The organism is Sphingobacterium prati, assembly GCF_013167215.1.
In the GTDB taxonomy this organism is placed as follows: domain Bacteria; phylum Bacteroidota; class Bacteroidia; order Sphingobacteriales; family Sphingobacteriaceae; genus Sphingobacterium; species Sphingobacterium prati.
Genome location: NZ_JABJWY010000038.1, coordinates 150,765 through 208,435, shown reverse-complemented (window position 1 = coordinate 208,435; position 57,671 = coordinate 150,765). Strand labels below are relative to the sequence as shown.

The 57,671-nt window shown below is 38.9% G+C and carries 52 protein-coding genes (1 of these 52 only partly in view); 21 read left to right on the top strand and 31 right to left on the bottom strand.

What is annotated here, in order from left to right; all coding sequences use genetic code 11:
* From HPC41_RS20380 to HPC41_RS20325, 12 genes are all read right to left on the bottom strand, one after another.
* Positions 1-359 carry the 5' portion of an NADH-quinone oxidoreductase subunit D gene (locus HPC41_RS20380; RefSeq protein WP_216660842.1) on the bottom strand. It extends 877 nt beyond the left edge of the window, so only the first 359 of its 1,236 coding nucleotides appear in the window; it begins with the start codon at positions 357-359; the stop codon falls past the left edge of the window.
* Between the two features lie 10 nt (positions 360-369).
* Positions 370-864: an NADH-quinone oxidoreductase subunit C gene (locus HPC41_RS20375; RefSeq protein WP_172395945.1), complete on the bottom strand. Its 495-nt coding sequence runs from the start codon at positions 862-864 to the stop codon at positions 370-372.
* 3 nt (positions 865-867) lie between these two features.
* Positions 868-1,419: an NADH-quinone oxidoreductase subunit B gene (locus HPC41_RS20370; RefSeq protein ID WP_172395944.1), complete on the bottom strand. Its 552-nt coding sequence runs from the start codon at positions 1,417-1,419 to the stop codon at positions 868-870.
* Positions 1,420-1,482: 63 nt separating this feature from the next.
* On the bottom strand, positions 1,483-1,857 hold the full coding sequence (locus HPC41_RS20365; RefSeq protein WP_172395943.1) for an NADH-quinone oxidoreductase subunit A: 375 nt from the start codon (positions 1,855-1,857) through the stop codon (positions 1,483-1,485).
* A 119-nt stretch (positions 1,858-1,976) separates the two neighbouring features.
* Entirely contained in the window at positions 1,977-3,797 is a 1,821-nt protein-coding gene (locus tag HPC41_RS20360) for a tetratricopeptide repeat protein (RefSeq protein ID WP_172395942.1), read from the bottom strand.
* A gap of 25 nt (positions 3,798-3,822) precedes the next feature.
* A complete protein-coding gene (locus tag HPC41_RS20355; RefSeq protein ID WP_172395941.1) occupies positions 3,823-4,749 on the bottom strand; it encodes a PstS family phosphate ABC transporter substrate-binding protein in 927 nt (308 codons plus the stop codon).
* A 329-nt stretch (positions 4,750-5,078) separates the two neighbouring features.
* Positions 5,079-5,969, bottom strand: coding sequence for a TonB family protein (locus tag HPC41_RS20350; protein WP_172395940.1), 891 nt, complete (start codon positions 5,967-5,969; stop codon positions 5,079-5,081).
* 33 nt (positions 5,970-6,002) lie between these two features.
* The gene (locus HPC41_RS20345; RefSeq protein WP_172395939.1) at positions 6,003-6,560 is read right to left on the bottom strand and encodes an ExbD/TolR family protein; all 558 of its coding nucleotides are present in this window, start codon (positions 6,558-6,560) and stop codon (positions 6,003-6,005) included.
* Positions 6,561-6,584: 24 nt separating this feature from the next.
* Positions 6,585-7,247, bottom strand: coding sequence for an ExbD/TolR family protein (locus HPC41_RS20340; protein WP_172395938.1), 663 nt, complete (start codon positions 7,245-7,247; stop codon positions 6,585-6,587).
* Positions 7,248-7,350: 103 nt separating this feature from the next.
* Positions 7,351-8,175, bottom strand: coding sequence for a MotA/TolQ/ExbB proton channel family protein (locus tag HPC41_RS20335; RefSeq protein ID WP_172395937.1), 825 nt, complete (start codon positions 8,173-8,175; stop codon positions 7,351-7,353).
* 431 nt (positions 8,176-8,606) lie between these two features.
* Entirely contained in the window at positions 8,607-8,957 is a 351-nt protein-coding gene (locus HPC41_RS20330; protein WP_172395936.1) for a translation initiation factor, read from the bottom strand.
* Positions 8,958-8,961: 4 nt separating this feature from the next.
* The gene (locus HPC41_RS20325) at positions 8,962-9,840 is read right to left on the bottom strand and encodes a diacylglycerol/lipid kinase family protein (protein WP_172395935.1); all 879 of its coding nucleotides are present in this window, start codon (positions 9,838-9,840) and stop codon (positions 8,962-8,964) included.
* A 304-nt stretch (positions 9,841-10,144) separates the two neighbouring features.
* Here HPC41_RS20325 and metK point away from each other — a divergent pair, with 304 nt between their 5' ends.
* Both metK and HPC41_RS20315 read left to right on the top strand, forming a co-directional pair.
* A complete protein-coding gene (gene metK, locus HPC41_RS20320) occupies positions 10,145-11,398 on the top strand; it encodes a methionine adenosyltransferase (RefSeq protein ID WP_172395934.1) in 1,254 nt (417 codons plus the stop codon).
* Between the two features lie 78 nt (positions 11,399-11,476).
* A complete protein-coding gene (locus HPC41_RS20315) occupies positions 11,477-11,881 on the top strand; it encodes a Dabb family protein (RefSeq protein ID WP_216660841.1) in 405 nt (134 codons plus the stop codon).
* Here the strand turns inward: HPC41_RS20315 and HPC41_RS20310 are convergent.
* The 6 genes from HPC41_RS20310 to HPC41_RS20285 are packed head-to-tail and all read right to left on the bottom strand — an operon-like array spanning position 11,874 to position 18,116.
* Positions 11,874-13,202 carry a DUF58 domain-containing protein gene (locus HPC41_RS20310; RefSeq protein ID WP_172395933.1) on the bottom strand — a complete coding sequence of 443 codons (1,329 nt, stop codon included), beginning with the start codon at positions 13,200-13,202 and terminating at the stop codon, positions 11,874-11,876. The genes HPC41_RS20315 and HPC41_RS20310 overlap by 8 nt on opposite strands.
* Positions 13,202-14,191 (bottom strand): AAA family ATPase, encoded by a 990-nt coding sequence (locus tag HPC41_RS20305; protein WP_172395932.1) that lies wholly within the window; start codon positions 14,189-14,191, stop codon positions 13,202-13,204. Before HPC41_RS20305 ends, HPC41_RS20310 begins: the two co-directional genes overlap by 1 nt.
* Positions 14,188-15,381, bottom strand: a complete 1,194-nt coding sequence (locus HPC41_RS20300; RefSeq protein ID WP_172395931.1) for a DUF4350 domain-containing protein — start codon at positions 15,379-15,381, stop codon at positions 14,188-14,190. Before HPC41_RS20300 ends, HPC41_RS20305 begins: the two co-directional genes overlap by 4 nt.
* On the bottom strand, positions 15,378-16,223 hold the full coding sequence (locus HPC41_RS20295; RefSeq protein WP_172395930.1) for a DUF4129 domain-containing protein: 846 nt from the start codon (positions 16,221-16,223) through the stop codon (positions 15,378-15,380). The genes HPC41_RS20300 and HPC41_RS20295 overlap by 4 nt, the downstream gene beginning before the upstream one ends.
* A 28-nt stretch (positions 16,224-16,251) precedes the next feature.
* Entirely contained in the window at positions 16,252-17,163 is a 912-nt protein-coding gene (locus HPC41_RS20290) for an ABC transporter permease (protein ID WP_172395929.1), read from the bottom strand.
* The gene (locus HPC41_RS20285; protein ID WP_172395928.1) at positions 17,154-18,116 is read right to left on the bottom strand and encodes a stage II sporulation protein M; all 963 of its coding nucleotides are present in this window, start codon (positions 18,114-18,116) and stop codon (positions 17,154-17,156) included. The genes HPC41_RS20290 and HPC41_RS20285 overlap by 10 nt, the downstream gene beginning before the upstream one ends.
* A gap of 29 nt (positions 18,117-18,145) precedes the next feature.
* Here HPC41_RS20285 and HPC41_RS20280 point away from each other — a divergent pair, with 29 nt between their 5' ends.
* Entirely contained in the window at positions 18,146-18,877 is a 732-nt protein-coding gene (locus tag HPC41_RS20280; protein WP_172395927.1) for an RDD family protein, read from the top strand.
* A gap of 240 nt (positions 18,878-19,117) precedes the next feature.
* Here HPC41_RS20280 and fabD read toward each other — a convergent pair whose 3' ends face one another.
* The 4 genes from fabD to HPC41_RS20260 form a co-directional block, all read right to left on the bottom strand.
* Entirely contained in the window at positions 19,118-20,008 is an 891-nt protein-coding gene (gene fabD, locus HPC41_RS20275; RefSeq protein ID WP_172395926.1) for an ACP S-malonyltransferase, read from the bottom strand.
* A 97-nt stretch (positions 20,009-20,105) separates the two neighbouring features.
* Positions 20,106-21,335, bottom strand: a complete 1,230-nt coding sequence (locus tag HPC41_RS20270) for a M16 family metallopeptidase (protein WP_172395925.1) — start codon at positions 21,333-21,335, stop codon at positions 20,106-20,108.
* A gap of 18 nt (positions 21,336-21,353) precedes the next feature.
* Entirely contained in the window at positions 21,354-21,800 is a 447-nt protein-coding gene (locus HPC41_RS20265) for a GNAT family N-acetyltransferase (RefSeq protein WP_216660840.1), read from the bottom strand.
* Between the two features lie 99 nt (positions 21,801-21,899).
* Positions 21,900-24,749, bottom strand: coding sequence for a TonB-dependent receptor (locus tag HPC41_RS20260; RefSeq protein ID WP_172395924.1), 2,850 nt, complete (start codon positions 24,747-24,749; stop codon positions 21,900-21,902).
* 222 nt (positions 24,750-24,971) lie between these two features.
* Between HPC41_RS20260 and HPC41_RS20255 the strand changes: the two genes are divergently transcribed.
* A complete protein-coding gene (locus tag HPC41_RS20255) occupies positions 24,972-25,568 on the top strand; it encodes a ribonuclease HII (protein WP_172395923.1) in 597 nt (198 codons plus the stop codon).
* Between the two features lie 30 nt (positions 25,569-25,598).
* Here the strand turns inward: HPC41_RS20255 and HPC41_RS20250 are convergent, their stop codons facing one another.
* The 5 genes from HPC41_RS20250 to HPC41_RS20230 form a co-directional block, all read right to left on the bottom strand.
* The gene (locus HPC41_RS20250; protein ID WP_172395922.1) at positions 25,599-28,079 is read right to left on the bottom strand and encodes a YfhO family protein; all 2,481 of its coding nucleotides are present in this window, start codon (positions 28,077-28,079) and stop codon (positions 25,599-25,601) included.
* Positions 28,080-28,482: 403 nt separating this feature from the next.
* Positions 28,483-28,800 (bottom strand): YbjQ family protein, encoded by a 318-nt coding sequence (locus tag HPC41_RS20245; RefSeq protein WP_172395921.1) that lies wholly within the window; start codon positions 28,798-28,800, stop codon positions 28,483-28,485.
* 5 nt (positions 28,801-28,805) lie between these two features.
* Positions 28,806-29,492: a potassium channel family protein gene (locus tag HPC41_RS20240; RefSeq protein ID WP_172395920.1), complete on the bottom strand. Its 687-nt coding sequence runs from the start codon at positions 29,490-29,492 to the stop codon at positions 28,806-28,808.
* Between the two features lie 107 nt (positions 29,493-29,599).
* On the bottom strand, positions 29,600-31,390 hold the full coding sequence (locus HPC41_RS20235; RefSeq protein ID WP_216660839.1) for a TrkH family potassium uptake protein: 1,791 nt from the start codon (positions 31,388-31,390) through the stop codon (positions 29,600-29,602).
* A gap of 130 nt (positions 31,391-31,520) precedes the next feature.
* Entirely contained in the window at positions 31,521-33,416 is a 1,896-nt protein-coding gene (locus HPC41_RS20230) for a hypothetical protein (protein ID WP_172395919.1), read from the bottom strand.
* A gap of 95 nt (positions 33,417-33,511) precedes the next feature.
* Between HPC41_RS20230 and HPC41_RS20225 the strand changes: the two genes are divergently transcribed.
* On the top strand, positions 33,512-34,549 hold the full coding sequence (locus tag HPC41_RS20225) for a hypothetical protein (protein WP_172395918.1): 1,038 nt from the start codon (positions 33,512-33,514) through the stop codon (positions 34,547-34,549).
* The gene (locus tag HPC41_RS20220) at positions 34,509-36,965 is read left to right on the top strand and encodes a hypothetical protein (RefSeq protein ID WP_172395917.1); all 2,457 of its coding nucleotides are present in this window, start codon (positions 34,509-34,511) and stop codon (positions 36,963-36,965) included. The genes HPC41_RS20225 and HPC41_RS20220 overlap by 41 nt, the downstream gene beginning before the upstream one ends.
* Before the next feature lie 57 nt (positions 36,966-37,022).
* Here the strand turns inward: HPC41_RS20220 and rsgA are convergent, their stop codons facing one another.
* Complete coding sequence (gene rsgA / locus HPC41_RS20215) at positions 37,023-37,943, bottom strand: ribosome small subunit-dependent GTPase A (RefSeq protein ID WP_172395916.1); 921 nt, start codon at positions 37,941-37,943, stop codon at positions 37,023-37,025.
* A gap of 106 nt (positions 37,944-38,049) precedes the next feature.
* Here rsgA and polA point away from each other — a divergent pair, with 106 nt between their 5' ends.
* From polA to HPC41_RS20160, 11 genes are all read left to right on the top strand, one after another.
* Positions 38,050-40,854, top strand: a complete 2,805-nt coding sequence (gene polA / locus HPC41_RS20210) for a DNA polymerase I (RefSeq protein WP_172395915.1) — start codon at positions 38,050-38,052, stop codon at positions 40,852-40,854.
* Between the two features lie 8 nt (positions 40,855-40,862).
* Positions 40,863-41,993 carry a toxin-antitoxin system YwqK family antitoxin gene (locus tag HPC41_RS20205; protein WP_172395914.1) on the top strand — a complete coding sequence of 377 codons (1,131 nt, stop codon included), beginning with the start codon at positions 40,863-40,865 and terminating at the stop codon, positions 41,991-41,993.
* A gap of 24 nt (positions 41,994-42,017) precedes the next feature.
* Positions 42,018-42,671, top strand: a complete 654-nt coding sequence (locus tag HPC41_RS20200) for a phosphatidylserine decarboxylase family protein (RefSeq protein WP_172395913.1) — start codon at positions 42,018-42,020, stop codon at positions 42,669-42,671.
* 62 nt (positions 42,672-42,733) lie between these two features.
* The gene (locus HPC41_RS20195) at positions 42,734-43,771 is read left to right on the top strand and encodes a sensor histidine kinase (RefSeq protein ID WP_172395912.1); all 1,038 of its coding nucleotides are present in this window, start codon (positions 42,734-42,736) and stop codon (positions 43,769-43,771) included.
* Positions 43,772-43,861: 90 nt separating this feature from the next.
* The gene (locus tag HPC41_RS20190) at positions 43,862-44,509 is read left to right on the top strand and encodes a DUF47 domain-containing protein (protein WP_108634567.1); all 648 of its coding nucleotides are present in this window, start codon (positions 43,862-43,864) and stop codon (positions 44,507-44,509) included.
* Between the two features lie 37 nt (positions 44,510-44,546).
* On the top strand, positions 44,547-45,557 hold the full coding sequence (locus tag HPC41_RS20185; RefSeq protein ID WP_172395911.1) for an inorganic phosphate transporter: 1,011 nt from the start codon (positions 44,547-44,549) through the stop codon (positions 45,555-45,557).
* A gap of 200 nt (positions 45,558-45,757) precedes the next feature.
* On the top strand, positions 45,758-47,191 hold the full coding sequence (locus HPC41_RS20180; RefSeq protein ID WP_420240160.1) for an OmpA family protein: 1,434 nt from the start codon (positions 45,758-45,760) through the stop codon (positions 47,189-47,191).
* Positions 47,192-47,373: 182 nt separating this feature from the next.
* On the top strand, positions 47,374-48,786 hold the full coding sequence (locus HPC41_RS20175; protein WP_172395910.1) for a tetratricopeptide repeat protein: 1,413 nt from the start codon (positions 47,374-47,376) through the stop codon (positions 48,784-48,786).
* Between the two features lie 100 nt (positions 48,787-48,886).
* Positions 48,887-49,630 carry a shikimate dehydrogenase family protein gene (locus HPC41_RS20170; protein WP_172395909.1) on the top strand — a complete coding sequence of 248 codons (744 nt, stop codon included), beginning with the start codon at positions 48,887-48,889 and terminating at the stop codon, positions 49,628-49,630.
* 43 nt (positions 49,631-49,673) lie between these two features.
* Positions 49,674-50,315, top strand: a complete 642-nt coding sequence (locus tag HPC41_RS20165; RefSeq protein WP_172395908.1) for an MBL fold metallo-hydrolase — start codon at positions 49,674-49,676, stop codon at positions 50,313-50,315.
* Positions 50,316-50,318: 3 nt separating this feature from the next.
* A complete protein-coding gene (locus HPC41_RS20160) occupies positions 50,319-51,548 on the top strand; it encodes an FtsX-like permease family protein (protein WP_172395907.1) in 1,230 nt (409 codons plus the stop codon).
* On the opposite strand, the gene HPC41_RS20155 is transcribed toward HPC41_RS20160, so the two are convergent.
* Together HPC41_RS20155 and HPC41_RS20150 are read right to left on the bottom strand one after the other, a co-directional pair.
* Positions 51,545-52,195, bottom strand: coding sequence for a carboxypeptidase regulatory-like domain-containing protein (locus tag HPC41_RS20155; protein ID WP_172395906.1), 651 nt, complete (start codon positions 52,193-52,195; stop codon positions 51,545-51,547). The genes HPC41_RS20160 and HPC41_RS20155 overlap by 4 nt on opposite strands.
* A 57-nt stretch (positions 52,196-52,252) precedes the next feature.
* A complete protein-coding gene (locus HPC41_RS20150) occupies positions 52,253-52,528 on the bottom strand; it encodes a NifU family protein (protein WP_172395905.1) in 276 nt (91 codons plus the stop codon).
* 240 nt (positions 52,529-52,768) lie between these two features.
* Here HPC41_RS20150 and HPC41_RS20145 point away from each other — a divergent pair, with 240 nt between their 5' ends.
* Genes HPC41_RS20145 through coaBC form a run of 3 tightly spaced genes read left to right on the top strand, consistent with a single transcriptional unit; the run spans position 52,769 to position 55,236 of the window.
* The gene (locus HPC41_RS20145; protein WP_172395904.1) at positions 52,769-53,698 is read left to right on the top strand and encodes an outer membrane protein assembly factor BamD; all 930 of its coding nucleotides are present in this window, start codon (positions 52,769-52,771) and stop codon (positions 53,696-53,698) included.
* A complete protein-coding gene (locus HPC41_RS20140; RefSeq protein ID WP_172395903.1) occupies positions 53,682-54,011 on the top strand; it encodes a DNA-directed RNA polymerase subunit omega in 330 nt (109 codons plus the stop codon). The genes HPC41_RS20145 and HPC41_RS20140 overlap by 17 nt, the downstream gene beginning before the upstream one ends.
* Positions 54,012-54,027: 16 nt before the next feature.
* Entirely contained in the window at positions 54,028-55,236 is a 1,209-nt protein-coding gene (gene coaBC, locus HPC41_RS20135; RefSeq protein ID WP_172395902.1) for a bifunctional phosphopantothenoylcysteine decarboxylase/phosphopantothenate--cysteine ligase CoaBC, read from the top strand.
* 39 nt (positions 55,237-55,275) lie between these two features.
* Here the strand turns inward: coaBC and HPC41_RS20130 are convergent, their stop codons facing one another.
* Complete coding sequence (locus HPC41_RS20130; RefSeq protein WP_172395901.1) at positions 55,276-56,643, bottom strand: methyltransferase RsmF C-terminal domain-like protein; 1,368 nt, start codon at positions 56,641-56,643, stop codon at positions 55,276-55,278.
* Positions 56,644-56,731: 88 nt separating this feature from the next.
* On the opposite strand from HPC41_RS20130, the gene HPC41_RS20125 reads away from it, so the two are divergent.
* On the top strand, positions 56,732-57,118 hold the full coding sequence (locus HPC41_RS20125) for an SRPBCC family protein (RefSeq protein WP_172395900.1): 387 nt from the start codon (positions 56,732-56,734) through the stop codon (positions 57,116-57,118).
* Positions 57,119-57,671 lie beyond the last annotated feature (553 nt).

Genomic DNA, 57,671 nt, shown 5'->3' with positions numbered 1-57,671 from the left:
ATCACAATGACCCGCATATATTGTACGCGCTTCGGAATCTCGATTTTTAACAGCTTCTCAACGGTCATGTGCCAGCCCATGTTATTGATAGGCGCCGAACAATAATTTAATCGGTCCGTCAATGGTGTGATCTGATAAAATGGCCTATGTTCAGCAATTTTTTCAAAAGCACGATGGATATAACCTATAGTAGAAACACCACTGACGATACGTTCTCCGTCAATTTGTACAACATTCTGGAATACACCATGTGTGGCCGGGTGCGTGGGGCCAATATTCAAGGTGATCAGCTCGTCCTGTGGATCATTATCATCAAAGACTGGCTGATTCGATGTCATCTTGCTTATAAACTCGCTCATATCATATAAATTAACGGCCGAAATACAAATCTTTCTTATCTACACGATTTGGATCTTCCAAGGGATATTCCTTTCGCATCGGAAAAACATCCATATCGTCAACATTCAGGATCCTTCTTAAATCCGGATGCCCTATAAAGTTTATACCAAAAAAATCATATGTCTCACGCTCCATCCAGTTCGCACCCTTCCACACAACTGTAGCCGTTGGTATTTCAGGATTTGGACCATACAGAAAGACCTTAACCCGTATGCGGATATTGTGAATCAAACTATGAATATGATAGACAACAGCATACTCCTTTTCGAGATGAGGAAAGTGTACCGCAGTAATATCAGTTAAATGAACAAACTGTAATTCATTATCCAACTTCAGAAAACGCAACACATCGATGATATCATCCACATCCACAAGGATGGTCATTAAATCATGTGCATCCGGAATCTCTACGATCTTTGAAGGAAAATTTCCTTGCAGTTTGTCTAATAAAAAACTGTTTTCCATCCTTTATTTATTAGTGTGTATACCGTATTTCTCTAACAGTGCCTTATATTCAGGCGTATTTCGTCTATTTAAAGTCTCATTTTTGACAATATCCTGTAAGCGCAATACACCATCTAAAATAGCTTCGGGCCGCGGCGGACAGCCCGGCACATACACATCCACAGGAATGATCTCATCAATTCCCTGCAATACAGAATAGGTATCAAAGATTCCGCCGCTAGAGGCACAGGCCCCCACGGCAATCACCCATCGTGGTTCTGCCATTTGGACATAGACCTGCCGCAAGACGGGAGCCATTTTTTTTGCGATAGTCCCCATGACCAACAACATATCTGCCTGGCGTGGAGAAAAACTTGGACGTTCCGCACCGAATCTAGCCAAATCATACGTTGATCCCATGGTAGCCATAAATTCGATGCCACAGCAGGATGTAGCAAAAGGCAAAGGCCACAATGAATTTGCACGCGCCAATCCGATCGCTTTATCCAAACTTGTCGCAAAGAAACCTGCGCCCTCTACTCCCGGAGGAGCTTCTGCCAATTTTATATCACTCATGAAAAGACGATTTATAAGGTTTAAGTACAATCGGCCCTTGTAGCCAATTTAGTATAGGACAACTTAGTCCCAGTTCAATGCTTTTTTCTTAATGACATAGATAAAGCCCAACAAGAGCAATCCCATGAATATAAACATCTCGATTAAGCCTTGAAAGCCCATTTCTCTAAAGTTGACAGCCCAAGGATACATGAAAATAACTTCAACATCGAAAATGACAAACAAGATCGCCACCAGAAAATATTTTATGGAAAAGGGCTGCCTCGCATTACCGATGACTTCAATCCCGGACTCAAATGCCCCAAGCTTATTCTCGGTCCTGACTTTCGGCCCTATAAGGTGTGTAATAATTATGGTCCCTACTCCGAATCCCACTGCTACGATAAGCTGTATGAATATAGGTAAGTAGTCTATCGGCATACTATTGGCGTGCTCCATCTCAATCAGAATTTATATTGGTAACTGTCTCTAAATATAGAGATTCCAAGACTAAATTCAAAACAAAAAAGGCGTAGATATTACTATCTACGCCTAATTTAGAATGATTTTAGTTAAGCTTATTTTAAAGCTTCTAAGTATCCTTTAACATCCTCATTCGCTGGATCAATTTCCAATACTTTCTGGAAGTTTTGTTTTGCTTTCGCTGTATCTTGTTTCAAATAGTGGAAAAGACCAATGTATGTATAACCATCCACCAAATACGCTTTATTTTTCTCTTGCGTACCTCTTTGATTAATTGTATCAATCAATTTTTGGAATGCGGCGACAAAATCACCTTTTGGCTGTGCCATATCATCGGAACCCAAAGCTGAAAAAGCTTTGTAATATAACGCGTTAATCAGGTATTTATCTTGCGCCTCTTTGTTATCAGTGGTTTCAATGATCGTAAGCTCTTTCTGAGCATTGCCAAAGTCCGCGATAGCTTGATTTCTCAATTCTTGATTAACGTAGTTTCCTTCCGCATCTTTCGCCTGGCTATCTTTTTTGAAGCCGATTTGGTAATTGCCTTCACCAGCATAATAGTGCGAATCGAAGTAGTAAGGTGTATCTTTATACTCACCTACAAGTCCAAATAATGAAACCGCGGTTTGTAATTCTTGCTCTTGGTATTTCGCAAATGCCAATTCTGCAACCTCGCCCAACAGCTCTTTGTCACCTTCAATTGCTTTCTTAATGTTTGCAATACCTTTTTGGATATTTGCTGTGTTTTCCGGAGTCAAAACTGGAGCAGTCGCTACAGCCGTGCTATCTGTTGCTGTACTATCCGCGCCAGCAGCCGGAGCAACAGGTTTCGGACTGTTAGTGGCAATCTCAGCCATACCCAAGTACATGTAATCCAAAGGAATTACACGGTCTTTTTCCATCTTGCTGAACATTTGATTTAAATAATCCAACGCTTTTGGATAGTCTTTCGATTTTTGGAACGCGATATATCCTAAATAACGATAGATTTTTGGATCTATAGATGGATTTTTCGCCAATTCTTCCGAAACCGTTTTTAACTCATCATATTGACGTGCGTAAACCAAGAAATCCGCATAACGAATTTTAGCCTCCAAAGTATTGTCACCAGCTACTTCTAAATATTTCTTGTATTGCGCAACACCTTTATTGTTTAATTCAACGTATTTCTCATCCGTAGTACCAGGCATTTTCGACCATTGGTAATACGTTTCAGCCAATTCACGATAAGTAGGCGCATAAGTAGGCGTCTCTGCAACAATAGCTTCCAATTGTGTTACCGCCTCGTCGTAAGCTTGAGCGCCACGAACAATAACTGCCTGCCCTACTTTAGCTTGAACAGAATTTGCATCAATATCCATGGCATCACCATAGCTTGTATAAGCCAATGAACCTTCTCTCAAACCGCGATATGCATCACCTAAGGCCAAAGGAATAGCAATATCTTTGGTGTTTTTTGCTTTCGCTTGCGTCAAATATTCCAAAGCTTTCGCATAATCCGGTTCTGGTGTATTGATGTATGCACGACCGATTTCCAATAATGGCTCGTAATCTTTTTTACCTAATTTTGCAGTTGCCAAGGCAAACTTAGATTCAGCGCTAGCTTTATCTTTTTTCAATAAGTCAACATAACCCAAACCGACATTATTAATCGTCGCTTTTGGATCAGCAGTCAAACCTTGGTTAAAAATCGCAGCGGCAGAGTCTGCTCTGTCGTTTACCAAATAAACTTGACCCAAATAGAAATAATTATCTCCATTCTTAGGTTGCTTAGTCACTAATTGTTGAAGAATAGTTTTCGCTTTACCATAGTTTTCAGCCTCGATGGCTGCTCTAGCATCTTTCAAACTCTGTGCACTTACGGTGCCCACAGACCCAGCCAATAAAAGACTAAATAATAATTTACTGTTTGTCATAATCTATTTTTGTACTATTTATTATCTATTTAATATAACTCTCATCTCTAATAATGATCTCCCGCCCGGGCATTGTTTCAGGGACCAATCCCGCTTTTAATACAATGCGCTGTCCGCGATCTCCTGTCAAAAATGCGCTAAAGCCTAAGCCCAAACCCATATTTGGTTGATAATTCATGATGTAAACCGGTCGTATGAACGGATACACTCCGTCGGCTATGGTTGACTGTGACGGCTTATAAAAAACCCCTTTAGACTCTCCCTCACCCACATTTTCAATGCTCAATGTACGAATTTTATCCAATAATTGCGAATTTTTTTCAACAGCTTTTAAATACCAATTATAACCGATGACGCCCACAGCATTTGTATTTTCACTGATATACTTCATTACGTCCTCGCTATCCTTCATCGCTGAAATAGCCTTTGGATCAACTTTCTCCAGATTATAGTAGTCCTTTAAAAAACGCAGTGTACTTGAATTCGCATTGTCAAAAATCAAACGTTGGCCACTTAAATTACCCTCCAACAAAGACTTAACGTTCTTTTGGGACATTATAGTATCGGCACTGCTACGATTATTGATTAATACAACAGCGTCGGATGCCATCTGAAAAATTTTAGGCTGAATACCGCGCTTCTTAAAATAGTCATCCTCCTGACCCGTTAGCTTTCTGGTTAACACAATCACATAAGCAGAATCTGCTAACAATGCATTGACCGCTTTGATTTCTGGTCTTACCAAAAGCTCAAGGCTGGAATTCGGATATGAACTCTCAAATACATCAGCAGATTCTTTAATGATAGGCAATAACGTCTGATCGACTAAAACCGGCAATTTGCCAGTTAGAATATCATCGCTCTCCTTTTTCTCCTTAGTCCTGTCTTTGCAGGATTGAAATAATCCCGCACAAAGTCCAAGCGTTACAAGAATTACACTATATTTTCTCATACGATACATCATACAATTAGACAATTAAAATAAAAGAATAGTTTAATTTTTGAAGAGAGTTGATTGAAATTAAAAAGAGCGCCAGCCGCTAATTAAAATTGTTTTGCCAAAGTCGTACAAACCGCATAAAAGAATAGAAGATCAATACAACGCCAAAGACTGTTTTGTACGTCGGATTAATCTCAATGGGAAAATTATCCCAAAAAATAATCAGTAGGCCCAAAACAAAATAAAAACCAAACATAAATAGTCCTAAAATAGACAGAAATCGCTTTAAAGGCGATTTCTGTCTATAATTAGAATTATTATTCGAATTAAAATCTGTCATTCTAATTTTGAATAGTATTCAAACGAATTGGCAGGGTGTAAGCTACACGAACTGGACGACCATTTTGAATACCTGGTTTCCATTTTTTAGCTTTTTTCAACAGCTTAACAGCTGCATCTCCCGTACCATATTTCAAATCGCGTTTTACGTTGATATCTGTCAAGCTACCATCTCTTTCCACGACGAAAGAAACTTCCACAACACCGTTGATTCCATTTTCTAATGCCGCTTGCGGATAATCATAGTTAGAAGAAATCCATGACATAAACGCTTTCATACCTCCAATTGGCTCTGGATTTACCTCTACCGCCGTAAAGATTTTATCTCCATTTGGATCTCCATTTGGATCTCCTTTTGAAACACCTGTGATTCCACCGTCTTGTTTCTTCGAACCAAATTCACCACGTGCTACGGAAGTACCTGTCGGACTACCTTTCAACGTGATACGCGCCGGAGTTTTGTTTGGATCTTTCAACTCTTCCTGAGAAGCAACTTCTTCCACAACTTTATTTGCTGGAGCTACTTTTGGTTCAGGAAAACGAATCAAATCCTCTTTCGGCACATCCATTGCCACTTGCTGAGGTTTCTCCTCCGGTTCTTGTGGAAGGGGCTCCTCTTCTGGCGGTTCTGGTGGTTTGATCTCTTCAAGGTCTTCCAAGGTAACTTCTGTTACTGCCGGAGGTGCTTCAACAGGTTTCTTCGGAAAAATTTTATCTCCGAAAAGACGAAGAAGACTAGCAAGAACTACCACGCCAATTACGACAAGTAATCCTCTATTAGTCGCTTTAGGGGCAAGTCTACGTAGCTCATAAGCGCCGTATTCCTTGTTACGTCCCTGAAAAACGACATCAAGCCATTCTTTCTTAAAAATATCTAATTTTGACCCTATCATATTTTTATACTTTATCGTGCTACCTAATAATGATTAATCATTGTAGATATTATCACGTTTTAAAACCTCCACTTCTTCTGGACTGATTTTAGCAATCATGTAACGTTTGACATCAACGATTTTCATTTCGTCAAGAATATCAACTAGGTTACGTTGCGTGCTTTTATCACTCGGTCTAATGATAACGATCAAATCCTTACCGCCAGCAACGCGTGGTACATAGGCTTTTTTCTCCATCAATACCTTGCGAATACCATCAGCTCCGTAACCAACAGTCGTTGGTCCTTCGATCGGATTTTTTACTTGTCCGTAAATCACAGAGACTTTGTTATCAGATCCCAATAAAACTGTCAATGAACGGTTGTCAGCTGTCAATAAATCCGGCTGAGGCTCATCCTTAACTTTATTTTTATCTGGCATCGCCACGTCCATCGCTTGTGGTTTATTTAAAGATGTGGTCAACATGAAAAAGGTAATCAATAGGAAGGCCAAATCCACCATGGCTGTAAGGTCAACCTTACCACCATTTTTCTTGGACCGAACTTTCCCGCCTTTGCCTTTTTTACCACTATCCTGATTTAATTCTGCCATTTTTTGTTCTTATTAAATCGTCAATTATTTTTCCTCAGCACGCATGCCAGTGATGAAACTAAATTTGTTTTGCTTTTGATTACGCAACGTTTCAATAACCTGGTTTACAGAAGGATATTTTTCATTTGCATCAGCTTTGATCGCAATCTTCAAAGGGCCCGGGTGAACAAAATTCTTGTCCGATGATTCCTTTTCTTTATTTACTTCTTCAGCAGCTAAACGTGTGTTTTGCACCCAGTAGTACAACTCATTAGAGGTATTTTCTGTACTGTCAATCGGAATACCAGTTTGTACACCTTTTTCAGTGCGCTTGCTGCCGTCCAGAGCCAATAACCCCTTCAACTTAGACATTGGTACACCAAAATTTTCCATCAGTTTGAAATGATCATAGTCCTCTTGCGAAAAGCCAATGCCATATTTTGCAGACATTCTTTCTAATGCTTTTACGCGAACCTGTTGATCTGTCGTTCCAAAGAAAACTTTTCCACCATCACCGATCGTAATCATACCCACATTAGAGTCAGGTAATTTATCTTTCGTAGTTGATGCTGGGGTATCCACCGTCAATGCTTCCGGTTGGCGCGCTGTCGCCGTTAATACGAAGAACGTAAGCAGCAAGAACGATACGTCACACATCGCTGTCATGTCGATTGACGTACTGGCTCTTTTTACTTTTGCTTTACCCATTTTAAATTCTTCTTTTTAAATTAATTAAACTCAATCTTCTACACTATGATGCTTTAGATTTTTGATTTCCATAAAATAAAATCAAAAATTTTCATCACAGTTCCTATTTGTGGTTTGCAGCGTATGTTTGTACGATTGAGAAACCAGCTTCGTCGATAGAGTAAGTTAATTTATCGATTTTTGCAGTAAAGATGTTATACAATACGATAGCGAATGTTGAAGTCGCAATACCTGTAGCTGTATTGATCAAGGCCTCAGAGATACCGTTTGCTAATTTAGCTGAATCAGGAGCGCCACCGGTTGCCAATGCCGAGAAGGCTTTGATCATACCTGTTACTGTACCTAATAGACCACATAATGTACCGATAGAAACTAATGTTGCGATTACGTTTAAGTTTTTCTCTAACATTGGCATTTCTAATGCTGTAGTTTCTTCGATTTCTTTTTGAATTGCGATAGTAGCTTTTTCAGTATCAACATTAACGTCAGCTGATACGGCTTTGTATTTCAATAAACCAGCTTTTACTACGTTTGCCACTGAACCTTTTTGTTTGTCACACTCAGCGATAGCTGAATCGATGTTTCCACCATTAATCAAAGATTGGATTTTTCTAACAAAGTTTCCAACGTTTCCAGTACCAGAAGCTTTGTTGATAACGATAAAACGTTCTACAGAGAAAACCCATACCATCAAGAATAAACCAAGCAAAACAGGTACGATAGCCCCAGCGTGGTAAACCATTCCTAAATAGTTACCTGGATTAGGAGCATTTTCAGGATTGTTGTCAACGAAGTTAGTTGGATTACCCATTACAAATTTCCATAAACAGAAACCAACGATGAAACAGATGATAATTGCAGCTTGAGCGAAGAAAGATCCTCCGTTGTTGCTTTCTTGTTTTGCAGCAGTTTTAGGTGCGTTTGCCATTTTTCTAATTTTTAGTTTTTTACTGTTGTTTAAATATATAATGTTGTTTAAATTATATGCACTCTTATTTGCTTTTGAAACCAATTTTGCAAAGCAAATTTAATATTTAATGTCAAATTTAAAATATTCATCTCAAATATATAAAAAAAATCAAATTTGTTTTTTCAAACTGAATACACCTACCATGGTGTCATTTTTCTCAGCAGTTCCCGTTATATAATCCTTATTACCATCAGCTAAATCGCTTATTAGCAATAATTATTTTACAATGAAAACCATTTTTTTTTTGATATGCAAGAAAAACGAGGAATTTAAGCGACAAAAAGTAAGTGATTACTCATGTTTTTTAATAATTCATTGTGTCTCGCTCTTGTCATATTCACCTAATAAACAATTCATTAGATTTGCTATAATAGCACAGATATAGTTGTTTAACCACCAACCAATTTTACCCGATATCCTTCCTTAAGTAACAACTCATAGATCTTTTGCTTAAATTCGCCTTGGATCATAATCTCTCCATCTTTGACCGCCCCGCCTACTCCGCACTTTTGTTTCAACAATTTGCCCAAAGCTTCCAGATCTTCTGCCTGTCCCACAAATCCTGTCACTAAAGTTACAACTTTGCCCTTCCGCATTTTCCGGTCGAGCTGCACTTTAAGATTCTGCTGGTTTACCGGTAAGGTCTCTTTTTCCTGAAATAAATCAGCAAGTTGATAGTTAAAACTATCATCTGTTGAATATACAACGCCTTCGTATGACTGTTTCTTATTTTTGCTCATAATTTTAACAAATAATTTTTATTGCTTTGGGCATAATGGAAATATTTAGTTTATCACCTAATTCGATGGGCTCCCCATCCACATGAACTGGTGAAATCGAATCTACCTCGATCTGAATATTCTTTCCTGGTATAATTTCCACGTAGCTTGACTGGTCTGCAGACTTATTGAATAGGTGGAAAATCATTTTTGGCAAGATATACAGCGGAAACTTATGCACAATACATACATCAAGTATACCGTCATTCACCGAAGCTTGAGGAGCAATATATGCATTGTTTCCGTACTGGGGTGAATTAGCAACACTAATCATAAAGGCCTGCCGTTGGTATACCTTACCGTCTATCGTTAATTTATAATGAGCAGGTTGATACTTGCTCAACACGTTAAAAACAGATTTCATATATCCCAAGGGCCCCCGGATATTTTCGTTGGCAAAATTTTCACTTACAGAAGCGTCGAAACCTAGTCCGGCAATATTAAAAAAGCGTCGGTCATTAATAACACCACAGTCCACTTCAATGGATTCAAAACGGTTTATGCGGCGAATCGCTGCAGCTTCATTCATTGGAACACCCAAATAGAGTGCCAGCCCATTTCCAGAACCCTCCGGGATAATCCCCAAAGGTATTCCCGACCCGACCAAAGCAGAGCCCAACTCATTGATTGTCCCGTCTCCGCCGACCGCTATTACCGCATCATAGCCTTCCTTAATGGCCTGTAAGCCGATTTCATAGGCATGATTGGGCCGCGCTGTCTGCTGAAATGTCGGATCAAATTTCTGTAAATCCAGTACATCTAATACCTGCTTTTTGAAGGAAGTCTTGCGTTTTCCTCCTGAAATAGGGTTGATAACAAACAATATTTGTTTACGTTCTGACATATCCAAAGATAGCGGAATTTACCAATTTCTTAAAATAATGTAATCTTGTACCGTTCTAACGTCGCTTTCTAATTTTTTAAAATTAAAAGACAAATTTGATTTTAAATATCCACAAAGTATCGTAGCTTTGTCGCAACAAAAAATAGAATGTGGACTGATTTGCGTGCTGTTGCATACACAAAGCAACGACAAGGAGATTGCAACCACAGTAAAAAAGTGCTAAAAACCCTTCGCTATCACGGCTCTTATCACTTTGCTGTTATTTCATTTCTAGCGCAAATCCAATATTAAAATTACGTAAGGCATGGCTTATTTATTTACGTCAGAATCTGTTTCTGAAGGGCATCCGGACAAAGTTGCGGACCAAATTTCAGATGCATTAATAGACAATTTTTTAGCATGGGATGAAGACTCACGTGTAGCTATTGAGACTTTGGTAACGACTGGACAGGTCGTTCTTGCTGGTGAGGTTAAATCAAACATCTATCTGGATGTACAAAAAATAGCCCGCTCTGTTATTCAGAAAATTGGCTATACAAAGTCTGAATATATGTTTGAAGCAAATTCTTGTGGTGTGTTATCTGCAATCCACGAGCAGTCTGCAGATATCAATCAGGGTGTGGATCGAAAGACGAGACAAGAGCAGGGAGCTGGCGACCAAGGGATTATGTTTGGCTATGCCAATAATGAAACGGATAATTTCATGCCTTTAGCCTTAGACCTTTCTCACCGTCTTTTATATGAGCTCGCAGAACTACGTAGAGAAAACAACGAAATAAAATATTTACGGCCGGATGCGAAGTCACAAGTAACATTGGAATACGGTGATGACCACAAACCGAAGAGAATTGATACCATTGTCATCTCTACACAGCATGATGACTTTGACGCCGAGCCAGTCATGTTAGACAAAATTACACAGGATATAAAAACAATCTTAATCCCTCGTGTCAAAGCGCAATTAAAGCCAGAACTTCAGTTGTTATTTAACGATGAAATTAAATTTCATATCAACCCTACTGGAAAATTCGTTATCGGTGGCCCGCATGGAGATACTGGACTTACTGGCCGTAAGATTATTGTCGATACGTATGGTGGAAAAGGTGCTCATGGTGGAGGAGCCTTTTCTGGGAAAGACCCTTCAAAAGTGGATCGTTCGGCGGCTTATGCAACCCGCCATATTGCCAAAAACTTAGTTGCGGCAGGGATAGCTGACGAAATCCTCGTTCAGATTTCTTATGCAATTGGTGTAAAAGATCCTATGGGAATTTATGTGAATACTTACGGTACAAGCAAAGTAAATCTGACAGACGGTCAGATTGCTGATAAAATAGCGCATTTGTTTGACATGACTCCTTATGGCATTGAAACTCGTCTTGGTCTAAGAAATCCGATCTACTCCGAGACAGCAGCATATGGTCATATGGGTAGAACACCAAGAAAAGTGACGAAGGAATTCGAAAGTTCCACAGGAGAAAAGAAACAAATTGAGGTTGAATTATTCACCTGGGAAAAATTGGATTACATTGAAAAGGTAAAAGAAGCGTTTGGTCTGTAAGGACTAATCAATAAAATAAAAAGAGATGCAAAAAATGTATCTCTTTTTTTGTATCTTACTATTTCTAAACCATTCATAATGAAAAGAAGAAATTTTTTACTTGCACCAATGGTGCTCATCACAGCCCCAACATGGGCAAATCCAGCTCAGTCAGCGGATGACCTGCACTCAAATACGATTGTACATATTGTTAATTTTTGGCTAAAGAAAGACATCAGTGAACAGGATAAAAAGGACTTTGTTGGCTTCTTTGAGGAACTACGAAAAATAGATACCGTCAAGACACTCAACTATGGTGTTCCAGCACCAACCAATGCGCGCCCCGTCGTTGACAATAGCTTTGACTATACATTGATTGTCACCTTCAAAGACCTTAAAGATATCACTGTTTACGAAACACACCCAATCCATCTTAAGGCGATCGAAAAATATCAGCATTTTTGGACGAAAGTAATGGTCAAAGATACTTCCATCATCAAATAAGTCCGCGTGCCTTAATCTCTAAATATTTATTGATTGAGTTGATGGTTAAATTTTCAGGCGCAGTATATATCGTCTGAAACCCATTACGGATTAATTCCTGCACAATAAGCTGCTTCTCATAAATAAACTTTTCAGCGATAATCTGATTGTAGATTTCAATGGTCTTTTTCGGAGTGCTTTTGGCGAGGGCTTCAACTTCAATGTTTTTGAATACAACAACGACGATGATATGGCTTCGATTTAACATGGACAAATAGTTTAGCTGTCTTCTTAAAGAGTCCAAAGTTTCAAAGTTAGTATAAAGAAAGATCAGGGAACGTTTATTGATATGTGCATTTGCATAACTATAGAGTTTGCCATATTCAGGCTCCTCAAAATTTGTAGCCACTTGATATAGCGCTTCCGAAATCTTGAGCATCTGGTTGTTTCTCTTTTCGGATGGAATAAAGACATTCACATCCTTTGAAAAGGTCAATAACCCAGCGCGATCTTGTTTTAATATCGTAGCATTGGAAAGGACCAGAGATGCATTGATTGCATAATCTAATAAAGTGAGACCATCAAACGGCATCCGCATCGCGCGCCCCAGATCAATAAATGAATAGATTGGCTGGGATTTTTCCTCTTCATACTGATTAACCATCAGCTTTTTGACCTTTGCTGTAGCCTTCCAATTCATATGGCGATAATCATCCCCCTGAACATAGTCCCTAACATGGTCAAACTCCATTGCCGATCCAATACGCCGTATACGCTTTATGCCCAATTCATTCAACCTATTGCTGGTGGCCAAAAGCTGATATTTTCTCAATTGAATATAAGACGGATAACATGGGATTTCCTGTGTCTGGCTGGTTACAAACCTCCGTTTGAAAAATCCAAAACGTCTTACCATTGCCATACATCTACCAAACTTATATTGCCCCCGTTGTGTTGGCCGCATTAAATAAGAAATTTCTGTACTTTGATGAGCGGATAGACGGGTAGAAAACTTCTTATTCCGAATTTGAAGTTGTATTGGAAATTCTTCGAGGATTTCTATGACAGTGGGAAACGGATAAAAAGAATTGACAATGAGCTTCATGGGATTTTCATCGCCATTGGACAACTTCTCCGGGTATACTCGCGTGATTTCGATACGCTCTTTCCCCGAAAATAATACGATGAAATCAAAAATCAATACAGCCAGCCAAAGCCAAAACAGAATCCAGGCAACAACAAACAATCCTTTTATAAAAAATGAAATCACAAAGAATGTCGCTATCGCCAACAACGAATAGAAAAACTGATTGGTTAGAAAGAGCTGTTTTAATTTTCTCATTATCTTGGAATTTCTACCGTATTAATGATTTGGTCAATAACATACGTGGTTGTAAAACCCTCCATTTCGCGTTCAGGAGTCAGCATCACCCGATGTCCCAACACCGCTGCCGCTACTCTCCGAATATCTTCTGGCGTGACAAAGTCCCTTCCACTCAACGCAGCCGATGCTTTGGCCGATTCGAGCAAGGCAATTGAAGCTCTTGGCGATGCTCCCAAGGTCAAACTTGGATTGCTGCGTGTCTTTATAATCACTTGAGCAATATAGTTTAGCAATTCTTCATGCACGAAAATAGACTTAATAAGGCGTTGGAACGAAGAAATTTCCGCTGCTGAAACGACTGTGTCGACTTGATCCTCTTTATTCAAAGCTTTTTGTGCGTGGTGCTCTTTTAAGATCTCCAACTCCTGTTCCAGTTCGGGATAATTCACATTGATTTTAAAAAGAAAGCGGTCGAGTTGTGCCTCTGGCAAACGATAGGTCCCTTCATGCTCGATCGGATTTTGTGTAGCGAAAACAATAAATGGAACAGGCAAAATATAGGTATTTCCATCGACCGAGACCTGATGTTCGGCCATACTTTCAAAAAGAGCAGCCTGAGTTTTTGCGGGTGCACGATTGATCTCGTCAATCAAAACTACATTGGCGAATATCGGCCCCTTTCGAAATTCAAATTCATTGCTTTTTAAATCCAATATCGACGATCCGGTCACGTCTGAGGGCATCAAATCTGGTGTAAATTGAATGCGTTTAAAGTCACTGCTGATGGTCTTGGCAATTAATTTTGCGGATAAGGTTTTCGCAACGCCCGGCAAGCCTTCTATCAACGAATGCCCCGATGCCAAGATCGAAATCAATAACATGTCAATCAATTGATCCTGCCCAACGATAACCTTTTTTACCTCCGACTTTACCTGAGCCATTTTATCATACAAAACCGATATATCAATTCGGTTTTCAAAGGATATATATCTATCGAAGTCACTCATATCATTTTTGCTTTATGTTTAAAATCTTCTATAATTTCATTAATCTGCCGTAATCCGGTCAAGTCATGTTGTTGTATTCGCTGCATTCGAATTATTAGTCCTATTAAATGCTGAATGTCGGCTAAAGGAACACCTGATCTTTCTGCCAATTCCTCGCAGAAACCATTTTCTTCTAAGGAGAGGGTATCCATATGAAAACGGGTCCGTAGGTCATGTAGAAAATAATCTATTTTTTTGTCAACCATATTGCCCGGTGTACCATTTTCGTAATATAGTGTCGCAATCGTTTCACAAAATTCTTTGGAAAGATTCTGTTCGGGTTTGATAATCGCGACTGCGCGTTGTTCTCTTTTACTCTTAAACACCAGTAAAAGGATAAGTCCCCCCAATAGGACATACCATGCCTGTCGTAAGCCCGTGCTGGTCAACAAAACCCGTAAGGGGGTACGATGCTGATCCCTATTCGCTTTAAAATCATACCAGGCTATCGGCTTATCATTTAAATAAGATAATGATTTTGCAGCATAAGCATATTGAGAAGCTGAATTTAGTAGATAATAGTTTCCAAATAAATCGGGAGTCAGATGCAGGTAAAGCCTACCTTTACCAACCTTTACCTCGACAAAATTGGGTAATAGATAGTCCTGGTAAGTAATCCCCCCAAGGATTGTTGTATTCTTTGGAAGTTTACTGAAGACCGCACTTAAGTCCGATTTACCATAATGAATTTTAGTGTTATCATTGGTTAGCTTAACGCTCAAATGACTTTTAATTTCCACGCCTTTCTTATAGCCGTAGAAATTTTGCACCTTGATATCTAGGGAATCTAAAAGATTATAGTCAATCGTTTCAGCGATAATCATTGCTTTTCCTCCGCGAGCAACATACGTAAGTAATTTATTTTTCGCAGCTTCGCCTAAGGAAAAATACGACGTATAAAACAGCAGATTCATCGCTGTTCCTTTCGTACTATCCAGGTATTCATATAATGGTCGCCTGACATCCACACTACGTTGATCAATAATATGCTTTAATTCTTGTCTGAGCACATAAGCTCCAAAAGGATTTTTATCTTTTGCGTCGAAGGTCCGATCCCAAATAATCGGTTTCTTGCTTGTGATATCAATGACACCAATCAGCAACAAGACAGCTCCCAATAATATCACTCCAAATTTTACTGACCCTTTCATTTAATTTGATGTTGATATTGGTTAAACAGTTGTTCATACTGACTAAAATCGGACTCATTTAATTCAAATTGTCCGAACCAAATGTAGTCAAATACTCGTGTGCACTCCTCGAATCCAGCACGTAGGGCATCATGCTGAATCTCATTCGCAAAATCGGCATTTGTCTTACTATGCTTCCATTTGATATGACCCGCCTGTGCTAGCTTTTGGATATTCAATAATTGCAGGTAACGAATTCCCAGTGCATAATTTCGTCGCTCGATAGCCTCCTTGATATACGGACTAAGATCGCTGTTCATCAGGTTTCTCTCCACATAAGCCAATGTGTCCAAGGGATCTTTTTCCTGCTCATGTTTAATGAAATACTGTTTTTTTTTGTATAACACTTTGTAGAGTACAAAAGCCAATGCGATCAAGGCTAGGAAGGCAAAGACATATCCAAATTCTTCGTTAAATTTATACGGATTATCAGGCATGATATCCCCCAGCCATTGGGAAATACGTTGTAAAATCCTTTGCAGTACACTTACCTTATCTTTAATATTTTCGGAATACACAAAATCATCATGCTCGTATCGCTTGATAATTTCTGGATAGGGATCCATTTTATAAGCTCGTGCCTGGCTATATTTGGGAATAGAATCAAATAAATGCGGGTCCCAAAGAGCCTCTTTACTATTCACAGCTTCGGTCATTGCAATAGAATCCACCGTAGCAGAATCTATGGCGAAGGCGGTAGAATCCAACAGGGATACAACAGAATCCACAGCCACGGAGTCTGCTGTATACGTTTCCGAATCCTCAGTCTGCGGTTTGGGATCACAGGCGCTTAATAAAAGCATAGATACAAAAGCAAAAACGAATAGCAGCCTATTCATCTGTACCTCCGATCTGATCAATCATCCCATAAATTCGTTCACCGAATTTGAGATCCTTGGCCGTTTCGTAAATTATACCATTAGCCAAAACACCGGACATGTATAAGAATAATGTAAATAATGTAATAAACATACCACCCAAAGTCATCAGTAGTTTTCCCCAGGACGAATCAAAGAAGGCTGTGTCCATTCCCAAAAAATTGTACGATATCAGAGAAACGATAATTAAAGGGACAACAGAGATCATCATGACGGCCATTTGGAATATAAAATTGACAATATAAGTTGCTACACCATATTGAATCAATTTTTTGCTCAACATCACATAGGCATCCGTGAAACAGCTACCTAGATCAGAATAACCTTCGCGATAAAATAGAAAAGAACTGAATAACCAGATTCCCACCATAGACATCAATATACCAATCGCAAAACTTCCAATAAAGGGGATAAAGGCGGAGAGAACTGCAACAATGGCAAGTGGTATAAAAACGACGATCAAAGCCAAGATCATCGCCAGTAGGAACATGAAATACCGGCCGATATTTACCCTAAAATTCTGAAGCACCTCTTTTCCCGTAAACAATGTATTTTTTCGTTCTTTCAGCAGAAGAAAATACTCTATAGAAATGCCATACACATATAGACCAAGCGCAATCAATGCTAAAATCAGTAATGCAGCCCAAGTAAATCCATCTATATCTTCAAACGAATTGCTGTTGGCTGAAAAGGTAATTTTTGTCGAAAGGAAATAATAGACCAAGGCTATTCCAGCTAACGGTAATGCCGAGAGACCAAAAATAGTCGTCACAAAGTGCTTATAGATCAATTTAAAAAGATCAATAAAGTTTTGGACAAAATCGCCTATCTTTCGTTCTTTCTGAAATTCAAAATCTACTTCCATTGAAATCGTTTTGCTAATCGATAGGGATTAATAACATAAAAAAATAATATAGCCAACAAAGATAGCAGAATGATAAATAGACTGAGCCATATTGATACCTGATAATATCTTGTTACAAAACCCTCCAACGTGCCCGCAACAATAAAAAATGGTATCGTGCTGACCAAGACCTTCATAGCAATCTTTGCCGTTTGAACAAAAGACGCCAACCGGGTATAAGATCTTGGAAACAAGATACTATTTCCTATCGCAAGGCCACAGCCGCCAGCCACAACAATCACAGAAATTTCAATCGTGCCGTGAATCCAAATCGCCGACATAGCCTTTCCCATCACATCGTATTGAAAAAACATCTGGTGGAAAGCGCCCAACATAATGCCATTGCTAAACAATACATAGCCTGTACCAATACTTAGAAACAATCCAAATGCAAAAGCCATAAAGGCTACGCGAACATTATTGATTGTAATCCAGATGGCCGAGCCAAAATTACTTCCTTTTCCATAAACGGCAGCCGGATCGCCCGCTTTTATGCTTTCTATTGTTGATTCAACATATAAATCACCTAAGATAAGTCGAATAAAATCGATGTCATACATCGCTGAAAGAAAACCAATAGCTGATGCGAGAATAAAAATCAATAAGGAATAAAAGAGCGGCCTACGGATCGACCAAATTGCCTGTGGAATCTCCTCATTAATAAAAGATTTGAATTTATTGTTCGAGGCCTTACGGTCCTTATAGATTTTTTGATGGGCGGTTACAGCAAGTTCATTTAAATAATTTCGTACCTTACTGTTGGGATAAAATGTCTGCGCGTAGGCCAAGTCATTTGTTAGCTCAATATAGTTCGATGCCAGTTCATCTGGATCAACCTGCATGTTAATTGACAAATTATTTTCAATTAACGTCCATTTTTCTTTATTTCGTTCTACAAATGATGCTTCTCTCATTAATTTTTTTAACTGGCTAAACCAAATATATGAATAAGCTTGAGATAAACACAGCACAAAATGTAAAAATCCAGTATAATCTTGCTAGCTTGGGTTCGAGGATGATCGCATTTGCCATTGATTATTTTATTATCGTCTGCTACTTTTTCTTTTGCATGTTTCTATTGGATGCATTAAATATCTCGAGTAAAGACCCTTATCTTTTCTATGGTATAATTATGGGCATGACCTTACCAGCATTTTTTTACACCCTAATTACCGAAACGGCATTTGCTGGCCAGACCATCGGTAAAAAAATCATGAAAATAAAAGTTGTTAAACTTGATGGATCACGTGCAGACTTTTATCAATATCTATCCCGATGGACATTATCAATAGTAGATATATGGATGACAATGGGCGGTATTGCAATTACCTCAATTGTCCTATCGAAACATGGTCAACGTATCGGAGATATTGCTGGAGAAACATCCGTCATTAGTCTAAAACCCAGCCTGAAACTCAGTGATACCATTTATGAGGAGACTTTTGAGAACCATCCTATTTTATTTCCTCAGGTCATCAAACTGAGTGACAAAGATGCCAATGTTATCAAAGAGGTTTATCAAACCGCATTTGACAGGAGGGACGTAGGCATATTGACGGCTTTAGTTCAACGTTTGGAAGCTGTCATGGAGGTTAAACATCCTGAAAAAATGACTCCGAACGACTTCGTTCTTCAAGTCATGAAAGATCATTACAGCATGTTTAAGGACAAATAGCCGCACAATACCTTATTAAGTTCTACTATCACCTGGTTAAGACGAATTCATCGGGTATAACACGGATTTTATACGCTCATGACCGAACCAGCACCGTACAATCACCGAAGAAGAACCGTTAGAAGTCAGCTATTGATGTTCCTTTAATCTGTATTTTATCAAGAAAGTGCTGTTGGATTTTAAATATAAAAAAGGGACAGTTGTGGACTGCCCCTTTAAATTTTTTAGTTACGACAAATTTTAAGCTGTTACAGAAGCAGCTGAAGTTTGTACTTGACGATCGACTTTTTTCACTAAGCCTTGCAAAACGTTGCCTGGCCCAACCTCTACAAATGCAGTAGCACCATCCGTAAGCATATTTTGTATAGTCTGTGTCCAACGAACAGCACCAGTCAACTGTGCAATCAGATTCTGCTTAATAATAGCAGGTTCGGTCTGTGGCTGCGCATCAATGTTTTGATAAATAGGGCATCTTGGAGAAAGGATATCCGTTGCTTCAATTGCCGCTTGCAACTCTACTTTAGCAGATTCCATTAATGGCGAGTGAAATGCACCACCAACATTTAATTTTAGGGCTCTCTTCGCTCCTGCCTCCGTCAACAAGGCGCAGGCTTTATCTACCCCTTCAATTGATCCGGAAATAACCAATTGTCCAGGGCAATTGTAGTTCGCAGCAACAACCACCGCATCCACTTTGGCACAAATTTCTTCCACGACACTGTCTTCTAGCCCCAAAATTGCAGCCATCGTTGATGGTTGTAATTCACATGCTTTTTGCATGGCGTTGGCACGCTGCGACACCAATTTCAATCCATCCTCAAAGCTGAGGGCACCTGCTGCAACCAAAGCTGAAAATTCACCTAAGGAATGCCCCGCTACCATAGCTGGTTGAAAAGAATCTCCTAGAGCTTTTGCCAAAATAACTGAGTGCAGAAAAATTGCAGGTTGTGTTACATTAGTTTGTTTCAGTTCCTCGTCCGTCCCTGAAAACATAATATCCGTGATGCGAAACCCCAAAATATCATTCGCTTTCTCGAACAACGCTTTTGTTTCTTCATTTAAATTATACAGGTCTTGCCCCATACCAACAAATTGGGCTCCTTGACCAGGAAATACATATGCTGTTTTCATCTGTTATATTTTTTTTTAAACGGCTGATGAGAGCTCACAAGCTCGCTTCACAATTAAGAATTACTGTAACCGCAAATATATAGAATTCTATCAAATATTAGTCCTCTGGGACAAAACTCAACGACAGCATCTTCCGAGGGTCAAATACATCCTGCGCAATATTTAAGAGATCAGCGCTATCTAAATGCTGTATCTTTTCAATCACCTCATCCAATAAAATAACACGGTCATAATCCATCACATTCTTGGCGGCCGAAATAATCATGCTCATCCTATTTTCTTCTGTCAAAGCAATTTGACCAATAAACTTTTGTTTTGCCTTCTTCAACTTAATAGCTGACAGGGGTTGCTCACACATTTTATATAGCTCTCTAAATACGAGTTTTTTTGCCTTTTCCACCTTTTCTTCGTCAGTCCCGAGATAAATGCTAAATAATCCTGTATCCGAGAAGATCGTGTAATTAGATTCGATCGTATAGGCAATGCCATATTTTTCGCGGATGGAAAGATTGAGGATTGAGCCCATTCCCATTCCCCCTAGCATATTATTCAAAAGCAACAGCCCTGTTTTACGTTCATCACGATAGTCATAGGCCAATGACCCGAGCATATAATGTACCTGATTAATAGGCTTGGGAACTTCAAGGTGTTGTACCGTAATTGGTTGCACATCATTTCTGGAACGCGAAATAGTATGTTTTCCTATAGCTCCAAAAGCCTTATGTAACAACTTTTCTACCTCTTTTAGACTGTAGTTACCTGTAATGCCGATGACCATTTCATGGGTATCGTAGTTAGCTTGCATAAAGTCTGTGATATCGTTCTTTTGCAATGCTAAAAGTTGATCTTCAACGCCCAGTATATTGTGTCCTAAACCTGATCCTCTGAATACAAGATCTTCGAAATCATCGACAATCGATTCTTCAGGGCTATCCAGATAAGAGGCCATTTCATCAACGATAACCGATTTTTCTTTATCAATTTCCACCTCAGGAAAAGTAGAATGAAAGAAAATATCCTCAAATAAATCCAGCGCCCGGTTGAGATATGGTTGCAATATAGAGGCATGAACACAAGTGTATTCTTTTGTCGTATAGGCATTCAGGTCCCCCCCAACGGACTCTAGGTAATTGATAATCTGCTGTGTAGAGCGCTTCTCGGTCCTTTTAAATATAAGATGTTCAATAAAATGGGCAACACCATACTTACCCTCAGATTCGTCCCGGGAGCCTGCATTGATGACCATACATACATGGGTTACTGGCAAATTTTGATACTGGAATACCACACGGATTCCATTTGAAAGTCTAATGATTTCGTACTCCATTCAGTTTATGAAATTTCTCTAATTGATGTGTTTACGCATAAATTTGCGTGGGTGAAAGACAAAACCACTCTTCTTATAGAGATGAATGGCCCGCTCATTATGTTCCTCGACTTCGAGCAAGATCATTTTGCAGTTTTTCGATTCCAAGTAGGACGTTACAAATTCGACCGCTAGTTTTCCAAGTCCCATTCCTCTAGCTTTCTCGCCTACAAAAAGTTCATCGAGAAGACCTACCAAGCCTTTGAATTCAAAGCTAAAGAAATAAGTAACGACCATATAGCCTAAAACATCTTCTCCATTGCGAATCAACCAAGCTTGCCCGAATTGAGGATTGTTGATAAAAAGATCAAAATTATCAATTGTTATATCGCAATCCATAGCATACCCATCGATGGCATAAAATGTTTCCATCATTGCTACAATGGACGGAATATCTCCTACCGTTAACTTATCAAATCTTATCATTTCACGCACTTTTTTGCAAAGCTAGGGATTTTTAAATGCAAAAGGGTCATAGTTAAATCACTATGACCGCCTTTATTTTTTTGTAATACAGCTATATGGTTACATACGAGGAGGTCTCATCCCTCCGGGGAATCTGTTTTCTCCTTGTGGATTACCCATGGCAAATTTTTGAAATTTGTAAGTGAATAACAACATAAAATAACGGCCTAGACGATTGGTACGACTATCTGTCGTTAAGAAGCCATCTACCGTACGAGAAAGATTTGTTTGCTGATTTAACAAATCAAATGCCTGCAGACGTAAAGTCCCACGTTGATCTTTTAAGAATCTCTGTTCCACATAGGTATTGATAATGAACGGATTGGAAGACAAACCTTGACCATAGCCCTGATTGAAAGATTTCGAAAGATCAGCGCCAAAGATTGTATTCTTCAAAATATTATATGAACCAATTAATGTTGGTGTCCAGGTCTGAATATCGCTATTTCGCTGTAGTAAGCTATTTTCTGTATGTGTAAATTGGTAACGAACACCCGGATTTATTTCCAGATTCTCGGATGGATTGTAACGAAACATTAATCCCTGAGTCAGCACAAAATTACGGGCAACATTTTTCTGTCCGATATTATCATTTTCATCGATCGAAGAATAACCAATAGTTTTATTCACCGAAATACCCCCCATCAACATCACATTGAAGGTTTTTTCTTTCCAAGATTTACCGTAGTGGTAAAACGAATTGATCGCATACGGGCGATCCCCGGTCTCATTCAGATAACGTGTCTCTGAGATCAATGCTGAATCAATTTTTCCTGTTGTAGGATCCTTCTGGATAGGACCGTAATACGATTTGTTTAAACTAACGATCTTATTGTCAGTTAGGGAACCATTGAGGAATACAAAGAAATTATTACCTTTTTGAAAGTCATTTTTACGAAATCTCAAATTCAACTGATGATTAAATTCTGGATTCAGGTTCGCATTACCATACACGATATTTGTTGAACTTGTGCTCAGATTATACGGCAATATTTGCGATACACTTGGTTCGGTTGGCGATCCGGAATAGTTTACGCTTAAATTGGATTGACGAGAAAATTTATATTCAAAACGAGCAATTGGCATCCAGTTCATGTTGTTGCGGGAAATCGGAATGATCTCGCCCGAGTTGATTGCTGATCCCCTCAATTGGGATGGTTGCCCAGCGAGCCCCACCGAGTAAGTAACCTTGTCATTGCTAAATAAATAGTTCGCTCCGATTTTATGGGTTATAAACGCATAGTCATAATTATAATCAAGGTTTAACTTCGCATTTTCGAATGCGTTTTCAATACTACTGCTATCTTTATCGTAACCTTTTTGACTGATATTATTGTCATATTTATTCTTGTTGAAATCATAGGTCACCTCCAATTTGCCATTTTTTGATAAAGGTTCGGTATAATTTACAGAAGCTCCTGCATTCCAGCTCTTATTTATCGCATCCTGAACCGTGCGCTGATAAATGTTACTCATGGGCTGATTGATATTGGATGGATCGGAAATATACCTGTCGAGTATCTGATTTACATCTTTATCTGTTTTGGCATTATTGTAATTGAAATTAAAAAACAAGTTACGTCCATTGTCATTCAGTTTGCGGTTATATAAACCACTGATCCCAAACCTTGGCGCTGTGGAGTTTGTTCCAGTTGTTAGTTCCTGCTTATTATCCAAAACATTACTTAAATAAGTAATGGAATTGGTTATCGAATTATTATTCCCCTCGTCATAGCCAAACTGTGGCACAATCTTAATATAATCCTTCGCGGTGGGCTTCCACTCTACGTTTGCCTCAAAACGATGATTTCCGCCAATGGTATTTGAATTCGCATCTACACTATCCGCCTGCGACCGGCCAGGCGTTGCATTCACAATATACCTTTGTGAGAGTGTTGTATTATTGTTATGGCTATAACTATAGCTGCCGTAAGCTGTCAGCTTATCCGAAAAATCTTTACGAAAATTAAGTCCAATGGAGCCTATCTTGGTCAGGCCATCTGAGCCGCCAAACATACCGCCTCCACGACGTCCACCGCCACCTTGGCCGCGACGGGCCCCACCTCCCGTGGTATTGAAATCAAACAGGGGTGCATTGGTATTGTTTAAATTTCCGAGAATGGAAAGCTGCTCCCCTTCGCGCATCCCCATCCACATTCCTGTCGCCTGGTAACGATCTTCTGTCCCATAGCCCGCACGAAGTGTCGTCATATGGCCTTGGTTATATTTCGAATCAATCTGAATATTCAGGACTTTCTCAGATTCGCCATTTTTATTTCCGGTAATGTTGGCCATATCGCCATAATCGTCAATAATTTGCATCTTTTGCACAATATTGGCCGGAAGATTCTGAGTGGCGGTCTTAACATCGCCTCCAAAGAAATCTTTCCCATTGATTCTGACCCTTTTGACAGACTCGCCCTGTGCAGTGACATTGCCATCTTTATCGACTTCAACACCTTGTAATTTTTTCAGCGCATCCTCTGCAACTGCCCCATCACGTAATTTCAGATCCTTCATGGTATACTCCAAGGTATCGCTTTTCACAACCACCGTCGGTACACCGTCCACAACAACTTCCTCAAGCATCTGAGAATTCTGCTGCAGGGTCAGACTAGGGATAATATATTTTGCCTCACCTTTAGGAAATACGAACTCTTTTTCGAAGCGCTCAAAACCCAAGTTGGAGACCGTAATCTTAAACGTATCGGCTTTGATTTTATCGAAGGTAAAAATCCCCGCCATGTTTGACCCAGCAGTCATGGAATCCAATTTTGACGTCAACTTAACTGTCGCTCCCGCAATGACGCGGTTCTTGTCATCTTTCAACATTCCCTGTACGCCTTTGGTCTGGCCGTATACGGTCCATCCTGTTAACATACTCAACAAAAAAAGCAAGAAGCCTCTCATAATACTTATTTTTATATTTCTATAATTGACAATCTTTGACCGAATGCCCCAGTCTAAGTTTAACCAACCCATCTCTTTCCTATTTGCAACAGCGCATTCTAAATCTTTACAAAAGAAGATATTATTAGTGTTAATTAATGTAAAAGGGCGTTATTCACACAGAAGTTACAATGCATAACTCTAATTTTATTTGTAATTTCGTTCATTTACAGAATAAGAAAGATGCTATTATCATATTATCAAGATCAACAAATTGAAGCTGGATGTGACGAAGCGGGTAGAGGTTGTTTGGCGGGTCCAGTTTTTGCCGCGGCAGTAATTTTCCCAACTGGCTATCATCATGCATTGCTCAACGATTCGAAACAGTTAAGCGAGAAAAAACGGATGGAAATGCGTCCCATTATCGAACGGGAAGCACTTGCCTATGCTGTGGCGAGTGTTTCTGCCGAAGAAATAGACCGCATCAATATTCACAATGCCAGTTATCTTGCCATGCATAAAGCTTTGGATATGTTAAAGATAAAAGCTGAATATATTATTGTGGATGGCAATAGGTTTATTCCCTATCAGACAGTCCCTCATTCCTGCATTATCAAGGGAGATGGAAAATATCTTTCTATTGCAGCGGCTTCCATCCTAGCAAAAACTTACCGCGACGAATACATGGATACGATTGCTTCGGACTATCCTGCTTATGACTGGCTCAATAATAAAGGCTATCCGACTGTAAAGCACCGGACTGCAGTGCTTGAATACGGGTCAACACCACATCATAGAAAAAGCTTTAGAATAACTGATCCACAGCTCAAATTATTCTAAAGCTTCAAACTTTTTAAAAGAAACAGCCAATTATACAGCTGTTTCTTTTTTTGTATTCCGTAAAGAGAAATATGCTGCTGCGACTATCCCTAACCCGAGGATAATCGACGATATTAAAGTCAATAAATTCCCCATTTTGTGTGACTCTGGATCAAAGATAAATTCGACTTTATGCGTTCCCGCAGGCAACTGTAAGGCTCTTAACAAATAATCGGCACGTATTATTGGTGTTTCCTTTCCATCTACATAAGCTTTCCAGCCCTTATCATAAAAAACCTCGGAAAATACCGCAAAAGCATCATTAGCAGCAGTATATTCATACTGCATTTTATCGGGATGATAGGATGTCAGTTTAATTTCGCCTGCTGTCGCCGTACTTGAAGTTTTTGCCTTGATTTCATTTTGATATTGTTGGTTCACGAAAGCTTCTTTACGCGGATCAAAAGAGCTTATTGCTTGCATTTCCTCGGCGTTTCCTTTTACAAACGTCACTTTGTCCACAAACCAGGCATTACCGGCCGCTGTGCTCCGTCTGACAATACGCTGCGATTGATTTTGAGGATCTGTCGTAATCAGGTAACGCACATTAAACATATCAAGCACGTCTTCGTTAAGCGCTCCATTGAACTGATTTTCTAAAATCTCTTGGAAACGCATCAATTTCGCCGCATGGTAACCTCCTAACGATTTATGGAAATAGGATGGACGGGCATCAGCGAATGGATCGGTCGTTAGATCCAATACGCGATAACTTAGATCTTTATCCAATAAAATTAATTGATCGACCTCACGTTGCTGGAATACCTGTTGTGTAGTCGCTCCTTTTTCCATAAACGACTTATCGTTTAAAAAGCGTTTATCCACACTCCACAGATCGAACAGGAACAAGACAAGCAATGTACCCAATAACACGCCCTCATTAAGTTTATTCTTTAGATAAAACCAAACAAGTCCAAATGTAAGCAATACAATGACAAAGGAACGGTAAGCATCCTTGCTCGCGATATCCTTCCGATCTAGGACCAGCTGATTCACCAACTCTGTAGCTGCAGACTTATCACCGATTTGCTGAGTGAAGGTTTCGATTAAATTATTATGTTCGGCATTTCTGAAATTTAAGAACAGATCGGGTAGCAAACCGATCAGCAGACAAACTCCGCCAACACCAGCAAAAGTATACAGCACTTTTTTGTTCAAATTCGTAATTTCTTTGGCCCGCGTCAACAGTTCATTTACTGTCATAATAGCCATCAACGGTACTGTGATTGAAACGAGTACCAAGATGGATTCAACGGCTCTAAATTTATTATACATTGGGAAATAGTCAAAGAATAAATCCGACACCAGTGTAAAATTCTTACCAAACGACAAAAGCAATGCTAAAACTGTAGTCGTTAATATCCACCATTTGAAGCGGTTTTTAACAATGACAAGTCCCAAGATGAATAAGAAGAAAACACCAGCTCCAAAATACCAAGGTCCAGATGTAAAACGCTTATCTCCCCAATAGGTAGGCATTCCTTGGGCAATTTGACCTGCTTGAACAGCCGACATTCCGCCTTTTTCCATGAAGAATTTGGCCACATGCGACTTTTCGTCCAATTGGCCACCACTAGCGCCACCATAGGCATTGGGAATCATGAAGGTCATGGTCTCGCCAACACCTTGGCTCCATTCATAAGCATATTCCTTGTCAAGCCCTTTCTCCTTTGTATTATTATTGTCCACCTTCGTGATATTCGCATGACCACGCGTACTCAGTTTACTGTACTCCCAGGTAGGCAATAAAATGGAAGCATTTACCATTAAAGCAATAATAACCGCAATTACCTGTCTGCCTGAGGCAATAAAGAATTCCTTTAGTTGTTTTTGCTTGATCGCATCGGCTAATGTAAAAATGACGTATACCATCAAGGCCATTAACAAGTAATAAGTCGTCTGTAGGTGATTGACACGAATTTCCAAGGAAAGAAACAACGCAAGCAGCACCGGCCCCCATAACTTGCTCCCACGGTAACACATGATCACCGCAGCAATTACAGGAGGTATAAAGGCGATGGCATTGGCCCTGGTAATATGGCCTGCTTCTATATAAATAAAATTGTAGGAAGTAAAGGCTATAGCCACTGCGCCCACCGCAGCGAGCCAGGGTTTGATACGTAGTACGCTAAAAAGAAAATAGGCCCCCAATAGATAAAACAACACCGTATCCATCGGACTTGGAAAAACAAATTTGACAGCTTTCAGCACATAGGTACCAATGTTATTTTCATTTCCCTGCCAGATTTGATAGGTAGGCATCCCGCCAAACATGGAATTCGTCCATAAAGGAGTCTTCCCGTCTTTGGCTTTATAATCAAACAATTCCTTTTGTCCAGCTTGCGCCTGTACCACATCAGATTGAGCAAGAGTCTTTCCCTGCCAAACGGGCGTGAAATAAAAAAATACTAGCACAATAAAGATCGCAATAACAATCAAATGTGCCGAATTTACCTTAAACCAATTTTTCATTTATCCTCTTAGGTTGTTTAAAAGTCTTAAAAGCCAAACTTAGATAAATTTGTTTTTATATACAATTATAATTATACGCAATCAGCTAAATACACGTCCCCTAGATCGGGGAAGCGCCCCCAAGCCCTGTATTTCGCAACACGATTTCCCCCCATCTTCAATATGCTCAGCTCTTAACGATGCGTTCAGGTCCAATTTTACCAAAAAGAGGCTGTATCATCATTGAAATTCATGATTATACAATCAGAATTAAATTTGACATATGTTTAATATTATCAATAGTATAAAAGTGGACCAAAATCTTAATACGTTTTGGTCCTTTTTTGTTAAATCGAATGTTGTGTCAAAATTTTAGTTGGCATCAAACGCCATACTGACATTTGATGCAATCTCCACCTTAGGTCTATTTCATCTTAACAGCGGTGCCTGTTGCGCCAACCATCATCATCCCGCCCGTTCCAACTGTTTGGAAATCCAATCGCACACCGACGACAGCATCAGCACCCAATGCCCTTGCGCGATCTTCTAATTCACGCAATGCAGCCTCACGGGTTTCCTGAAAGGCACGCTCATAAGAATTGGATCTTCCACCAAAAAAATCCCTAAAACCAGCCATCATATCTTTAATGGCATTCGCTCCCAGGACAACCTCCGAAGAAACTATCCCCAGATACCGATCGATCTGGTGTCCCTCAATAACACTTGTTGTTGTTAATAACATAATTTTTATTCTCCTTTTTGAATTAACTTATTGATATTGGACAATTCCCCAAAAACCACTAAAATATCTCCTTCTGCCATCACGGTTTCAGAGGTAGCGATACCTGATGCTTCCTTTTGCTCTTTGGTGATTCCGTCGTTTTTTGTCTCTGTAATTTTTACGGTTGTCAGCACGATAATTTTATAAAGGTTGGTCAGATTTGCCTCCTGTAGGGTCATACCCACATAACGCAAAGGAACCTTCGTTTCAACGATAGAGTATCGATCTGAAACCTTAAACGAATCAACGATATCAATATTGTCCAACCGCATCGCCAATCGCTCGGCAGCTTCCTCTTCGGGCATAATATACTCATTGATCTCCATGGCTTCTAAAACCGTCTTCTGCAGATCAGATACGATACGGCCAATGATACGTTTTACTTTTAGTTGCTTCAGGAGCGCTACCGTCATGAGAGAGGCTCCTTCATCTTCTCCGATGGCGACAATTACTGCGTGGGCATCTTTCAAAGGCAATGAAGATACAGCTTCTCGGTCTGTAGTATCCAAACATACGGTGTGCGTGATCTTATCTTTGAGTTGCTCTACGATACTTAGATTTCGATCTGCTCCGATCACTTCATGACCGAGTTCGGTCAGATGAACGCCCAAAGAGCGGCCGAAGTGCCCTAATCCTAAAACAATATACTTCATAACTCAAACTAAGATAAATTTATTTTATTTACAAGTTTAATTGATCGTCCGACAAAAACAGCTCGTTTTAATTCGCTTAATCCTTAAACATCCAAAGGAACAAACATTTAAAATAGGATCTTCTCCTCAGGAAATATAATATTTCTGCGAGTCGTATTTTTGATAAAGGCAACCAATAACGTCAACATACCCACACGGCCGACCAACATCGTCACGACAATGATCAGTTTACCACCCATGCTTAGGGAAGGTGTAACACCTAAGCTCAATCCGCAGGTCGTATAAGCAGATAATGATTCAAAAAGTAAATCTTTCATGCTTTTGTCCGGATCGGTAAAAATAAGGACAAAAAAACTCAGTCCAACGACAAGGAATGACAATAAAATAATCGCAAAAGCTTTATTAACGGATTCGCTCGCTATTCTTCGTTTAAAAATCTCGATATATTCCTTTCCCTTTGCCAAGGATATGATATTCATAAAAGACAGCGCCACAGTTGTCACTTTTACGCCACCGCCGGTAGATCCCGGAGAAGCACCCACCCACATCAATACCATGATCAAAAAAATAGTTGGCGCTCCGACAAAGCTCAAATCAATGCTATTATAACCCGCCGAACGTGCAGCATTTGCCATAAAAAAAGACGTCGCCCATTCGCCATCCCAGCCTTTTTCCAAAGAAAGGGTGTTCTTTCTTTCCAAAAAATAAAAGAAAAGCGTAGCTGCAACAATAATAATCCCATTACACAGCAAGACCAATTTGGAATTGAAACTAAAGCTCCAAGCTTTATGTTTGTAATTTTTCTTGGTGACCAAACGGTGATACCAGAGCAACAAGAACTCCTTTATATAGGTATAGAAGTTCAGCACAATTCCAAAGCCTAATCCTCCGAGAATAAACAAAGTGGACAGCGCCAGTTGGAATGGATAGTTGAACTTATAGGCTTCATTGGTGATTCCTCCTGACAAAATAGAGAACCCAGCATTACAGAATGAAGAAATGGAATGGAAGATCGAAAAGAAAATCATACTCCCCATATTGGGGAAATTAGTACTTTCCAAGGTCGTAAAGATTAATACCGCACCAAGAAATTCAAATAAAAGTGTAATAAATATTATGGTCAATAAGGTTTTTATGACTGAAGCTACCTTATTTTCTCCCAAAATCTCACCAAACATCAATTGGTTTTTGAATGAAAATCCACCGGAGAAAAAATAACCAAAGAAACCCGTAAATGTCATAATTCCCAATCCACCGACCTGTATCAATACTATAATAATCGTCTGACCGAACATGCTGAAGTTGGTCGAGATATCGGCCACCGACAACCCGGTTATGCAAACAGCACTCGTGGCCATGAACAGTGCATCTACAAAACTCAATGGCGCTTCTATCGTCGTGCGTGGCAGCATCAGCAGAACTGTCCCTATCAGGATAAGCATAAGAAAGCTAATAACAAACAGTATGGTAGGATTAAAATAAAAATTATCAAAAAAGAGGGTACTTTTAGAAAGTTCAGCAATAAAAATAATATAGATACCCAAGTAAATCCATTGTTCGCGCCCAAAAACAGAAAGGGCATCGATACCCGCAAAACGGGCAACCAGAATAAAAATAAAGTAAATCAGGATGAGGAGCCCTGAGTAATGTTCAACAGCAATTTTTTTTAGTGCATAGATGGATGATGATTCCCGCAATGCAATCATAAAGAAAAGGACAAAAAATAGGTAATGAATCGTTTTCCCTAGTAGTATACCTAATACGGGGTCTGTTACATACCCTACATTGAAAATAACAATCACAGCACAAATCATGCTGGCATAAAACATGATCTTATCTACAAGACCGTTTTTATATTTGAAAACAAATCGAACGAAACTTAATATCGAATCTATCATTATAAACCGCAAACTAAGATAAATTTGCCTTTATTCAAAAATCTATCTATTTCTTCTTCATGTAGGTGCGATAATTTCACGTGAAACGGAAGTCGCTACCACTTTTCTCCACTTCATTCCAGACAATCTTCTAGCTTCCGGGATTTTCTTTCTCTAATTCCTTTTCAGCTTTTTCCCGATCCCGTTTTCGCTTTTCTTCTATTTTGGCGGCCGCTTTTTCTTCTTCTTCTTTTTCTTCTTTTAACAATTCCTCAGCAGTTTTATGCTTCTTAAATATCCCTGAGAATAATTTCTTCGCTTTTTCGACACCACTTACCACCTTTTCAACCCGATCAGCTGTATTAATCAATTTTGCCTCCCGTTCAGGCCCCAAACCAACACATTGTTTAATTCCCATGAGCAAACTTTGCCACATCGCCTTGAAAAAAGGATGATAAGGATCCCGATGCTTATTGATATGACCAACAGTGTATTTACCATACAGATCCGGATTGCCAGGATTAAACAACACCTGATTAACCATAAATGAGAGAAATCCCTTCTTTTCCCTGCGCCCATCGTCCCCTGTTTCGGAAAGAATATTGACTTTCAGATCGTTGTAATCCATATTAAATGTACCCTTGCTCCGGTAATCATTCGCCCAAACATCAAATACGATCCGTTTCAGATTACCAGATTTAACTTCAACGTTCAACAGTGGTCGAATCATTTTGTTGACAACCGTTAAATCCATCTGGCCAAGACTGCCTTTATACGTATAGGCTCCCACTTTAGAAGTCATATCAAAAACAAAATTAGTCAGTAACTTGCCCGAGTTCATAAAGTTGGTGCTCAGGTTAGCACGCATAAGCTTTTGTTTGAGCAATTTTGTTGAATCATTCGTTACATTCAGAATTGTGCCATAAGTGTGATCAAAAGTAATGGTTCCAATATGACTATATTTGTCGCTCATCTCGGAATAAGAAACACCAATATCATCCAAAAAAAGCGAATCAATTCCTAACCGGGTCGACATTTGCATCAATTTCATATGGGGAGCATTTCCGATCTGACGCGTAGCAGCACCCTTGTAATGTTTATCACTATAAATCGAAAGCTGTCCATTTTTTAAGAATGCTTTCTGTGCATAGACCTTTTTATCTCGGGAAAGCTGCCCAAAATTAAATTCCGCTAATTGCAGGGTGTCCATTCTAAAAACAATATAACTTCCCCCTTCTCCCTTCTTTCTATAATAAGCAGCCTTGTTTAGCGTCGGTTGGTAAGCAACTTTAGTCAAAAGGACGTTTCGGTCCTTACTATTGATCTTAAGTTTATCAAAATCAATTTTATAAAAGCCATCCGGAGTTTTATAGGTAAACCCAGGGACTTCTATATCAATCATCTTCGTGTGATAAAAACGTTGTTTGTCTTGTTCAGAAGTTGAATCAATAAGAACATCATCAATTCGCACTTTTACTTTTTTTATTTCAAAGTCTTGCTGTACGCCCTTTTGTACCTGCGTATATTTAAAATCAATATCATTCAAGTTGACCGCTTCAACATGGATCTTTTTTAGATTTTCCTTTATTTTCTCATATAAAGGCTTTTTAGGGCCGCGACTCACTGTATCGTTATAACGGTGTACTTCATTGATTACATGAATTGTCGGTGTATCTACAGTAATATCGTGCAAGAAAAGCTCTTTGTCCATCAACACCTTACGAATACCAAAGCTTTTGATCTTAAGCTTGTTAATAGTAATTTCGAAACGATTGTCAGGAGCCTTTTCCATCCGTTCCAATTTCTTATACACTAAGCTGTCTGGAACTAAATGAAGATTTTCAATCGTTAGATTGCCAAGAGCCAAATTAACGTGGATATCCTCATAATGAACAGTGTATAAACTGTCCGTCGCCTGCAAAACCAGCTGCTTAATTTTGGTATCCAACAAAGGTTTCCACTTATTACTAAAATACCAGATACTTCCAGTCAAAGCCAGAAGAATAAACACAACAATACCGATGATCCACTTAAAAATAGGCTTCATAAAGTCACAATCTCTTTGTAATTTAGTCTTTATTTTATGGAATAACAAACCATATTAACCCCGTTTTGTTTCAAATACTATTAAATAATGCAAATATGCAGCTCCGAATACGACTTTTTTTCTTTCTCGCACCTTTTTGGCTATTTGTACTCAGTTCTTGTTCAAATTCAAAACCCGAAACAGGCTTCTACTTTTGGAAAACAGTATTTCAGCTTGACACCGTAGAACATCGTGCACTAAAAGAGGTGGCTGCTAAATCCATATATACACGAATTATGGATATAGATTTTGACCCTTCTGGTGTTCAGGCTGTGCCCGTTAGCCCCATTACCTTCTCCCAGCCAGTCCCTAAAGAACAAGTGTTAATACCAGTTGTATTTATCAATCAACGCATTTTTTCTGAAATGGACAGCTTAGAGATAAGAGCCCTAGCCCATAAAATTGTTCCATTTGTCTCTGCAAAAATTAAACAAGCTGGCAAAGAAGAATTTAATGAATTACAATTGGATTGCGATTGGACGCAATCCTCGCGTGACAAATTCTTTTATTTGCTCAAATATATACAGGAACTACCAGCCTTAAAAGGGATTGTAGTAAGTTCAACGTTAAGGTTGCATCAAGTAAAAAACACCGTTACAAGCGGTATCCCGCCAGTCAAGAAAGCGATTTTAATGTGCTACAACATGGGCAACCTACGTCAGTTTGGAAATCAGAACTCCATTCTGAATCAACAGGACCTAAAGACTTATTTGGGTGGTACACTTCGCAATTATCCTTTGGAAATGGATATCGCACTTCCCCTATTTCAATGGTTTGTAGTTTTTAGAAACAATAATTACATCGGTATTTCAAAGCATATCAGTGAACAGGATATCAATAATACAACCCTATTCACCCATAATCCCAACAGTAATTTATATATTTTAACTGTCGATCTCCCCAAAGCAAACCTCAAAAAAGGAGATGTCGTACGCTTTGAGAAAGTAACACAAAACGATCTTCTACAAACGGCAAAATTTTTGAGGGGAGAATTGAAAGGGAAAAAACATCAGCTTATTTTTTATCATTTAGACCAAGCTACATTAGCAAATCATGGCAATGCCGAGTTACAGGAAATTATTCGTGCTTTCTAGCACTACACTTGCATTCTTCTTTGGAGAAATTGCAGTCAATATCGCATGTGGTCCTGAAGTTGACCCTTATGACAACCAGACGACTTACTATCTTCCGCATCTTGAGGACAATGGGTTTTCTGCATTTCAATACATTCCTTATCAATTTTTATATACTGAAGAAACTCCGATCAAAGAAAGTCGCGTCAATAGCGAAGCTTGGGCAAAGCACTTAGGATCAGGTGTAAATACAAAAGATATCGAACAATTGATGTACCAAAGCGATTCCGCAACATCCAATCTGGTCAGTAATCAACAAAAATCATCCTGGGGCACTCTTCCTGACTCCATCAAGGGAAACACATTTTTACAAACCTTAATTGATGGTAAACATGAGCCTGAACGCGCCTACTTTGTTTTTACAAAAAAACAAGAACCCATAACAAATGTTGAGCAAAATTACTGGGATCCCGATACACGGAATTTTAAGGAGATCGTCCAATACGCTCAACTGGCTGAAGAGCAGATCAACAAGCATAAAAAAAACAGTTTCCTTTTTGTGCGTTATGCCTATCAAGCTGCTCGCTTATATTTATTCGGACAGGAATATGCTAAAAGCATCGCTGTCTATGAAAAATATTTACAGCCGATCAAAGGAAACGAGGCGATCTTAAATTGGGCGCTTTCCAACTATGCTGGAGCTGTCCGTAAAAATGGGGATGGTGCGAAAGCCGCCTATCTATTCGCTAAGCTATTCACAGCCAGTCCGGAAAGACGTGTTTTGGCCTACTCAAACTTTCATTATATCACAGCTTCTGACACTGAAATTTTTCAATATGCAGCCAATGATGCGGACAATTTTAACCTAAACGCCATTATAGGTTTCGGCACAGGTGATCGCACCATGAAATATCTAGACGCCTGTTACAGGCTTGACCCCGCTAACACCATTAATGCCGTTTTGCTAGGAAGAGAAGTCAACAAAATAGAAGGAGACATGAATGAGTCTTTTTATATCGGCTATGGAGAAAATTACAGCTATTATTCCCGAAACGAGAATAAAAACACTGTTAAACAGCACTTGGATTCCCTTCGCAATTTTGCTTTAAACCTCTATCAGGACAAAAAATACATTCAGCCACAACTCGGCCTAATTACTGCCGCTTATCTAAGCTGGATGAATAGAGAAAATGAACAGGCAAAAAAATATCTTGTCCAAGTAAAAGAAAATGAATTGAATCCTAGGTTGGGCGATCAATATCAGATTACTGTGTTGCTTACCCAGTTAGCCGACTGGCAAACCAGCAAACAGATTGATCAACCAAAGCTGGTCAAAACATTAACATGGTTAGAGGAGAAAGCCAAGCAGGATGGAAAAAACTCAAGCAACAGAAAGGAATGGAGCTATAGTGCTTTCGAATACAGCAATTATAGTTTAATCGCCAGAAACATCCTTCAAAATCTCGTCGTCAAACATTATCTCAGCACACAAGATACGGCTATGGCGAGTTTAGCAGCTGTGAAAGCCGATATCTTCTACAATTACGGCGTCGCTAAGGATTCTCTTGAAGACAACATGCAATGGTCTACCATGCATTTTTGGGAAAATAGTCTCACACCTAAAACATTGTTAAAAATAAGAGCTTTATTGTCTGACAATACACAACAAAATACACTATCCCGGTTTTTACTTGAAGATATCAAGCATTTTAATAGGGATTATCTGACAGAGCTTTTAGGTACCGCATATTTACGGGAACTGGATTTCCAGAAAGCAGCAACGACGCTACAGGCGCTTCCTACGAACCACAAAATAAGGGAAATAAAGAATTGGTATAATGAAGATGAAACAGATGTTATACCCAATCCGTTTATCGTTACCGTCAATGACTATCCCAAGAAATACGGAAAAGAGAACACAACGAAACTAAAATATGCGGAGCGCATGGCGCGATTGGAAAATGCAATAAAAAGCGAAAAAAACAATCAGAAAAAAGCCGATTATTACTTTCAGATGGCTACGGGAATTTACCAGACCAGCACCTACGGAAATGCCTGGTCATTAGTTTCCTACGATTGGTCATCCACGGATAGTCATGCCGCCTCAACAATACACTGGCAGCGGAATTATTTACAGGCAAAATCAGCAAAAGAATGGTATGGCAAAGCACGTTCACTAAGCTCAGATAAAGAATTTAAGGCCAAATGTACATTTATGCTTGCAAAATGCGAACAGAAAGATTTTGTTTATACAGAAGACACACGCTGGAAATATTATGATTCTCCATTGAAAAATCCGTTCTATCGCTTTTCGCTGCAGAATAAGTATTTTAGGGAACTTAACACACAGTATAAGGACACTCCATTTTTCAATACCGCTTCAAGGGAATGTACTTATCTAAGAGACTATATAAATCTTACACAAGCCTTAAAATAAAGACGCTCTTTCCTTTAAATAAAGAAAGGCTTCCACACATTTGGAAGCCTTTCTTTATTATGCTCTACTATCTTCATTATGATACATACTGAGATAACTATCGTAACGGGATGATTCAATCTCGCCTTCCTCGACAGCTTCCATAATGACACATCCCGGTTCGTTGATATGTCGACAGTTATTGAACCGACATTGGTTCATCAACGCACGCATCTCAGGGAAAAAGTGAGACAGTTCTTGTTTTTCGATATCCACAATTCCCAATTCGCGAATGCCGGGTGTATCAATCAGTTTTCCCCCAAACGGTAAATCAAACATTTCCGCAAATGTAGTCGTATGCTTCCCTTTATCTGACCAATCCGAAATTTCACCGGTTTTCAAACCATATTCTGGTACAATAGCATTAATCAACGTAGATTTGCCTACACCGGAATGCCCCGACACCAATGTAATCTTATCCTGAAGCAATTCCTTAACAAGATCGATATTTTTTCCTGTCAACGCCGATACCTCATAGCATGGATAACCTATCCGTTCATAAATGGCTTTATACTCGGCCAATATTTCTAGGCCCTCATCACTAAAAAGATCGAGTTTATTAAAAATAAGCACTGCCGGTATGCTATAAGCTTCAGTGGTCACCAAAAAACGATCGATAAAGCCCAGCGATGTTGGTGGAGAAGCTAAAGTAACCACTAGAAAAGCCTGATCTAAGTTAGCACCGATAATCTGCGTTTGTTTGGATAAATTGACCGACTTTCGAATAATATAATTGCGACGGGGTTCCAATTCACGAATGACAGCACTTTCAAGATCCGGTTCCACATCGAAATGTACCCAATCTCCCACAGCCACAGGGTTGGTTGTTTTAATTCCTTTGGTACGAAACTTTCCTTTGATCCGGCAATCATATCGCTTGCCGTCTTCGCCCAAAACCTGATACCAGCTACCCGTGGACTTTGTTACCAATCCTCTCATAGAACCTCTTGCATTAAATGTGTCATAGCACAAAAATCGGAAAAATTTATTAAACTTACGGTTTGATGAATTTCTTACCTTTGTAAGGAGACTAAAATTCAATTTTGTGAAAAAACTATTTCTTTTAGATGGAATGGCTCTTATATATAGGGCATATTTTGCATTGAGCAAGACCCCACGTATCACCTCTACAGGGTTGAATACCGGGGCAATCATGGGATTTACCAATACACTATTGGAGGTATTGAAAAATCAGCAACCTTCTCATATAGCGGTAGTGTTCGACACGGCTGCACCTACAGCACGCCATATTGAATTTGAAGCCTATAAAGCACACCGCGAAAAAATGCCCGAAGATCTTTCGGCTTCTATCCCATACATCTACCGACTGATTGAAGGATTCAATATCCCGATAATTACCATGGACGGTTATGAAGCCGATGATATCATCGGAACATTGGCAAAAAAAGCGGAGCAAGAAAACTTTCAAGTCTACTGTATGACACCTGATAAAGATTTTGGTCAACTTGTCTCGGACAATATTTTTATTTACAAGCCCGCCCGTATGGGTAATGGAGCCGAAGTACAGGGAGTGAAAGAAATCCGAGAAAAATGGGAAGTCACTGATGTCTGCCAGGTCATTGACATTTTGGGTCTATGGGGTGATGCAGTAGATAATATTCCAGGAATTCCTGGCATTGGAGAGAAGACCGCAAAGAAATTAGTGCAAGAATTTGGTTCAGTTGAAGGAATAATAGCCAAGGCCGATCAGCTTAAAGGCAAAATGCGTGAAAATGTCGAAAATTTTGCAGAACAGGGATTGATCTCAAAAAAATTGGCGACAATTCTATTGGACGTCCCCGTTGAGCTTGACGAAAAAGCATTGGAACTTGAGGACCCAAATAAAGATATTCTCGAGCCCCTCTTTGCTGAGCTGGAATTTAGAACGCTTGGAAAAAGAGTTTTTGGAGAAGATTTCTCCATACTTGAAAAGAATAGCCCTTTGAACGGACAAATGGATTTATTCGCTGTACAAACGACAACGGTAACAACGACTACAGCTATCGCAATAGAAGTTTCGAATGAAAATATCGTCTTAAAAAACATTCATAATACTGCGCACGAATACACTTTAATTGATACGACCGAAGAACAAGAAAAGCTTGCCAAAGAGCTTGCGGCAAAGGAGAGCTTTTGTTTTGATACTGAAACAACAGGATTAGACGCAAACCTTGCTGATGTTGTTGGACTCTCTTTTTCATTTGAAACGGGAAAAGCATACTATATTCCCACGCCAGCAAATCGGGAAGAAGCACAGCGCATCCTCAACATTTTTAAACCTGTATTGGAAAATCCAGCAATTGAGAAGATCGGTCAAAATATCAAATACGATATTTTATTATTGGCCCGATATGGCATTAAAGTTCAGGGAACTCTATTTGACACCATGTTAGCGCATTACCTCATTGATCCCGATACAAGACACGGAATGGATGTGCTCGCTGAAAACTATTTAAATTACAGCCCTGTTTCAATTACCGAGCTCATTGGCGAAAAAGGGAAAAAGCAAGGTAATATGCGTGATGTCGAATTCGAGCAGATCAAAGAATATGCGGCCGAAGATGCGGATATTACACTGCAGCTTAGAAACATATTTCAACCTCTTTTAGTGGAAACAGACACGTTACAATTAGCCCAGGAGGTTGAATTTCCACTTGTCTATGTACTAGCAGAAATAGAACGGAATGGCGTAAAGATTGATGTCCCTGCTTTAGGAGAATTTTCTAAAACCTTAGAACAGGATATTCGGAATCTCGAAAACTCTATATTTGAAAAAGCGGGAGTTAACTTCAATATCGCCTCGCCAAAACAGTTAGGTGAAGTATTATTCGACAAGCTCCAATTGGATCCGAAGGCAAAAAAAACAAAAACGGGACAATATAAAACTGGTGAAGATGTTTTATTGGCGTTGGCACATAAATCGGATATCGTTCAGGACATTTTAAATTTTAGGCAATTACAGAAATTAAAATCCACTTACGTAGATTCATTACCCGAATTGATCAATCCAGAAACTGGCCTCATCCATACGTCCTACAATCAGGCTGTTGCCGCAACAGGCCGTTTGAGCTCCACCAACCCAAATCTGCAGAATATCCCAATCCGGACGGAAAGAGGACGGGAAGTGAGAAAAGCATTTATTCCCCGCTCAGTGGACAATGTGATCTTATCCGCCGATTATTCACAGATCGAATTGCGCCTGATTGCGGAATTGAGTAAAGATCAGAATATGATGGAAGCTTTTAGTCAAGGTCACGATATCCATCGCGCTACGGCAGCGAAAGTTTATAACATGGCTTTCGACGAAGTAACGTCCGAACAACGACGCAATGCGAAAGCAGTCAACTTCGGCATTATTTATGGTCAATCCGCCTTTGGTCTATCCCAAAATCTAGGTATTTCACGTAAAGAAGCAGCGGACATCATTAATGAATATTTCAATCAATATACGGGTATCAAGAAGTATATGAGTGATGCTGTTGAATTTGCCAAAGAGAAAGGGTACGTTGAAACAATTTTAAAGCGCAGACGTTATTTGAGAGATATTAATTCCGCAAATATGACCGTTCGCGGATTTGCTGAACGAAATGCGATCAATGCACCGATTCAGGGCTCAGCAGCAGATTTAATCAAGATTGCTATGATTGCGATACAAAAAGAAATCGAACAGCAGGGACTCATAGGTAAAATGATTATGCAGGTGCATGATGAGCTGGTATTTGATGTTCCGAGACAAGAGGTTGAAGCATTCAAAACCATTATTCTGGACAAAATGACAAACGCGATTTCAACAACCGTTCCATTGGTCGTTGAAATCGGAGAAGGTAAAAATTGGCTTGAGGCACATTAAATTTTGTTATGACTAAAAAATTCATTTATATACTGTTGTTGTTATCCTCATTCTGCTTTAAGAATATTCAGGCGCAAGAAGATAAACCTGTATTTTACGAAAAATTAGATCAGGGATTAATTCGTTTCTATTTTGATAAATATTATTATCTGGCAGCAAAAGATTGCGAATTCAAAACAATTGAACGCGTCAGCAAATTTGATTTCACAAAGCAAATTTTCGAAGGGGAATTTCGTGATTTTGCCCCCAATGGCAATCGCTTGCTTATCGGAAACTATAAGGATGGTAAAAAAGAAGGCCTATTTCAAGCTTTTCACCCAAATGGCGTGCTGAAATGGGAAATAAATTTTAAAGACAACTACCCTATTGGCGATTGGAAATATTATTATCCCGATGGGAAGCCATTATTGACAGTCAGCTACGGCGATTTTGGATATTTCATCAAAGATTATTGGGATAACCGGGGGAAACAGGAAGTCGTTAATGGTGAGGGCAACTACGAGTTTGCAATACCATTCGAAGGCTTTACCGAATTTGGTTATGATTTTTATTTGCGCAAAGGGAAAGTAAAAGGTGGAAAACCACAAGGGAATTGGAACACTTACTTTTATAATGTAGGACAGCAGCCGATTTATGCAATGACACAACGGTTTGTTAATGGACAAATTACGGTTACCTACGATGACAATGGGGAGCTTCCAATCGAAGATTTTCAGTCGTTGAGTATTCTTCCATACGATTATTTCGTCCGTGCAGAATTACTAAACAGTAAATCCTGTAGTTTTGATGACTTCTCAAATTTCTATGCGTTTCTTGCCAAACGTTTTACTGATGGAATCAATAAAAGCGGAATTGAAGTCACCGGTCAATTAAATTTCTCCTATGAGGTTGAGGTAAAAAAAACAGGAGCAGTCAATATGCGAAGCCTCAGGCTCAATGTAGACTCCAGTAATGAAAATTACCATAATATTTTGAACCGGATTGCGAAAGGCATAGATTTTTATTTTCCAACCTATAAACAAGATCAACCTCACGACGATACGATTAAAGTTTCCGGAAGTATTACAACAGCAAGTGATGGAAAGGTCTATACGCATTCAATTAAAATTGAAAGACAAATCGACAATCCGAGTAAATAATTATCTTTGCAGAAATAAATAGATATGAAATTCCATAAAGAAGGATATACCACCCTAGCGATTGCTATACTTTTTATCTTTATCATCAATGCCGTTGCGGATTATTATGATGCTTCACAGTATGTAAAATGGGTTATTTTTGCCCTTTCAGCATTCCTATTCATCACTGTTGTCCAATTTTTTAGAAGTCCCAAGAAAGTCGTTAGTCCACAAGATGGTACAATCTTATGCCCTGCAGATGGAAAAGTTGTGGTTATCGAAGAAACTGAAGAAAACGAGTATTTTCATGATAGAAGGATACAGGTTTCTATTTTCATGTCTCCCGTCAATGTCCATGTGAATCGAAATCCCATTAGTGGTCTGGTCACTTTTTTCAAATACCATCCAGGGAAATTTTTGGTTGCCTGGCATCCAAAATCTTCTACAGATAACGAAAGAACGACTGTCGTGGTGAAAGATAAAGAAGGAAGGGAAGTTCTCTTTCGTCAAATCGCCGGCGCATTAGCCCGCCGCATTGTTTGGTACGTAAAGGAAAATGATCAGGTTGTGCAAGGCAACGAGTTCGGTTTTATCAAATTTGGTTCGCGTGTCGATCTATTTCTACCGCTAGGAACAGAAATCAATGTGAATATTGGCGATAAAGTTACTGGGGCCAAGACCATTATCGGAAAATTTTAACAATTTATTAATACCATAATAAGTAACTTAGGCTCCAATTAGGGGCCTTTTTTATTCAACAGATGAATTTTAGACAATTATTATTGGCAAACTCCGCTGGCGTTGGTATCGCAATATCCACCATCAGCTTTTATTATAAACATGATCTTCAGACCGCGCTGATTATATTTTTTGTTGCGCTGGTAGTCTGCTTTCTTCTATTCAATTATCTTTTCGAGAAATACATCTATCGCCGTCTCAATACCATGTATAAGCTAATTCACAACCTCAAGCTCGGCAAGGATCTTAAAGATGCAATTGGTGAACATGTCAGTGAAGATCCCATTACAGATGCCGAGAATGATGTAAAAGCCTGGGCAAAAGATAAAAAAAATGAAATTGAACAATTAAAATCTCAGGAGAAATTTCGACGTGAATTTCTATCCAATATCTCACATGAGTTCAAAACTCCCCTCTTTGCCACCCAGGGTTACATCGAAACCCTGCAAGACGGATTAATGGAAGAGGATATGGAAATGGCAAAAAATTTCTTGGATAAAGCTGCCCGCAATCTTGATAGATTGAATTACCTCATTCAAGATTTAGATGAAATATCCAAATTAGAATCTGGAAAAATGGTCTTGAACATTGAAAAATTTGACATCGTAGACCTGATCAAAGACATCTCCTATTCATTAGAAGACAAAGCCAAACAGCACCATATCAAAATCGAGTTTAAGCCTAAGGCCGGCACACCGCACTGGGTCAAGGCCGATCGCAACAAAATACATCAGGTGCTGTATAATCTCATAGACAATTCCCTCAAATATGGGAAGGAAGGTGGGACTACAAAAATCAAAATTTTTCCACTATTTGAGCAGGTGCTCATTGAAATCACTGACGATGGTTATGGAATTGAAGAAAAAAATCTGAGCCGCGTATTCGAGCGATTCTTCCGAACAGACAAAAGTCGATCAAGAGATATTGGCGGATCCGGCCTAGGCCTTGCTATTGTAAAACATATTATCGAAGCCCATCAACAGAACGTCAATGTACGTAGTACTGAGGGGATTGGAACTACTTTCGGCTTTACTTTGCAAAAAGTTCAAACCGGAGATTAAACAATTGATGACACTTTTGTGTTTAAACAAAACCAATGTTAACATTAACTTAACATTAGGGTGTTACTTTTGCAAAAATAAATTTAAGATATGTCTTTAAATAGCATTTTTCAATACTTCGTTCCAAAGGACAAAAAATTCTTTCCTTTGTTTGAACAGGCAGGCAACAATTTGATCGAAATGTCTCAATTGTTAAAAGATATTGTTAACTCAAACAATCCGGAGAAGAAGAAGGAGTTCACACGCAAGATGGAAGACCTGGAGCACAGAGGCGACAACATCACCCATCAAATTCATTTGGAACTAGGTAAAAATTTCATTACACCTTTTGATCGCGAAGATATACACTCTTTAGCAAGTTCATTGGACGATGTAGCAGACTTTATCCATGGCGCTGCCAACAGAATGGATTTATACAAGGTTGAAAAAGCAACAGAGCCGATGATCGAAATCGCGGATCTCTTGGTAGAAGCTACGGAGCATGTTTCAAAAGCAATCCACGAACTTCGTGACCTAAAAAACATCCGCAATATTACTGATTCGTGCGTACGTATCAATAGTGTTGAAAACAAAGCAGACTATATTTTTGACAAAGCGGTGGCTGATCTTTTTGAATTTGAAAAAGATGCGATCTCATTGATCAAACATAAAGAGGTATTATCCGCAATGGAAGATGCAACAGACAAATGCGAGGATGTTGCTAACGTCTTAGAAAGTATTCTAGTTAAAAACGCATAATCATTCGATCATTAGTGCATAAAAATTCTACGAGATTATGATGTCAACATTACTCGTTGTTGTGATTGTCCTAGCGATTGCATTTGACTACATCAATGGATTCCATGATGCCGCCAACTCAATTGCGACAGTTGTATCAACAAAAGTTCTCACACCAGCAATGGCTGTATTATGGGCTGCCATATTCAACTTTGCTGCTTATTTCTACTTTACAGACCATAAAGTAGCCAACACCATTGCTAAAACGGTATTGGAAGAATATATTACCCTTGAGGTCATCTTTGCCGGCCTGCTCGCAGCAATTGGCTGGAACTTGTTCACTTGGTACTACGGAGTACCATCGAGTTCATCACATACCTTAATTGGAGGTTTTGCAGGATCAGGAATGGCCTATGCTTTTATTCTAGGAGCAGATCCTATTCATGCCATTAATATCGATGCGACTTTAAAAATTATTGCTTTCATCGTGCTGGCGCCAATCATTGGTATGACCATATCCATTATCATTACGCTCATAGTAATCAACTTGGCAAAAAACTCCCGTCCTAGTGTTGCCGAAAAGTGGTTTAAAGTATTACAGTTGGTTTCTTCTGCGGGTTTGAGTTTTGCCCATGGTGGTAATGATGCCCAAAAAGTAATGGGTATTATCCTTGTTGCTATGGTTGCTGGAGGTTATATGGAAAACACCGAACATATGCCTGAATGGATTCCGTTGACTTGTTACGCAGCAATTGCAGCCGGAACAATGAGTGGTGGCTGGAAAATTGTAAAAACAATGGGCACAAAGATCACGAAAGTGACACCATTAGAGGGAGTCTGCGCTGAATCTGCAGGTGCTGTTACATTAGGGATAACAGAACATTTCGGTATCCCAGCTTCAACTACACATACGATTACAGGTGCTATTATCGGTGTCGGCGTTGTCAAGCGTGTCTCAGCAGTTCGTTGGGGTGTTACTATCAGTCTATTATGGGCTTGGATATTGACGATCCCAGTATCTGCACTGCTTGGTGCACTATCATTAGTTATCGTCCATTATTTACTTTAGAAAGAATTTCTTAATTTTTTTCTTAAAGCTATTGAAACAAAACAAAAATTTGGTACTTTCGTACCGAATTTTTGTTTTGTTGTTTCACATTAAATACTTAATTTAGTACGAAATATAGCGAAAACAAAAATTTAACATAATTTTAAGATTTTGGCACGGCAATTGTACTGTTCCAAGTATTAATACAAGTGAATTTAAAATTGAAAACAATTAAAATTAATAATAACCTTAAAAACAAGAGTATGAACTATTCTACAATTAAAAAAACAGCTGTTGCTGCTACATTAGTTGCCGCTTTAGGTTTCGCTGATACAGCACAAGCTCAACAAGTATTCGGTGGTAGATCACAATACAGAACTTGGTCTATCGGAGTTCAAGGCGGTATTACTACACCTAACACTGTGATTGGTGGTAACAACGCTTTTGGTCAAAAAGTAGGTTACTTTCAAAACAAAGTAGGTGAGTATTACGGTTTGACAGTACGTAAACAATTCTCGCACCTATTCGGGTTAGAAGTGGAAGCAAACCGTGGTAAGATCAAAACTTACAACCATGATGAGTCTGGTCCTGCTTTCGAAGCTGGTTCTGGTTCTAGTTTAGGTCGTGCTCAATCGGCTGAAACAAAAGTAAATTGGGCAGCTAGTTTAAACGGTGTATTCCAATTAGGAACAGTTGATTTCTTGAGAAGAGAAAATGCCGTTAATTTTTACGCTAAAGTAGGTATCGGTGCTTTCGCTTACAATCCGGTCCAATTTTCCAATAACGAATTTGGTGGAACTGTTGTTTACGATCAAAAATGGGGTGAAGATGTATTAGGAGACCGTTCTCCTTCAGAGGCAAGAGATAAAGATTACCGTTTAGGTATGATTGTTCCTGTAGGTGTTGGTGCTAAATTCAAATTATCTGAGGTTGTTGCCTTGAACTTAGGTTACACAATGAACTTCACTGATGAAGCATTATTGTATGGACCTAACAGACATGGATCTGCTAAACAACGTTTCTCTAACGTATATGGTGGTTTAGAATTTACTTTAGGTTCAAAAGACAAGCAGAACTTGACTTTTGCTAACCCTGTAGCTACACTTTACGATGAATTGAAAGATCCTTCATTGAGAAACGAAGTTGAAGCATTGAAACAACGTGTAAGCACTTTGGAAGGTACTGTTAACACTTTAAGCGCTGATGCTGATGGTGACGGTGTATCTGATAAATTCGATAAATGTCCTAACACGCCAGCTGGCACTCCAGTAGATGGTTCAGGATGTCCGATCAAATTCCCAGAGCCAGTAGTTGAAAGCGCTACTGCTAACGGTTACTATGCTCCAATTCAATTCGAATTTGATAGCTCAGTATTGAAAACTTCATCTTACTCAACTCTAGACAAATTGGCTAAAGAAGTACGTGATAACAATTCAACTGTAACTTTAGATGGTTATGCATCCGCTGAAGGTACAGAAGCTTACAACATGACTTTGTCTAAAGACCGTGCTAACTCTGTAAAACAATATTTGGTAAATGCTGGTGTTTCTTCATCAAGCATTACTGCTAACGGTTACGGAGAGGCTAACCCAGTTGCATCTAATTCAACTGAAGAAGGTCGTGTTCAAAACCGTCGTGTTGAGATCAAAAAATAATCGTATATAATTTATACCATTATATTTAAAAGCCGGCTCTGGAGCCGGCTTTTTTATTTTGACAGTATTTATCCTTAACTTTGTGGATGATATCTAATTTGTGGAAAAGTTAATCCATAAAATTAGAGAAGAAATTAGTATTTTGATTTAAGGAATAAAATACTGGTTTTAAACTTTTGAAAATGGAAGAGGATTTTGAATTTGAAAACCCCGAAGAAAGAAAAATCTCGGTGGACCGATATGAGGAAATGCTTCGAAACGAGGATCAGTATTTTTTTGACTCCAAGGCCTTCGAAGGAATTATTGACTATTACGCTGAAAAAAATGACCCTGTAAAAGCACTACAAGTAACAGAATTTGCGATTAGCCAGCATCCTTTTGATATCACATTTCTGTTGAAGCAAGCTCAATTGTTCTCAACAATTCAGCAATATCAGAATGCACTGGCGGCATTGGACAAAGCTGAACTATTGGAAGCTTCAGAAGGCGATATATTTTTGATTAGAGGTGGAATTTTAGGAAGCATCGGACAGTTTGATGATGCGTTAGAACAACTATTTAAAGCCTTACCTTTATTAGACAATAAGGATGAAGTCTACTTTCATATAGCGATGATTTTCCAAGCCCAAATGGATTATGATAAAGCTATTGTTTATTTAAAGAAAGCGCTCGAACTTAATATGGACTATCAAGAGGCGCTCTATGAACTAGCGTATTGTTACGACGTGCTTGATAGGCAAGAAGAAAGCATATCCTTCTATAACAAATATATAGACTCAGATCCTTATTCGTATTATGCCTGGTATAACTTAGGCAACTCTTATCACAAAATCGGCAAGTTCGATGCGGCGCTGGATGCTTATGATTATGCCATCTTGATCAAAGAGGATTTTTCATCAGCTTATTTCAACAAAGGAAATGCGCTCGTCAATTTAGATCGTTACCAGGAGGCCTTAGACGTTTATAAACAAACCTTCGAATATGAGCAGCCTAGCGCAGATACTTACTGTGCAATCGGCGAATGTTATGAAAAGTTGGAGCAGATGGAAGAAGCTCGAAATTATTATAAAAAAGCGGTGAAATTGGATGCTGAGTTAGCGGATGCATGGTTTGGTATCGGAGTTACCTTGGATTTTGAAGAACGTTATTTTGAATCTCTTCATTTCTACAAAAAAGCATTAGAACTAGAGGACACAAATCCCGACTATTGGTTTGCTATTGCAGATGCGCGTTATAAATTGCAACAAATCGATCAAGCTGAAGAGGCCTACAAAAAAGTAGTAGCATTGAATCCATCTGATATAGATGCCTGGCTGGATTACTCATCCATTTTATTTGAACAGAGCAAAGTTGATGAAGCTATCAATGTTATGTCCGATGCGATTACCCAAAACCCGCAAGCAGCAGAATTGTACTATCGTGTAGTCGCTTATTTATTCGCTAATGGACAATATAATGAAGCTTTAAACTTCTTAGAATTAGGCTTAGCGACGAATCCAGAAAAACATTACATTCTTTTTGATTACCTTCCTCAATTACAGGGAAATCAAATTATCACTGAAATCGTAAAAAAATACACAAAGCCAAAAGATTAAAAAATATATCTGTAGGCAGTCACGAAGATTACCTACAGATATAAAATCCGATACAATTACATCAAGAAGCTTGTAACCCAAAGACGTAGTAAACCCTCCGATGAAAAAATTAGGTTTGATAGGATACCCCTTAGGGCATTCTTTTTCCAAGAAATATTATTTAGGGAAGTTTGAGAAAGAAAATATTCAGCATATAGATTATGAGCTATATCCGATTGAACGCATAGCAGAGTTTCCGTCAATTTTTATGAACAAGGACTTCTATGGCGTTAATGTGACCATCCCCTATAAGATAGAAGTCATGGATTATTTGAACGAACTGTCAGAAGAGGCTAAAGCCATACAGGCGGTAAACTGTATCCGCATCACCCATCTTGCGGATGGTAGCACCTATCTTAAAGGTTACAATACAGATGCATATGGTTTTGAAGCATCACTAAAACCTCTTTTGAAAGAACACGATAAAAAGGCCTTAATTTTGGGAAACGGTGGTGCTGCAAAGGCAGTTATGTATGCATTGGATCAATTAAGTATCGCATACAAGCTCGTCAGTAGAACAAAGCAAGCAGATAACTACACCTATGATGAATTAGATGCATCAATTTTAGCAGAACACACAGTAATTGTCAATTGCTCACCCGTTGGTACATTCCCCAATATTACAGAGTCTCCTGCTTTACCTTATGAATACATCAATGACAAGCATTTATTCTACGATCTAATCTATAATCCTGAGGAGACATCCTTTCTAAAAAAAGGAAAAGAGAAAGGTGCTCGAATTAAGAATGGCTATGAAATGTTATTGCTTCAGGCTGAAAAGAATTGGGAAATCTGGAATAGCTGATTTTTCACTATTTAGCGAACAATAAAAACAGTAATTTTGCTTTATGTTAAAGATTAGAACATTTACTTTCAACGCATATCAAGAAAACACCTATTTATTGCATAACGAACAGGGAAATGCACTTATTATTGACCCAGGCATGTATGTCGAAAATGAGCAGGCAGAGTTTTCGACATTTATCGATCATCATAATCTCAGCCCTCGATTGTTATTAAATACGCATTGCCATATTGATCATGTTTTAGGTAATTATTTCATTCACGAGAAGTTTGGTCTTCTTCCTCAATTTCACGAAGGTGAACTATCTACCTTGGTTGCTGTTCAAAACTATGCCCCCCAAATGGGATTTCGCTATGAGATCTCTCCCATTGGAGAAGTATTTTTAAATGATGGGGATATAATCCAATTGGATCATGATAAATTGGAAGTTATCTTAGCGCCCGGCCATTCGCCTGCCCATATTTGTTTTTATTCCGCTTCACAAAAATTTCTAATTGGTGGAGATGTTCTGTTCCGTAACAGCATTGGTCGTACTGATTTACCAGGAGGAAACCATCAGCAGCTTCTGGATAGCATCAAACAAAAAATTTACACCTTACCTGATGACACCGTCGTTTATCCTGGTCATGGCCCATCGACGACTATAGGTTTTGAAAAGAACTCCAATCCATTTATTCAAGGATAAGATATGAACTTGCCTTTTCTATTTGCCAAAAGATATCTCTTTTCAAAAAAATCGGTCAACGCGATTAATATCATTTCCTCAATCAGTGTGATCGGTGTGATGGTAAGTAGTGCGGCATTAATTATACTCCTATCCTCTTTTAATGGCATGGAAGAGCTTATTCTATCCATGTATAGCAAATTCGCACCCGAACTAAAGATTGAGCCCCAAAAGGGTAAGCTTTTTGAGACTAATAAACCGATTTTCCAAGAGCTTCGAAACGATCCCAACGTCGTTCATTATACAGAAGTATTAGAAGAAAAAGTATTGCTGCAATACGGTAACCGGCAATATATTTCGACCATAAAAGGAGTCGAGCCCCAATCGCTCAATACAAGTATTGGTGATAGTATTCTTGTGGACGGGACATATCAACTCGTGCGAGATTCAACGAAGTTGGCTATACTCGGGGCAAGTGTTCAGGCCAACCTTGGTGTATCGATACAAAATACACCTGATTTAATCCAAGTTTATTCTCCAAGAAAAGGAGTCAAAAATTCAGCCAATCCAGCAGAAGAATTTAATATTCGATCTATTACCCCTACGGGAGTCCTCAGGTATCAGCAGGATTTTGATAATTTCGTTATTACGCCGATTTCATTTGCAAAGGAAGTACTTGGCGAATATGATAGGGTATCGTCCATTGAGTTTTATTTAAAGGAAGGGACTCCGGTCAGAGAATTCGAGCGAGATCTTCAAAAAAAATTGGGGGTGAATTATCTAGTTAAGAATAGAGAAGAACAAAACCCAACCTTATATAAAAACGTACGTGTAGAGCGCTGGGTTGTGTTTTTCATTCTAACATTGATCAGTGTCATCGCAATTTTCAATATTGTGGGATCATTGACGATGTTGGTATTGGATAAACAAAAGGACATGACAGTCTTAAAGAGTTTAGGTGGAAACAATAACTTAATTCAACGTATTTTCTTTTACGAGGGATTAATGATCGCAATTATCGGTTGCATTTTAGGTTTACTACTGGGGGCTGTCTTCAATTATATTCAGTCAACATATGGTATAATACGCGTTGAAGACGGTACAAACGCTATTTTAGATAGTTATCCTATGGTTAGCAGATGGAGTGATTATCTATTAGTATTTATTACGGTTACCAGCATATCAGGACTAGTCTCATATTTCTCAGCGAAGATAAGTGTAAAAGAACTGAATAAACTAAAAGCAACAGATTAATAGCGGGAACTTTTAGAACGGCTTTGGTTACCCTTAGTTATTTGTTGGATTAAGCTTCCCCAAGCAAAAGGATTTAATAAAGGATTAGCATAACGCTGGTTGATGACTTTATTATTCATCGTATTGAAGCTCTGGGCATTATTGATTGAACGCATCTCGCTGCCATCACGGGGTACTACTGCAGCCATAGCTGATAATGATTCATAGGAAAGCGATCTTCTGGCCCGCACTATATTATCTTCAGATACATCCAAGTTCATAAACGCAATATTAAACTCTTCAATACTAGCCCATGGATAGGGTGTGACCATGGGTAATTCCGTAACCAAGTTTTGCATGACAATATTAGCGGTATATTTGTCTCCGGCAACTTCAGGAATTGTTATAGTGAGAGGATCGAATCCGACGGAGGTAAAACGAATTGTATCTCCTACATGGGCCACAAATGAAAAATAGCCTTCATTATTTGCTGCAATCGCCTCGTTACGAAAGGACAAATTGGTTACTGTAGCATAGCCGACAGGTAGTCCTGAACCCACAGTAGTTACAATACCAGAATATTGAATGATCTTTCTCTCTTGAGCATTCAAAATAGAAAAATCAAAAAATATTGATAAAACTAATAATATAGGAATCAGCAATTTCATAGAACAAATTTACACAAAAACAGCCGAGCTAGCCGTTAAATTGTGTTAATAGATAAATTAGTTAGCCGAAGGCATAGTCGCATCAGGAGAATCCGGATCAGTAAGATTGATCGCTTCTACAGCTGTAATCTCGGGTACAGCTTTTTTAATAGCCTGTTCCAATCCGGCTTTAAAAGTCATGATGCTCATTGAACATGAAGCACAAGCGCCTAATAGTTTTAATCGCACGACATTATCTGCTGTAATCTCTTCAACACTCACATTTCCGCCATCAGTTTCCAAATAGGGTCTCAAGGTATCCAGTGCTTGCTCCACTCTTTCTTTTAAAGTCATACTCTTAATTAAAATCAATGATTGTACATGTAAAGATAGTCAAATATTTTAAAATCTATATTTTTCCTCTACTTGGGCCTTAGAAAAACAACAAGTTTATGACAATACCGCTACTAAATTGCATTAACGAGTTAAAGAATGTTAATATAAAATGTAGTTTTTGGGATCAAATAATTATTAAACTATATTGCGCAGTAAAATTTAATTGATTAGTATAACAAATTCACTTATCTTTGTAAAATGTTTTTAAATAGGCGTATAGCGGCTATCTGTGCCGGCATGATGTTTCTATTGGTATTTACTGGTTGCAAGAGTAAATTTGAGAAATTGCGCGCAAGCAATAATATCGCTCAAAAGTATGAAGAAGCCGTAAAACTATATGAGAAAAAGAAATATACAAAGGCATTAGTTTTGTTCGATGACTTGCGGACCAAATTTCGCGGACAGGCTGAAGCAGAAAATATCTACTATTATCTAGCATTTGCCAATTACCGTCTGAAAGATTATACTTCAGCAGCATACCATTTTAAGGACTTTGCCGATGTTTACCCAAACAGCCCCCGGGCTGAAGAATGTCGTTTCATGCATGCCTATTGCTACTATTTGGATTCACCTCGATCAACTTTGGATCAAGCAAATACAAAGAAAGCAATCGATGCTTTACAACTTTTTGTCAATCTCTACCCAGAATCTGAACGCGCTAAAGAAGCTGCAGATCTGATTCAAAAGTTAAGAGACAAACTTGAGCTTAAAGCTTTTGCGAACGCCAGACTCTATTACGACATGGGGCTTAATGATGATTATAGAGCTGCTGTTATTGCGTTACAAAATGTATTAAAAGAATATCCTGACACCAAATACGCTGAAGAAATTGAATTTCTGACGCTAAAGGCACAATACATTTTTGCATCAAAAAGTATTCTGCAAAAGCAGGAAAGCAGATATGACGAAACATTGGATTATTACCGTAATTTTGCAAGCAATTACCCCAATAGCAAACATATAAAAGAAGCGGAATCCATTCGTGAAGATTCCGAAAAAGGGATTAAAACAGCCGCTTCCCACATGAAAGAATATAAGAAGGCTCTTGCTGAGCAAGAAGCGTATATAAAAGAACAAAAGGCGAAAAAAGAAAAAGAAAATACCGAAAAAGATGAGTCAAAAAAATAATAATTCAATTCCAAATTCTACGGTTACACGTGACCTTAGACAATTGGACAAAGGAACTGACAATCTCTATGAATCTATTGTAGTTATTTCCAAACGCGCAAATCAAATTGCGGTAGATGTAAAAGAAGAACTCAACGGAAAACTTGCTGAATTTGCAAGTAATAACGATAATTTAGAAGAGGTATTCGAAAACCGCGAACAGATTGAGATTTCTAAACATTATGAGCGTATGCCAAAACCAACTTTGGTAGCAATCGATGAGTTTTTACACGACAAAGTGTATTACAGAAATCCTTCAAAAGAGCAGGACTAATCGCCAAACCTATAAAATGGCTTTAGCAGGGAAAAATATTGTAATTGCTGTATGCGGTAGTATCGCCGCATACAAAATTGCGTCCCTTATTCGTCTGCTCATAAAAGCGGATGCCCAGGTTAAAGTGATTATGTCTAAGGAAGCCACAGCTTTCATTACCCCCCTTACGCTTTCTACACTATCCAAAAACCCGGTTTTAATTGACTATTACCAACCCAATACAGGTGAATGGAATAATCATGTAGAAATTGCTTTGGAAGCCGATTATATACTCATAGCTCCTGCAACAGCAAACACCATCGGTAAGATGGCTAACGGGCTCTGTGATAATCTACTTATGGCAGTATATTTATCAGCAAAGTGTCCAGTGTTCTTTGCTCCGGCAATGGATTTAGATATGTGGAAACACCCATCTACACAATCCAATATCGCCAAACTTGGAGCTTACGGCAATATAATCATACCTCCTGAAAAAGGTGAGTTAGCCAGTGGATTAATAGGTGAAGGACGTCTTGCCGAACCAGAGGAACTTTTCCGCTTTCTAGCAGATTTTGCTAACGAAAAACTTCCTCTATCGGGTCTAAAGGCACTCGTATCAGCAGGGCCAACGCATGAAGCCATAGATCCTGTCCGCTTTATTGGCAATCATTCCAGTGGAAAGATGGGCTTTGCCATTGCCCAACAATTAAAGGAACTCGGAGCCGATGTCACATTAGTTTCTGGACCTACAGCACTGCCACATCCCCAACAAATGACAGTCGTCCCTGTCACTTCCGCGGCCGAAATGCTTCAAGCCTGTGAAAAGTATTTCGACGATGCTTCCATTATTGTCATGAGTGCCGCAGTTGCGGATTATACTCCTATCGAAGTGGCATCTCAGAAAATAAAGAAGAAAGAAAATGAATTTTCTATTGCTTTGAAGAAAACAACTGACATTCTCGCGACTTTAGGTGCAAAAAAGAAGAAAAATCAATTACTAATTGGATTTGCTCTAGAGACCAATAATGAACTCGAGAATGCAAAAGATAAATTAGTTCGAAAAAATCTCGATTTTATTGTGCTCAATTCCATGCAGAATCAGGGTGCTGGGTTTGCTACAGATACAAACAAAGTCACAATTATCAATCGTTTGGGCGAAAACAAAACATTTGCTTTGAAATCGAAGAAAGATGTTGCAAAAGATATTTGTTCGATCATTGTGCAGTATATTCCCCTCGAAAATTGATCTTAGAATCCCAAGGAATATGTCACGTCCATTATTCCGCTAAAGATTCATAATTCTTAGTTCTTTCGGGTAGTAATTATTGATCCTATTTGGTAAGATTTTCATCCACCCTAATGACATCCCTCTATATTTTGCTAAAGCCCAGCCCTTAATATTGGGAGAGTCTGCCTCTAGTGTCAAATTTTCTTTCCTAAGGTAATTTTGAGCCTCCTCGAGTGTAAATTCAAGACTTTGTACATTAGGGTTCAATACATTACTTAATGCCAATGCGTGGCTTGGAATAAGCTCCTTTCGATTGAGCTTTCCTATATTGATTCCAGCATTCTTGAGATAAAGCACATTCTGTAGATACTTCAAATCATTTTCATATTTTTTTGGGAATATATAGAGATCATCGTGATGGATAAATGGAAAGAACTCATCCACATCTAATATCCAAGTGTCCAAAATTCCCTTCGGCACATCCGATTTTTCTGGTTTTATCCGCTTTCTATTAAATGTAGATTGCTCAGCTATTTTGCGCAAAACAGTAATAAAAAAACCTTCTCCGTCTAATTTATGGGGATAGAAACGGTATCCATGTGCGGTTTGTTCAACCGATGTTGTATGCTCGATCCCCCAATTATCATCAATTGCAATTTCAATTGACTCAAAATCTCCCGTCCCTATTAACCAATCTGCTATATCTTCATTTTCCTCTTCAGAATAAGAGCAGGTTGAGTAAAGTAGGTATCCACCTGTTTTCAATGCAGCGATACTTTCTGCTAATATTCGTTGTTGTCTTTCACTACAAAGTTTAACATTAGCTTCCGACCATTCATCTATCGCATCGACATCCTTTCTAAACATACCTGATCCTGAACAAGGCGCATCTACGACCATGAAATCAAAATATCCAGGCAGACGACCAAATGCCGAAGGATCATTATTTGTGACCACCGTGTTCGCATTTCCCCATTTTATTAGGTTATCCTGTAAGATATTTACACGAGGCTTGATTATTTCGTTGGCGACAAGTAGACTGTCGGGATGTAAACTACTGTTCAGCAAAGTTGATTTTCCACCAGGAGCTGCACATAGGTCCAGTGCATAAACCGGTTTAGATTCTACCTTCAGCTCACGGATGATGTGGTCTATAAACATAGATGAGGCATCCTGGGGATAATAGCCTCCTGCATGAAATAAAGGATCGAGTGTAAATATGGGGCGTTCTTTGAGATAAAAAGCGCTATTGCACCATGGTACCATTCCCTTACTGGAAAATGGGCATTCCTCCAATTTTCGTGTGTTTAACCGTATCGCTGTTGCCCGTTGGGCCTCTTCATGTACTCTAATAAATTCAGCAGTATTAAATAACGGATTTGCACCTAATTTTTTTACTAATGAATTTGGCAGAAAATTACTCATGTCGTCCTAATAATTTGTGCTAAAATTAATATAAATAAAAATGAACTCAAAATAAGTAGTAAATTACGGGAAAGAGTAAATTTGTATCATGAAAGATCTCAAAAAATATGCTATTATCCCGGCGACACCAGAAGAACTGTATCTCGCCTTAACAACCGAAATTACTGCCCGTCTTTGGACCGGTGATCTTGTCTCAATAGATCCGACAGTAAATGGTGAATTTTCATTATGGGATGGTGCAATTACTGGTCGATTCTTGGAATTAGAACCATCCATTAAAATTGTCCAGGAATGGTATTTTGGAGAAACCGACAGCCCTTCAATTGTTACCTTGAAGCTGCATGAACACAAAAAGGGAACATCATTAGAGATTAGACAAACCAATATACCCGATGAAGATTACGAAAATATTGCCGAAGGTTGGGAAGATCCCTATATCTCTTCCTTAATTGATTTCTATACGGAAGAAGATTAATCTTGAACAATATTGCTGGAGAGCCTAGTTTTTTGGAAGCTAGGCCCTCTTCGTTATCCTATTTAAAAAATCCGTAACCTTTGTCTGAGGATCCTTTTTACAGTATATAAAATTTAAAAGCTTCTTTTCCATAAGACCTTTTTAACAGCTTTAGCATCCTTAATATCTGCCATCTATTAAAGCCTTTAACTCCAAAAATAACTTAATTAAATCCATCTGTCCCTCAATTACTAGGCTCGCATCTATTTGAGGAACATCACCGGTATTAGGTTAGATCAACAACGACTGAGATGAGCGCTATTATAGAAGGATGGTTTTAATCCGGAGCGCGCTTTCAAAGGTGTTTGTCTTCTATACCTATTTCAAGGCATGGATAGGAAGTATAAATCAAGAACAGCAGTAGGATATAAGGCTATTCTGAGATAGTGAAAGAAACTTTAAGAAACCCGAGAATGGGATCGTATGGACTAGTATTCCCGGTGCAAGCCAAATTCATAGGAGCCTGCCGGGGACATTGTTTTCTGTGAAAAGTATGCAAACGCAAAAAGCCCTT

Excerpts from the sequence above, each read along its gene's own strand:
- HPC41_RS20205 (WP_172395914.1), top strand. The coding sequence starts at position 40,863 with ATGACTAAAAAATTCATTTATATACTGTTGTTGTTATCCTCATTCTGC.
- HPC41_RS20130 (WP_172395901.1), bottom strand. The coding sequence starts at position 56,643 with ATGAGTAATTTTCTGCCAAATTCATTAGTAAAAAAATTAGGTGCAAAT.
- HPC41_RS20175 (WP_172395910.1), top strand. The coding sequence starts at position 47,374 with ATGGAAGAGGATTTTGAATTTGAAAACCCCGAAGAAAGAAAAATCTCG.
- HPC41_RS20345 (WP_172395939.1), bottom strand. The coding sequence starts at position 6,560 with ATGGCAGAATTAAATCAGGATAGTGGTAAAAAAGGCAAAGGCGGGAAA.
- HPC41_RS20240 (WP_172395920.1), bottom strand. The coding sequence starts at position 29,492 with ATGAAGTATATTGTTTTAGGATTAGGGCACTTCGGCCGCTCTTTGGGC.
- HPC41_RS20330 (WP_172395936.1), bottom strand. The coding sequence starts at position 8,957 with ATGAGCAAAAATAAGAAACAGTCATACGAAGGCGTTGTATATTCAACA.
- HPC41_RS20370 (WP_172395944.1), bottom strand. The coding sequence starts at position 1,419 with ATGAGTGATATAAAATTGGCAGAAGCTCCTCCGGGAGTAGAGGGCGCA.
- HPC41_RS20185 (WP_172395911.1), top strand. The coding sequence starts at position 44,547 with ATGATGTCAACATTACTCGTTGTTGTGATTGTCCTAGCGATTGCATTT.
- HPC41_RS20150 (WP_172395905.1), bottom strand. The coding sequence starts at position 52,528 with ATGACTTTAAAAGAAAGAGTGGAGCAAGCACTGGATACCTTGAGACCC.
- HPC41_RS20285 (WP_172395928.1), bottom strand. The coding sequence starts at position 18,116 with ATGAGAGAAGCATCATTTGTAGAACGAAATAAAGAAAAATGGACGTTA.
- coaBC (WP_172395902.1), top strand. The coding sequence starts at position 54,028 with ATGGCTTTAGCAGGGAAAAATATTGTAATTGCTGTATGCGGTAGTATC.
- HPC41_RS20165 (WP_172395908.1), top strand. The coding sequence starts at position 49,674 with ATGTTAAAGATTAGAACATTTACTTTCAACGCATATCAAGAAAACACC.
- HPC41_RS20310 (WP_172395933.1), bottom strand. The coding sequence starts at position 13,202 with ATGAGAAAATTAAAACAGCTCTTTCTAACCAATCAGTTTTTCTATTCG.
- HPC41_RS20280 (WP_172395927.1), top strand. The coding sequence starts at position 18,146 with ATGAATAAGCTTGAGATAAACACAGCACAAAATGTAAAAATCCAGTAT.
- HPC41_RS20375 (WP_172395945.1), bottom strand. The coding sequence starts at position 864 with ATGGAAAACAGTTTTTTATTAGACAAACTGCAAGGAAATTTTCCTTCA.
- HPC41_RS20295 (WP_172395930.1), bottom strand. The coding sequence starts at position 16,223 with ATGCTTTTATTAAGCGCCTGTGATCCCAAACCGCAGACTGAGGATTCG.
- HPC41_RS20365 (WP_172395943.1), bottom strand. The coding sequence starts at position 1,857 with ATGGAGCACGCCAATAGTATGCCGATAGACTACTTACCTATATTCATA.
- HPC41_RS20170 (WP_172395909.1), top strand. The coding sequence starts at position 48,887 with ATGAAAAAATTAGGTTTGATAGGATACCCCTTAGGGCATTCTTTTTCC.
- HPC41_RS20355 (WP_172395941.1), bottom strand. The coding sequence starts at position 4,749 with ATGAGAAAATATAGTGTAATTCTTGTAACGCTTGGACTTTGTGCGGGA.
- HPC41_RS20125 (WP_172395900.1), top strand. The coding sequence starts at position 56,732 with ATGAAAGATCTCAAAAAATATGCTATTATCCCGGCGACACCAGAAGAA.
- HPC41_RS20145 (WP_172395904.1), top strand. The coding sequence starts at position 52,769 with ATGTTTTTAAATAGGCGTATAGCGGCTATCTGTGCCGGCATGATGTTT.
- HPC41_RS20290 (WP_172395929.1), bottom strand. The coding sequence starts at position 17,163 with ATGGAAGTAGATTTTGAATTTCAGAAAGAACGAAAGATAGGCGATTTT.
- HPC41_RS20315 (WP_216660841.1), top strand. The coding sequence starts at position 11,477 with ATGAAAAGAAGAAATTTTTTACTTGCACCAATGGTGCTCATCACAGCC.
- HPC41_RS20230 (WP_172395919.1), bottom strand. The coding sequence starts at position 33,416 with ATGAAGCCTATTTTTAAGTGGATCATCGGTATTGTTGTGTTTATTCTT.
- HPC41_RS20250 (WP_172395922.1), bottom strand. The coding sequence starts at position 28,079 with ATGAAAAATTGGTTTAAGGTAAATTCGGCACATTTGATTGTTATTGCG.
- HPC41_RS20195 (WP_172395912.1), top strand. The coding sequence starts at position 42,734 with ATGAATTTTAGACAATTATTATTGGCAAACTCCGCTGGCGTTGGTATC.
- HPC41_RS20245 (WP_172395921.1), bottom strand. The coding sequence starts at position 28,800 with ATGTTATTAACAACAACAAGTGTTATTGAGGGACACCAGATCGATCGG.
- HPC41_RS20190 (WP_108634567.1), top strand. The coding sequence starts at position 43,862 with ATGTCTTTAAATAGCATTTTTCAATACTTCGTTCCAAAGGACAAAAAA.
- HPC41_RS20305 (WP_172395932.1), bottom strand. The coding sequence starts at position 14,191 with ATGAGTGACTTCGATAGATATATATCCTTTGAAAACCGAATTGATATA.
- HPC41_RS20160 (WP_172395907.1), top strand. The coding sequence starts at position 50,319 with ATGAACTTGCCTTTTCTATTTGCCAAAAGATATCTCTTTTCAAAAAAA.
- HPC41_RS20350 (WP_172395940.1), bottom strand. The coding sequence starts at position 5,969 with ATGATAGGGTCAAAATTAGATATTTTTAAGAAAGAATGGCTTGATGTC.
- HPC41_RS20360 (WP_172395942.1), bottom strand. The coding sequence starts at position 3,797 with ATGACAAACAGTAAATTATTATTTAGTCTTTTATTGGCTGGGTCTGTG.
- HPC41_RS20300 (WP_172395931.1), bottom strand. The coding sequence starts at position 15,381 with ATGAAAGGGTCAGTAAAATTTGGAGTGATATTATTGGGAGCTGTCTTG.
- HPC41_RS20265 (WP_216660840.1), bottom strand. The coding sequence starts at position 21,800 with ATGATAAGATTTGATAAGTTAACGGTAGGAGATATTCCGTCCATTGTA.
- HPC41_RS20155 (WP_172395906.1), bottom strand. The coding sequence starts at position 52,195 with ATGAAATTGCTGATTCCTATATTATTAGTTTTATCAATATTTTTTGAT.
- HPC41_RS20325 (WP_172395935.1), bottom strand. The coding sequence starts at position 9,840 with ATGTCAGAACGTAAACAAATATTGTTTGTTATCAACCCTATTTCAGGA.
- HPC41_RS20270 (WP_172395925.1), bottom strand. The coding sequence starts at position 21,335 with ATGGAGTACGAAATCATTAGACTTTCAAATGGAATCCGTGTGGTATTC.
- HPC41_RS20200 (WP_172395913.1), top strand. The coding sequence starts at position 42,018 with ATGAAATTCCATAAAGAAGGATATACCACCCTAGCGATTGCTATACTT.
- HPC41_RS20235 (WP_216660839.1), bottom strand. The coding sequence starts at position 31,390 with ATGATAGATTCGATATTAAGTTTCGTTCGATTTGTTTTCAAATATAAA.
- HPC41_RS20140 (WP_172395903.1), top strand. The coding sequence starts at position 53,682 with ATGAGTCAAAAAAATAATAATTCAATTCCAAATTCTACGGTTACACGT.
- fabD (WP_172395926.1), bottom strand. The coding sequence starts at position 20,008 with ATGAAAACAGCATATGTATTTCCTGGTCAAGGAGCCCAATTTGTTGGT.
- rsgA (WP_172395916.1), bottom strand. The coding sequence starts at position 37,943 with ATGAGAGGATTGGTAACAAAGTCCACGGGTAGCTGGTATCAGGTTTTG.
- HPC41_RS20255 (WP_172395923.1), top strand. The coding sequence starts at position 24,972 with ATGCTATTATCATATTATCAAGATCAACAAATTGAAGCTGGATGTGAC.
- HPC41_RS20335 (WP_172395937.1), bottom strand. The coding sequence starts at position 8,175 with ATGGCAAACGCACCTAAAACTGCTGCAAAACAAGAAAGCAACAACGGA.
- HPC41_RS20225 (WP_172395918.1), top strand. The coding sequence starts at position 33,512 with ATGCAGCTCCGAATACGACTTTTTTTCTTTCTCGCACCTTTTTGGCTA.
- HPC41_RS20340 (WP_172395938.1), bottom strand. The coding sequence starts at position 7,247 with ATGGGTAAAGCAAAAGTAAAAAGAGCCAGTACGTCAATCGACATGACA.
- HPC41_RS20220 (WP_172395917.1), top strand. The coding sequence starts at position 34,509 with ATGGCAATGCCGAGTTACAGGAAATTATTCGTGCTTTCTAGCACTACA.
- HPC41_RS20260 (WP_172395924.1), bottom strand. The coding sequence starts at position 24,749 with ATGAGAGGCTTCTTGCTTTTTTTGTTGAGTATGTTAACAGGATGGACC.
- metK (WP_172395934.1), top strand. The coding sequence starts at position 10,145 with ATGGCTTATTTATTTACGTCAGAATCTGTTTCTGAAGGGCATCCGGAC.